This is a genomic window from Litoreibacter meonggei, from assembly GCF_003663885.1.
Taxonomy (GTDB): domain Bacteria; phylum Pseudomonadota; class Alphaproteobacteria; order Rhodobacterales; family Rhodobacteraceae; genus Litoreibacter; species Litoreibacter meonggei.
On the sequence record NZ_RCCE01000004.1, the window covers coordinates 225,903 to 282,841 of the forward strand.

Below are 56,939 nucleotides of genomic sequence, written 5' to 3' on the forward strand. Positions count from 1 at the left end.
GAAGGCCACGAAATTCGTCAGGAAGGTGCGTAGGGTCAACTGCTCCGGCTTGCCACCATTCAGCGCCAGCATGTTGCAGGCAAAGCTAGTTTGCATCGGGGTGAACCGGAACAACTGGTTCAGCACGACCTCTGCGGTTGCGTCGCGCTTCAACTCCACCACGACGCGCACACCGACGCGGTCGGATTCGTCCTGCACGTGGCTGATGCCCTCGATTTTCTTGTCACGGGCGGTTTCCGCAATCCGCTCGATCATCGTCGCTTTGTTCACCTGATACGGGATCTCGGTGATGATGATGGCGAAGCGGTCTTTGCGGATTTCTTCAACATGGGTTTTGGAGCGCACGATGACGGAGCCGCGACCCTCGGTATATGCTTTGATGGCGCCCGAGCGGCCCAGAATGATGCCACCGGTCGGGAAGTCGGGGGCAGGGACGTATTCCATCAACTGATGCACGTCCAAATCAGGAGATTCGATCAGTGCAAGCGTCGCGTCGATGACCTCGCCCAAATTGTGCGGCGGAATGTTGGTGGCCATGCCCACCGCGATACCACCCGCGCCGTTTACCAGCATGTTTGGGAAGCGGGCAGGGAGAACGGTCGGCTCACGGTCCTTGCCGTCGTAGTTGTCTTGGAAATCTACAGTGTCTTTTTCAATATCAGCCAGCAGGGAGCCGGCTGGCTTGTCCATGCGCACCTCGGTGTAACGCATCGCGGCGGGATTATCGCCGTCCATCGAGCCGAAGTTACCCTGACCGTCCAAAAGCGGCAGCGACATAGAGAAATCTTGCGCCATGCGCACCAGTGCGTCGTAGATCGCAGAGTCGCCGTGCGGGTGGTATTTACCCATGACGTCGCCAACCGGGCGGGCGGATTTCTTGTAGGACTTGTCATGCGTGTTCCCGGTTTCGTGCATCGCATACAGAATGCGGCGGTGAACCGGCTTAAGGCCGTCTCGCAGGTCGGGAATCGCACGCGAAATAATCACACTCATCGCGTATTCGAGGAAGGAGGTCTTCATCTCGTCGGCGATGTTGATTTGCGGTCCGTCATGATGCATGCGGAACGGGGTGTTTTCTTCTTCGTTTTCAGGGGTTTCCGGCGTGTCGTTCACGTTGGGTCCGATCTCGAGTTGGAAGCGCCTCAAGGCGTCTATATCTAGTTGGCGACACTATAGACTAACCTAGGTTTAGGGTGCAATGGGTGCTTCGAGATTGAGCGACCAGCCCCTACTGCGGGTGAAATGGCCGGTTGATTTTTAGGCGAAACGGCGGGCTGCCACGACCCATAGGCCAGCAAGGAAGAACGAGATAATGGCATTCCATCCAGCCATGGAAATACCTGCCAGCGCCCAGGCAATATCGTCACAACGCACCAGTGGTGCGCTCATAATCTGCTCTAGCAGTTGTTCTGGCGTCAGGTTGGAAATGTCGCCCGAAGTGCAACTTGTGGGCCCTTCCCACCATTTCTGCTCAACCCCTGCATGGTAAACACCAATTGCACCAGACGTCGCGACGGTGATCCCGCCAAGCAGGGCCAAGATGCGGCTGGGGATGACCAGAAAGGCAATGCCAATTACAAATGCAAAGGCGTGCGGCCAGCGTTGCCACAAGCACATCTCGCATGGTGGATAGCCTATTATTTGAAACATAAATGCGCCCACCAAAAGCAGCGCAGAGCCGCCGGCAGCGGTGGTTACGATTTGGGCGCGAGTCATACTCATAGGAACCTCACCAAAGCAAAGCCGCCCAAAAGGACAGCGACAAAGATTGTTAAGACAAGACCAAGACGCTTCTCGATGAAGTGGCGGATCGGGTCGCCGAATTTCCACAGCAAGGCTGCGACGATGAAGAACCGCGCGCCACGGGCAATGATGGATGTCACGATGAACGTGCCCAAAGGCATCCCCGTCCAGCCTGACATGATCGTGATGACCTTATAGGGAAACGGCGTCAGTCCTGCGACCAGCACCGGCCAGAACCCCATGTCGTTGAAGCGCGTGTTGAATTCCAGCGCCGCATCACCTTTACCGAGTATCTCAAGAATTGGGCGACCAATCTGCTCGAAGGCCAGTGCTCCGATTGCGTAACCCAAAAGCCCACCGATTACGGATGCCGCCATTGCAATCCCGGCGATGAAGAACGCCTTGTTCGGGCGGGCGATAATCATGGGGATCATCAACAAATCGGGTGGAATTGGAAAAAAGGAGCTTTCCGCGAATGCCACCACAACCAGCGCCCACATAGCATAAGGATGGTCCGCAAGGGACAGTGTCCAGTGATAGAGACGCTTCATTATATGTCCTGCTTCGCCCTGTTCGCGCTTGCTTATTTATGCCAGCTGCCAAAGGGTAGTTTGCCTTAACCGCACCATGGCCTTAGAAAGGCGTTAAGTCCAGATAAGGAGCGCGAAAATGCGTTGGAAAGGTCGGCGGAGTAGCCGCAACATTGAAGACCGCCGGATGCAAACCGGAAGGGTCCGCGGTGGTAAGGCGGGAAGTATTGGTGGCGTTGGCCTTATCGCAGTCCTTGTGATCGGTTATTTTCTTGGCGTTGACGTGACGCCTTTGCTGCAAAGCACGGGAGGTGGCCAAACCATCTCGACCGGTGGAGAAATTACCGAAGCTGATAAGCAAGCGGGTGAGTTTGTCTCCGTGGTGTTGGCCGATACAGAAGAAGTCTGGGCCGAGATATTCAAGGAGCAAGTCGGTCGTGCCTATAAGCCTGCAACGCTTGTCTTGTTCAAAGGTGGAACGCAAAGTCCGTGTGGTGGCGCATCTGGCGCGTCTGGGCCGTTTTATTGCCCAGCGGACAAAAAGGCCTATCTGGACACCGAGTTTTTTACCACACTGTCGCGCCGTATGGGCGCATCTGGCGATTTCGCCGCCGCATATGTCGTGGCGCATGAGATCGCGCACCACGTTCAAAACGAACTTGGTATCCTCGGACAGGCCAACAAAATTCGCCAACAAGTGAGCCAAGCCGAAAGCAACGCCATTTCCGTTCGGGTCGAATTGCAAGCGGACTGCTTGTCGGGTGTATGGGCGCGCTATGCTCAAGCGCGGTTCAATTCGTTGGAAAACGGTGATTTGAAAGAGGCTATCAACGCGGCCAAGCAAATCGGTGACGACACCTTGCAGCGAAATGCAGGTCGTAGACCGAACCCGCATAGCTTCACGCATGGCAGTTCCGAGCAGCGCCAGCGTTGGTTCGCGACCGGCTACGAAAAGGCTACCGTTCAAAGCTGCGATACGTTCAGCACAGACCGCCTTTAACGTCAGATGCCATTGCGCAAGACGTGTGGATTTGAGGGGAGCGCATGGCACTAGCCGCGAATTTGGAGGCCCGCACTGGGCGGGTGCTGGACGCACTTTGCCGCCTGCTGGCGTTGAGCGGCGGGCTGGTATTGGTAACAGCCGCGATAGTGACAGTTGTCTCGATCATCGGACGTTCCTTGTTGTTTGCGGGGCTTGGCCCCGTAAGGGGCGATTTTGAGTTGGTGGAAATCAGCTGCGCCATCGCGATTTTCGCCTTCCTGCCATGGTGCCAGTTTAATCGTGGGCATGTGACGGTCGATGTGTTCGTCGACCGGATGCCTGCGCGCGCAAAGGCAGTGTTCGGGCTGATTGGCGACGTCGCAATAACTATAGTCTCCGGCCTGATCTTGTGGCGACTGTATCTAGGGTTCGGAGAAAAATTTCCCTACGGTATCGACCGGGTTCGCGATGTCTTGGGGATGGGGTCCAGGCCGTATTATCCTGAAACGACCTATGAGCTGGAGCTGCCGGTCTGGATTCCCTTCGGGTTATCAACGATTGGGGCTGCGCTGTTTTTCGTCGTGAGCCTGTACACCGTGTGGCGCGCCCTGAATTGGGTTCTCACAGGCAGGGAAGCCGCAATATGAGTGGTTTGGAGCTGGCGCTGTCAGGCTTCGGGGTGATGCTCGTTGGGATATTCCTGCGCATTCCCATTGGGGCCGCGATGTTCGCGGCAGGATTTCTCGGGACATGGGCGGTGTTGGGGCGTCCCTCCGCCACGTTGAGCCAGATGAAAACGCTAACCTATGACACCTTCTCCAGTTATTCCCTGACCATCGTTCCTCTGTTCTTGCTGATGGGGCAGTTTGCCACCAAATCCGGCATGAGTGCGGCCTTGTTCAGCGCGGCATCTGATTGGCTTGGGCACCGTAAGGGCGGGGTGGCAATGGCCGCCGTCGGGGCTTGCGCAGGGTTCGGGGCCGTTTGCGGATCGTCCTTGGCCACCGCAAGCACGATGGGGCAGGTGGCCTTGCCGGAGATGCGCAAACGCGGCTATTCCGACGCGCTCAGCACCGGTGTGTTGGCGGCGGGTGGCACGTTAGGCATCTTGATCCCGCCTTCAATTATCTTGGTAATCTACGCAATCCTGACCGAGCAGAACATTGTGAAGATGTTCATCGGCGCGTTGATTCCCGGTCTCTTGGCGGCGCTCGGCTATATGCTGACCGTGGCAATATATGTGCGGGTGAAGCCGGGTTCCGGCCCCGTGGCGGAGCGTAAGCCCATCAAGGCTCGCTTCCGCACTTTACTGCGGATCTGGCCCGTTGTGATGATCTTTGTGCTGGTCATGGGCGGGATTGCCGCGGATTGGAACTGGTTCAAGCCCGGTGTTCAGGCCCTGTTTACGCCAACCGAAGGGGCTGCTGTCGGCGCAATCGCGACGGGGCTTTATGGTGTTGCCACCCGCAGCCTTGATTGGGCGGGGTTTAAGGCCTCTATTTTTGAGGCCGCGCAATCTTCCGCCATGATCTTCTTCATCATTTTCGGCGCGCAGGTGTTCAACTCGTTCCTGGCTTTCACGCAGGCGCCTCAGGCGATGGCCGAATGGGTGTCGGTACAGGGTTTCGCGCCAATGACTGTGCTGATCGCGATGCTGCTATGCTACCTGATTTTCGGCTGTGTCATGGACAGCTTGTCGATGATCCTGCTCACAATCCCGATCTTCTTCCCGATTATCGAGTCTTTGGATTTCGGAATGGGGGCCGAGCAGACTGCGATCTGGTTTGGCATCCTTGCTCTGATTGTGGTTGAGGTGGGTTTGATCACGCCGCCTGTGGGCATGAACCTGTTCATCATCAATCAGGTGGGCAAGGATATTCCGATCACCCAAACGTATCGCGGCGTCCTGCCGTTCGTCGCGTCCGACTTGGTGCGGGTAGTTATCCTGGTGATGTTCCCTGCGCTATCGCTGTGGCTGGTCGGCGTGATGTATTAGGGGCTGGCGAGGATCGCATCAATCTCGCTGCGGATCGCGCGACCCATAGGTTTCGCCCCGGCCCCGAATGTCGCCACGACTTTACCAGAGCCATCCAAAAGCACCTTGTTGAAGTTCCAGCGCGGAACGAAGCCAATTTGGGCCTTCACGTCTCTGTAGAATGGATGTGCTTTCGCGCCCCGCACATGGGTGACGTGGGTCATCGGCAGGTCGAGCGCGAAATTCACCGCGCAGAACTCTTTTACCTGCTCGTTACTTCCTAACTCTTGTTTGAAGTCATCAGACGGCACCGTAAGGACGATCAGGCCCATATTTTTGTAAGTATCATAGAGCGCCTGAAGTTCGTCATATTGCTTGGTGAACGCGCACAGGGACGCCGTATTGGCCACCAGCACAGGGCGACCTTTCCAGTCATCAAGATCAATCTGGCCGCCGTCGATATTCGGGAAGGTGAAGGCAAAGACGGCCGTAGTCTGCAATAAAAAGGCCGCCGTGAGATTGAGTAGGCTGCGCATGTCGTGGTCTCCTCTTTCTACTGTTTATCTAGACCGCAAATGAGAAGTTTCAAAAACTACCGTGATTATGCGTTCGACGAATTGACGCGCCCGATCGCTTTAGCTACACCGCACTCACCTCTGATGACGGCTACCTCGTCATCCAAAAGAGACAAAGGGGCCCGAGTGGTGGAATGGTAGACACGACAGATTCAAAATCTGTTGCCGCGAGGCGTGTCGGTTCGAGTCCGACCTCGGGTACCAACCCTACTTTATATGCGGGATGACATATCCTTGTTTTGGGTTACCCACCGATGGTCTGGTGGCTGAAGAAGCTTTGCCCGACGTACTACCGGTGCACTCAATAAGGCAAAATCTACGGCACTTTCGACTATTGGCGACAATATTGCGGATTCTGCGCGATTGTTTCTGGATTTCTAGGAGATGTGTCGCAGGCTGGCTGGGTGACTTTGCTAAATTTTCGACGAATCCGAATCGAAAAATTGGGATTATCGAACTTTTTACGAACAATCATTGGCGATCTCGCCTGATTGTCTCACAGTTTCATGCGGGGAAAAGATAGACGAAGGTAACCACCTAAGAGGCAAAAGGTAGGGAATGCCTTACCTTTTCTCTACTCTCCGACGCGTTTGTCTGTGAGTCCGAGTTCGAGAGAGAGACATATTTATAAGCTATTGAATGTAGTTGATAATAGTAAAGGGTTGCAAAATTTTTTGACGCACCATTCGCCTACTTTATTCACTCGTCAATCAAACCGAATTGCGTCCACGTTTGTGACGAAACAATCATTCCTGGACCTGCATCCTACTGGAAAAACGACATTTTCAAGGCCGATCTGACACATTCTTCTTTTTGATCAGCTGTCGAAAAGGTATCACAAATCTACGCCCAACTGGGGGGTGAAGACATAGGCCACGGGGGCGGCCGCACGATAACGCATCTCTGCCGGATGCGAGGGTGTTCGTGTGATCGCTTACATGGTTCGTTGATTAAAACGGGCGTAAACCGTCACTGACATTGGGCACAAAACGCCCAGCTTTTCCCCTTGCTTTGGCACCGCGTCGGCGTGTGACCGCTATTATGGTGTCTTCGCTTAAACGCGGGTGAGATTTGAATGCACGAAGCCGAGGGAACTTCATGGCCGAAACGATTTTTCTGATGGGTGTTCTAACGGCGTCATACGCCGCCTATTCCATTGGGAAGAGTTTTCGAGTGTGCGCTAACGAGTTTGTCGATTTTCACTACACCGGTCCCATTCCGACCGATGTGGTGAGTCCATAGGAGACTATAATGCCCAACGTTCTGCTTACGTTTGAAGACCTGCAAGCCGGTGATATTGTTAACGGCCAGTATTACAACAACGGAGTGACCATCAGCTCTGGAAATCCTGCCACACCTCCTATGGTGTTCGACTCTGACAATCCAACGGGTGGTGACTGGGATCTGCATACGAGCAATCTGGGCAACGTCCTGATCTTGTCAGAAGACGGCGACAGCAATGATCCTGACGACAACGCCGGCGGCGGTAAGTTTGTTTTCGAGTTCGACAAACCTTCGGAAGTTGTGAATTTTCGCGCTCTGGACGTAGAAGAGGGCGGAACCGTTCGCCTGTACAACGAAGCTGGCCAGTTAATCAAAACGGTTCAAATTCCCTGTACCTCCAACAATGGTCAAGTGACTGTAAACATCAATGCGGACGGCGTCGCGCGTATGGAAGTCGAGTTGTGCGGCTCCGGCGCAATCGACAACATTTGCTATGTGACACCAGAAGTCGTTGACGAGCTCGATGGTATTGTCGAAGGCACCGCGGGAGCCGATGTGATCGACGCGGCCTATACCGGTGATCCTGATGGCGATATGATTGACGCCAATGATGAAATCCTTCCGGGTGAAGGTCCAAACGACGATATCGTAGATGCATTCGGTGGCAATGATACGATCACGTCCGGCGAAGGCGATGACGAGGTCTACGCGGGCTCAGGGGACGATACCGTCGACGGCAACGCTGGCAACGACATCATTTATGGCGACAGCAACTACAGCGGTCCAGGTGCAGGTACGAGTGTGCGCGAAAGCCTGAATTGGGACGACGCGCCGAACTTCGGTCAGCACAACGACGCAAATGGCTTCACGCAAGATACTGGCAACGTCAATGTCACCTTCTCTGTACTGTCAGAAAACGGTCAGGCTGAAACGCAGTTCGAAACTGACACCCAGTTGGTGAGCGGCATCGATAGCGGATCAGAGAGCATTGAGGATAACAGCTCTTTGTACTCAGTTACCAATGGCGACAGTGGACGTGCAAACTACCAGCTATCTTTCTCGAACGCGGTCGAGAATGTTGATTTCCGTATCAACGACATCGATGGCGATGGCGTCGTACGCATTCGCGCATTTGACGCGAATAACACCCCAATTATCATCGAGTTGGATGCAGGCAGTTGCCTGACACTCTCCAACACCGATGGCGTTGCAGGGGCGGATACTCTGACGTCCGATGGCGGCTATGCTGCTGATACATCCCCTCACTACTCGGTGCGGGTTACTATCCCTGGTCCAGTAAGCCGGATCGAAATCCTTCACGATCAAGTCGGCGGCGACAATTCCGGGATTAACATCACAGACGTGTTCTTCGACGCTCCGGGCGTGGTCGATAACGGTGTGGATGGCAACGATACCCTGCGCGGCGGTGACGGCGATGACGTCATCTACGGCGAAGGCGGAAACGACCGTCTCGAAGGCGGTGACGGCGACGACACCCTTGAAGGTGGCGATGGCAATGACGTTATCTTGGGTGGCGCTGGTAATGACACCGCTGATGGTGGTGCTGGCAACGACGAAATCTGGATGGGATCCGGCAACGACACTGTTGAAGGCGGCGCTGGCAATGACTGGATCCACGGACAATCTGGCAACGACACCCTGAACGGTGGCGCGGGCGACGACATGATCTTCGGTGAAGGTGGCGACGACCGCATTGAAGGCGGGGAGGGCAACGACGCGCTGTCCGGTGGGACTGGCGACGATGATATCTTCGGTCAAGCTGGCGACGACACCATCGAAGGTGGCGCTGGCGAAGACTTCCTGATTGGTGGCGACGGCAACGACACCATCGATGGCGGCGACGACGACGACATTCTATGCGGCAATGACGGCGATGACATCTTAACCGGTGGCGCTGGCAATGACGTGCTGGAAGGCATGAACGACAACGACACTCTGTTCGGTGGCACAGGCGACGACCGTCTTTACGGCGACGCTGGCGATGATACGCTGACAGGTGGCGAAGGCGCTGACACCATTCTTGGTGGAGCTGGACGTGATACCATTCTTGGCGGCAACGATGGAGACACCGTAGACGGTGGCACTACGGGCGACGACTTTGACGTTCTCGACCTGACAGGCGAAGGCCCGTTCCGCATTGTAAATGAAACTGTCGATGCAGACGGCGACAGCACTTCGGGTACTGTTGAGTTCCTCGACAGCAACGGTGACGTGACCGGCTCATTGCAGTTCACCGAGATCGAGCAAATCATCGGCGACCCACCCCCCCCCCCCCCCCCGAATGAGAGCCCCGATGCGATTGATGACACGGCAAGCGTCGACGAAGACGATAGCGTAACCATCAGCGTGCTTGGCAACGACACTGATCCAGAAAACGACGATCTGACGGTAACCGACGCGACGTCTCCGGACGGCGACGTGGTGATCAATGCCGATGGCACCATCACTTTCACGCCGACTGAAAACTTCAACGGCGATACCACGATCACCTACACCATCAGCGACGGCAACGGCGGCGAGGACACTGCGACGGTTAATGTCACGGTGACCCCGGTAAACGACGCGCCTGATGCGGTGAATGATGTTGTGACGACAGACGAAGACACAGTCATCACGATTGACGCATTGGCCAACGACACCGATCCGGACGGCGACGCGTTGACGATCACGGGGGCTACGGTTCCGGTGGAGCAGGGGACCGTAGCAATTGTCGGCAACGAACTGGTGTTTACACCTGCCGAGAACTTCAACGGTTTGGCGACGATCAGTTATTCTATCGAGGACGGTAACGGCGGCACGGATACAGCGGTGGTTCAGGTCAATGTGACGCCGGTGAATGATGCACCAGTGGCGGTTGATGATCTTGCGGAGACCTTTGAGGACGAAGCAGTTGTGATCGACTTGATCGGCAACGACACTGATGTCGATGGCGATCCATTGAACATCGGCACCGTCTCGGTTCCGCCTGAGCAAGGCACGGTTGTCGACAATGGCGACGGCACAGTGACCTTCACTCCGGCCCCGAACTACACCGGTCCCGCACAAATCACCTATACGGTCCAAGACGGCCAAGGCGGTGAAGACAGCGGCGAGGCAGTGGTGAATGTCGAGGTTATCGGCGTAAACGATGGCCCTCAGGCTGTCGATGACACGGCGACAACGGACGAAGATACGCCGGTTGCGATCGACGTATTGGACAACGATTTTGACCTCGATGGCGACGACTTGAGTATCACAACGGCCAGCGTCCCAGCGGACCAAGGCACGGTCGAGGTCGTGAACGGCGAACTGGTGTTCACACCGGCTGAAAATTTCAACGGCGAAGCGACCATCACCTACGGTATCACTGACGGCAATGGTGGCGCGGATATCGGCGAAGTCATCGTGACAGTGACACCTGTGAACGACGATCCGGTTGCGGTTGATGACATCGAGACCACGGACGAAGACGAGGCGATTACGATCGATCTGATCGCTAACGACACAGACGTTGACGGCGACCCGCTGACCATTGGCACCGTTTCTGTGCCAGCGGATCAAGGGACTGTCGTCGACAATGGCGACGGCACAGTGCTGTTCACGCCTGCACCAAACTTCAACGGTCCGGCGACAATCACCTATACGGTTATTGATGGTCAAGGCGGCGAGGACGAGGGGCAGGCAATTGTTTCCGTCGGCGCGATCAATGATGGCCCGATTGCCGAAGATGACAGCGACGTGACCGACGAGGACACTCCGGTCACCGTTGATCTTCTTGCCAACGACTCCGATGCGGACGGCGACGACCTGTCGGTGATCAATGCAACGGTCCCGGCGGCTCAAGGCACACTGGTCGACAACGGCGACGGCACAGTGACGTTCACTCCGGCCGAAAACTTCAACGGCACGGCGACGATCAGCTACGAAATCTCTGACGGCAACGGCGGCACCGACACGGCGGTTCACACCATCGAAGTCGGGGCAATCAACGACGCGCCTGACGCGGTTGACGACACGGCGACTACAGACGAGGACATTCCCGTCGATATCGCGGTGCTTGGCAATGACACCGATCCGGATGGCGATGATCTGACGGTGACCAACGCGACTTCGCCAGACGGCGACGTTGTGATCAACCCGGACGGCACGATCACCTTCACACCAGACGAAAACTTCAACGGCGACACTACGATCACCTATATCATCAGCGACGGGAATGGCGGCGAGGACACTGCGACGGTCAATGTCACTGTGAACGCGGTGAACGATGATCCGGTGGCGGTGGACGATGCTTACACCACCGATGAGGATACCGAGATCACCGTCTCGCCGCTTGAAAATGACAGCGATGTGGATGGCGACACGGTAACGATCACCGAGATCACGCAGCCTTCGAATGGCGTTGCAGTGCTGAATGCCGACGGCACGATCACCTACACGCCAAACGACGACTTTGCTGGTGAGGACACGATTTCTTACACCGTCTCAGACGGCAACGGCGGTACAGATACGGCAACGATCACCTTCACCGTGAGCGGCATAAACGATGGCCCTGATGCGGTGGATGACGAGACATCGACAAACAATCTGACACCGGTTGTGATCCCTGTCTTGGCAAACGACACCGACCCCGAGAACGATGTACTGACGGTGACCGAGGCCACAGTTGATGTCGGCAACGTCATCATCAACCCTGACGGCACGCTTGAATACACGCCAGAGGCGGACTTCGGTGGCGTCGCGACAATCACTTACACGATCACAGACGGCAATGGTGGCTTCGACACCGCGACTGTCACCGTAAATGTGAACGATGGTATCGTGGAAGGTACTGCCGGCGACGACCTGATTGACGTCAACTACATGGATGACCCTGAAGGGGACATGATCGACAACAACGACGAATTCCTGCCAGGCGAAGGCCCACAGGACGACATCGTGTTGGCCGGCGATGGCGACGACACCGTGTTGGCTGGTGACGGCGATGACGAGGTTTACGGCGAAGACGGCAATGACACGTTGCGAGGCGAAGACGGCGACGACTATCTGTCTGGCGGCGAAGGTGATGATGACATTTCTGGCGGTGCTGGCGATGACACTATCGACGCCGGTGATGGGGATGATACTGTCCTTGGCGGCTCCGGTGATGACGTGATTGATCTGGGTGAGGGCAACGACGTCGTCACCGCAGGCTCTGGCGATGACACCGTTACGGGCGGCGCAGGTAACGATGATATCACGACCAACGACGGCAACGACACTGTTGAAGGTGGCGACGGCGACGATGTGATCAACACGTCTGGGCACTCTCCGCTGCCTGATCTGGGCTACCCCGGGCTGTTCCCGAGCGATCCTAACCCGAATAACGACATCGACTTTGTCGATGGAGGTGCGGGCGATGATACCATCACAACGGGTGACGACGCGGACACGATCCTTGGTGGCGCTGGCAACGATACAATTGACGGCGGTTTGGACAACGACACTATCGACGGCGGAACTGGTGACGACCGGATTGTGGGGGGTGAAGGCTCCGATGTAATCAACGCAGGTGACGGCGACGATATCGTCTACGCTGGCATTGATCCTGCTCTGGGTCTTCCAGACAATCTCGACATCGCCGATGTTGACGGTGATCTGGTGACCAATAATGGCATGGACGTGGTCAACGGCGGTGATGGCAATGACACGATCTTCGGTGCCGATGACGATGACATTCTGAACGGTGACGCCGGCGACGACTACATTGACGGCGGCGTGGACGATGACACCATCACCGGTGGCACTGGCAACGATACAATCATTGGTGGTCAAGGCGCCGACACCATATCTGGTGGCGATGATCGCGATACCTTCATTATCGGCAGTGCCGAAGACGGCATTGGCGATGTGATCGACGGTGGGACCGGCGGCGATGATGTTGATGTTCTGAACCTCACCGGTTTGGGCCCGCTGCGCATTGTTGGTGAAACTGTGGACGCAGATGGCGATAGCACCTCTGGCACTGTCGAGTTTCTTGACGGCGCAAATGGAAACGTTATTGGCTCGCTGCAATTCACCGAGATCGAGAACATCGTTCCGTGTTTCACCCCGGGCACCTCGATTGCGACGCCTCGCGGCGAAATTCTCGTCGAAGACCTCATGGTTGGTGACAAGGTGATCACCCGTGACAATGGTATCCAAGAAATCCGTTGGATCGGCGCGAAACGGATGGACGGTCGCGAGTTGCAAAACAACCCGCACCTGCAGCCGGTTCTGATCCAGAAGGGCTCTCTTGGGAATGGCCTGCCAGAGCGTGACATGCTGGTCAGCCCGAACCACCGTATGCTGGTCAACAACGACCGCGTGGCACTTTACTTTGAAGAGAACGAAGTTCTGGTGTCGGCCAAACACCTGGTCAATCCGTCGGAAGGCGTCCAGACCATTGCGTCGATGGGCATCACTTACATCCACTTCATGTTCGACAATCATGAAGTTGTCCTGTCGAACGGCGCGTGGACGGAAAGCTTCCAGCCGGGTGATTACTCGCTGAAAGGTATTGGCAACGCGCAGAGGAACGAAATTTTTGAACTGTTCCCGGAACTTCAAGGCGAAGCCGGTCGCGAGGCTTATGCCTCCGCCCGTCTGACCTTGAAGAAGCACGAAGCAAAGTTGCTGTTTAAGTAAGATATCCAGATACCGGGCGGCCCCCGCTGGGGTCGCCCGGGAGTAACGAGTGACGGTTTTGTCTAGAGGTCGCCCAGCGGGGCGGCCTCTATTCTTGAGCTAGTCGTAACGGAGATATTTTAGTCTACCGTTCCACCGTAATCGAAAAAATTGGCGACGGGACATCAGCGAATCTCGCTCTTGTGACTGGGTGCGGCAGGGCGCGTATGGTCGTGTATATCTACGATATCGGCTTGCTTGGCCGCAGGGGGCAAGCAAGCTTGGTGTCAGTTGAGAACTGGAGCAAGCAGAATGCACTCATCCATGCGCGTAGCATCTGTCATGGCATTATTATGGACCGCGTTGGGAGCGGCCGATTACATGCTGACCCGATTGAGGGTGTCCGCATACCTGTCATATTTCGACGCGGATCAGGTCGCCTTATTTACCCGAACGCCAGCTTTTATCGATATAGCTTGGGGCGTTAGTATCTGGGCGGGCTTACTTGGCGCGATGCTTTGGGTGCTGGACAAGCAGGCGGCGGTTATCTGGCTTGCGCTGTCGATGTTGGGCTACTTCATCATGTCAATTTACTTCATGATCTCTAAGTCAACGGAATTGATGGCAGTCGCAGGCGTTGGTGGATTCGTCTTTGTCGGAGCGCTACTCATCGTCTCGTTTGGAATTTACGTCGTGGCACGAGAGGCGAAAAAGGCGGGCTACTTAAGCTGATCAGCGCGCCACGCCGCCCAGTCTTCAGGCGTATCCAGATCACGCAATGCGGCTGGGCCGATTGGCACAAGCACCGTATCGGCCTTGTGACGTTTAAGTAATGGTTGTGCGCCCAAATCGCCTTCCAGTTTACCCAATTCCGCAAACACGGCCTTTCGGATCAGCACCGGGTGGCCGGGCTGGCCACGCTGATCAGCCCCGCGCAGGATGCGGGCCAAAGGATGCGCGTCGGCGGCATGAATGACTTTGTCGAGGTCCGCTGCGCGCAAATCAGGCAGATCCGCCAACACGATGAGCACGGCATCAGCATCTACGCCTGAAATCCCGCATTTCAGCGAATGAGACATGCCAAGTTCCGAGCCATCGTTATAGACAATCTCGACATCTAGACCGTCTAGGGCCGCCGTGCGCTTGGGCCGGTTTGCAGGCAACACCACGCGCAATTTCTCGGTGTCAGAGGTGAGGCACGCCAACGCCCGTTGCCTTAGCAACGGCATGCCATCCACGTCCTCCAAAAGCTTGTCGCGCGGCGCCATCCGTGATGACGCGCCGCCTGCCAAAAGAAGCGCCGTGACGCTCAATGGGTTGCCGTGGTGGAAAACAGGTTGATCACCAATATCCCCGCTAGGATAAGCGCCATTCCGAGAATGGCGGCGAGGTCGAGTTTCTGGCCGAAATATATCCAGCCGATGATAGCAATAAACACGATCCCTAAACCGGACCACATAGCATACATGATGCCCACAGGCAGAACCTTGAGCGTAAGGGACAGGAAATAAAATGCGAATGCGAAGCTAATCAGTGCAAATACCGACGGCCAAAGCCGCGTGAATTGCTGAGAGGCCTGAATAGAAGATGTGCCGATGGTTTCGGCGAGAACAGCTATGATGAGGAAGAGATAATGCTTTGGCATGAGCGCCGTTCCTGTCGCGAATGATCCTACCTGCACGCTAGTCCGGATAGATTCCGGATGCCACCATCTAGAAACGCAAAAGGGCCGGCGTTTCCGCCAGCCCTATTCTAGAAGTTCCCGAGGGCCTTACATGGCTTTGTTCAGGTTTTCGTCGATTTTTTCAAGGAAGCCTTCAGTGGTAAGCCATTTCTGTTCTGGCCCAACCAGCAAGGCAAGGTCCTTGGTCATGAACCCGCTTTCGACAGTGTCCACGACAACCTTCTCCAGCGTTTCTGCAAAGTTTTGCAGTTGCGTGTTGTTGTCCAGTTTGGCGCGATGCTTCAAGCCACCTGTCCACGCATAGATCGACGCGATGGAGTTGGTCGAAGTGGCTTCGCCCTTCTGGTGTTGGCGGTAGTGACGGGTCACGGTGCCGTGTGCCGCTTCTGCCTCTACCGTGTCGCCATCTGGCGTCATCAGCACGGATGTCATCAGGCCCAGCGAGCCGAAGCCTTGTGCAACTGTGTCGGACTGAACGTCACCATCGTAGTTCTTACAGGCCCAGACATAGCCACCATTCCACTTCATGGCGCAAGCGACCATGTCGTCGATCAGGCGATGCTCGTAGGTGATGCCCGCAGCTTTGAACTTATCTTCGAACTCTGTTTCGTAGATGTGCTGGAACAGCTCAAGGAAGCGACCGTCATATTGCTTGAGGATCGTGTTCTTTGTGGACAGGTAGACAGGCCAGCCCAGCGACAGGCCATAGTTCATCGACGCACGCGCAAAGTCGATGATCGACTTGTCGAGGTTATACATCGCCATCACCACGCCGGAATCCGGTGCGTCAAAGACTTCGCGCTCGATCACTTCGCCGTCGTCGCCGACGAATTTCAGCGACAGTTTACCGCCGGTCGGGAATTTGAAGTCAGTCGCACGGTATTGGTCACCAAATGCGTGACGACCAACCACGATGGGTTTGGTCCAGCCCGGCACCAGACGCGGGACGTTGGAGCAGATGATCGGCTGACGGAAGATCACGCCGCCAAGGATGTTGCGGATCGTGCCGTTGGGGCTGCGCCACATTTCCTTGAGGCCAAACTCTTCGACGCGGGCCTCGTCCGGCGTGATGGTCGCGCATTTGACGCCAACGCCGTATTTCTTGATCGCTTCGGCGGCATCAATAGTGATTTGGTCATTGGTGTCGTCGCGGGCCTGAATGCCAAGGTCATAGTATTTCAGGTCGACGTCCAGATAGGGCAGGATCAGCTTTTTCTTGATGAAGTCCCAGATGATGCGGGTCATTTCATCGCCGTCGAGTTCGACGACAGGGTTATCTACCTTAATTTTGGACATGTTTCTCTCCGACCAATGGTGAATCTATTGCGCGGGTCATAGCCTACCTTGCACTGTTTGGAAAGACGGTATGCCATTGTATACGGAAATGACGCAGCATCGCGCTTCATAGTAGTTAGCGGGCTTCAAACCACATATCTATTCGAGCTTTCAGGTGGCCCCACAGCGCAGGGGCACCGCGTCGTACCTTAACCCCGACACGGGTTTCTAGCTGTTCAGCCGTGACATTGTATTCAGGCCATGTTCCGCCACCGGTTTCCAGATTGGCGACAACAGGTTGAACACGGTCGATGGATTTGGCGAAAATGGCGTCGTCTGTTTCGGCGGCTTCGAATTCGTCCCATAAAGCTCGGAAAGTTCGGCATTGCTCTGCGGGCAGCAGTCCAAAGATGCGATCAGCGGCGGCACGCTCGATTAGCTCCATTTCGGCAGGGTCGTGAGTGCCGTGGATGGGGTTGTCGCCGGCGTCGATCTCGACCAGATCATGAAGCAGCAGCATTTTGATCACCCGGTCGATATTCACCGGGCGCTCTGCGTGTTCTGCCAAAACCATCGCGTAGAGAGCGATATGCCAACTATGTTCGCCCGAATTTTCCCGCCGTGATCCATCGCAAAGCGTGGTGCCCCGCAGAACGGATTTTAGTTTGTCGGCTTCGGATAGGAAGGCAAACTGCCGAGATAACTTGTCAGTCATAAGATCGCCATACCACCAAGTCGCTCTACCTAGCCGATATCACCGCTGCTAGGCAGCTTCTCGCCTTGTTTGCCCGCCAGCTTATCCTTGAGGAATTTTACGGCCCGAGCTTCGGCCTTGCGGACGCGCACCGCGGTCAGGAATGCCTCTTGGGTCGTTTGCGAGGACGCGCCGATCAAGGTTGCGACATGCGGGATGACGCTTTCATCATCAAGCTCGTTCTCGACCGCAATCGCCTTCTTAGCAAGGCCGTCAGCGATATCTTCGGTAATGCCCATTAGCGTGTGTTTTCGGTCAAGCGGCGTTGCACATAGGTTTCGACTGATCCGGTGAGCGTATCCATGTGATCGTTCTCGAAGAAGTGGCCTGCGCCTTCTACTTCCTGATGCGTGACCGTGATACCCTTTTGCTCGTGCAGCTTGTTCACCAGGTTGACGGTGTCTGGTGGCGGTGCGACGCGGTCGCCAAGGCCGTTGATGACCAGACCCGACGACGGGCAGGGAGCAAGGAACGAGAAATCGTACATGTTGGCGGGCGGTGAGACCGAGATAAATCCGGTGATTTCTGGGCGGCGCATCAGAAGTTGCATCCCGATCCAAGCACCAAAGCTGAACCCTGCGACCCAGCAGTGCTTGGCGTTCTGGTTCATCGATTGCAGGTAATCAAGTGCGGAGGCCGCATCGGACAACTCACCAATGCCTTGATCGTATTCGCCTTGGCTCCGGCCAACGCCACGGAAGTTAAACCGCAGCACGTTAAAGCCCATGTTATGGAACGTGTAGTGCAGGTTGTAGACCACGCGGTTATTCATCGTGCCGCCAAACTGCGGATGCGGGTGCAGGATGATCGCGATGGGCGCGTCGCGCTTGCCTTTGTGGGGGTGGTAGCGGCCTTCGAGACGGCCTTCCGGTCCGGGGAAAATCACTTCGGGCATATGCGTCTTTCCTTGCGTCAGATTAAGAGCTGCCTCATATAGTTGACGAGATTGCTCAGGTAATCTAGAATAATTCTAAGTTGCCAGGCGAAGATGCCGGACAGATCAAGTTGAGTTAAGGTCTGCGCCTGCCATCGTCAACGATATTCGCCTATTTTTGAGGGATTACACCATGAAACTGAGCACTAAGGGCCGCTATGCCATGGTCGCACTTGCGGACCTTGCCCAAAGCGCAGACGGCGGGCTGGTGTCATTGGGTGAAATCTCTCGACGGCAAGACGTGTCATTGCCCTATTTAGAGCAGCTCTTTGTGAAACTGCGCCGTGCCGGGCTGGTTGAATCTGTGCGCGGTCCTGGTGGTGGCTACCGTTTGGCGAAGTCACCCTATGCGATCCGCGTGTCCGAAGTTCTGGAGGCCGTCGACGAGACGGTGAGCGCTATGCATACGGGCGCGGGGGCTTCTGGTGCATCGTCTGGTTCCAAAGCGCAAAGCATGACCAACCGATTGTGGGAAAGCCTGTCGGCGCATGTCTACGTTTTTCTGCATCAGACGCGCCTGTCAGATGTAATCGAAAACGACCTCACACCCTGTCCGGCGGTGCCAACGCTGTTCACCGTGGTGGACGAGGCCTGAACATGTCGCGCGTCTATCTTGATTACAATGCGACCATGCCGTTGAGGCAGGCTGCCCGCGACGCGATGATCGCCGCGATGGATGTCGTCGGCAATCCGTCGTCGGTGCATGGCGAAGGTCGCGCGGCCAAAGCCGTTGTAGAGCGCGCGCGCGCGCAAGTTTCGGATGCGTTCGGTGCCTCTGGCGCCGATATCGTGTTTACATCCTCCGCGACGGAGGCCGCAGCGTTGGCGTGTGCCGGGCGCGATCTTCAAAGCGCCGCGATAGAACACGACGCGGTCGGCGCGTGGACGTCTTGCGACTTGCCTGTGGACGCAAACGGCAGCGTGTCGATCACAGATCCGGCCAATAGCGTGCTGCAATTGGCGAATTCCGAGACCGGGGTTATGCAAGAGATTCCTGTCGGTTTGGCGCTGTCCGACATGACGCAAGCATTTGGTAAGGTGCCGGTCGCGTTTTCGTGGTCAGGCGCACAAATGGCGTTGATCTCGGCACATAAGCTTGGCGGACCAAAAGGCGTGGGTGCTTTGGTGCTTCGTCAGGGGCTGGATGTTAAGGCGCGGATTAAGGGCGGTGGCCAAGAAATGGGTCGCCGGTCTGGCACCGAGAACGTCATCGGGATCGCCGGATTTGGGGCCGCAGCCGAGGCGGCCGCACAAGATTTGGCCAATGGCGTGTGGGATCGGGTTGCGGAACTTAGAAATATTCTAGAAAAGGCCATTGAGGTCTCCGCAAAGAATACTATTTTTGTCGGGAATGAGTCGAACAGGTTGCCAAACACCTCTTGCTTCGCAACGCCGGGCTGGAAGGGCGAGACACAAGTGATGGCCATGGACCTTGCCGGATTCGCTGTTTCAGCCGGATCGGCGTGTTCCAGCGGCAAGGTGAAGGCCAGCCGGACAGTGGCGGCCATGGGATACGACGGACCGGTCGCGACGAGCACATTGCGCGTCTCACTTGGTCCCGACACGACGGAAGAACACATCCTTCGCTTCGCAGATGCGTGGCTGAAGGCAGAACGTAAATTTCACGCCAAGGCGGCGTAGAAGAGCAGGGAGACAGCACATGTCGCTTGAGGAAGTCGTAGACAACGTCAAAGAGGGCGTCGATCAGGACACCGTGGATGCGGTTCGCGAAGTGGGCGGCAAGTACAAGCACGGCTGGAACACCGAGATCGAGATGGACTACGCGCCCAAGGGCCTGTCCGAGGACATCGTGCGGTTGATCTCTTCAAAAAACGAGGAGCCAGAATGGATGCTGGAATGGCGCCTTGAGGCCTACAACCGGTGGCTGAAAATGACAGAGCCGGAATGGGCGATGGTGCATTACCCCAAAATCGACTTTCAGGACCAATATTACTACGCCTCGCCAAAATCCATGGCCGAGAAACCCAAATCGCTGGATGACGTCGACCCCAAGCTGCTGGAAACATACAAGAAGTTGGGCATTCCCTTGAAGGAGCAAATGATCCTTGCGGGTGTCGAGGGGGCCGAAGAATTGACTGACGCGCCGCGCAAGGTGGCTGTGGACGCAGTGTTCGACTCCGTCTCCGTTGGCACGACGTTTCAAGCGGAGTTGAAGTCGAAGGGCGTTATCTTCTGTTCCATCTCGGAGGCCATTAAAGAGCATCCGGAGCTGGTGAAGAAGTACCTCGGATCGGTCGTACCGCAATCCGACAACTTCTACGCGACGTTGAACTCTGCTGTGTTCTCTGACGGCTCGTTCGTTTACATCCCGCCCGGCGTGCGTTGCCCGATGGAACTGTCGACGTACTTCCGCATCAACGCCGAAAACACCGGCCAGTTCGAGCGCACGCTGATCATCGCCGACAAAGAGTCCTACGTGTCCTACCTTGAAGGGTGCACCGCGCCCATGCGCGACACCAACCAGCTGCACGCAGCTGTGGTGGAGCTGGTGCTGCTGGAAGACGCGGAGATCAAGTATTCCACCGTCCAGAACTGGTATCCGGGTGATGAGGAAGGCAAGGGCGGCATCTACAACTTTGTCACCAAGCGCGCCGATTGCCGTGGCGACCGCTCCAAGGTGATGTGGACTCAGGTCGAAACCGGCTCCGCGGTGACGTGGAAATACCCAAGCTGCATTCTACGCGGTGACGATTCACAGGGCGAGTTCTACTCCATCGCCATCGCCAACCATTATCAGCAGGCCGACACCGGCACCAAGATGATCCATCTGGGCAAGCGCACCAAGTCGCGCATCGTGTCCAAAGGTATCAGCGCGGGCAAGGCGCAGAACACCTATCGCGGACTGGTGTCGATGCACCCGAAAGCCAAGGATTCGCGCAACTACACGCAATGCGACAGCTTGCTGATCGGCGACAAATGTGGCGCGCACACGGTTCCCTATATCGAGGTGAAGAACAATTCCTCGCGGGTAGAGCACGAGGCGACGACGTCCAAGGTGGATGACGATCAGGTCTTCTACTGCCGCCAGCGTGGGATGGACGAGGAAGAGGCCGTCGCGTTGATCGTGAACGGTTTCGCCAAGGAGGTGCTGCAAGCCCTGCCGATGGAATTCGCCATGGAAGCGCAGCAGTTGGTTGCGATTTCGTTGGAAGGTTCGGTGGGATAAACCTCACTACTTTAGACTGTCGTTAAGGATGCTTAAAATCTCCAGCTTCTTGCCATATTCCGGCCCTGATGCCTCTTTACTTCTATCCGTGATTACGGATGGAGGGGCTTCTCATGAGTATGGCAGACGCGAGCTTTCAAGAACGCTTGGCGCGGATCAACGCCGGTCAGGGCTATGTAGCCGAGGGGTTGTTGGGCAATGGCGAGTTGGACACCATTCGCAAGCGCCAGGAGACCGGCAAAGGCCCGAAGCCTGTGGCGACCATGGGTATTCAGGAAAAGAAGAAGTTCCCGCTGAAAAAGGTCATCGTGGCCTTCGTTCTGGGCGTGGTCTCGTTCTTTGGCGGCAGCCTCAGTGCGTTTCACGCGACCCAAGGCGTGGCGACCGAGTTCGACAACTTCCGTCTGCTGGTAGAGGCGCTCGGGCCGGTGGGTATGTCTGCCGTTCTGGCGTTTTTCCTGCTCTACGTGTCAGGCTTGCGCTCGGTCATTCTCGTTGGTGTGATCATGGCGGGCTTCTTCGCAGTACACTTCGCGGAGCCGCATATGGCGCGCGCGGCGCCCGAGTTGTGGACGCAAATGTATTCAGCGGAATACGCCGACGCGTTGAAATTCCAAGCCTTCGCACAAACAACCCAGTGGGGCTTCGCTCCTCCACCGGAACTTGTGCCGCAGCCGGAACCTGCACCCGAATAAACAATAAATCGAATGCACTTACACGCACCTCGCATGGGTTTCCCATGCGGGGTTGCTCCTGTTGAAAGAGAGAAAAATCATGTTGGAAATCAAAAACCTGCACGTCGAACTTGAAGAAGAGGATAAGCAAATCCTCAAGGGCGTGGATCTGACGGTCGACGCGGGCCAAGTGCACGCGATAATGGGTCCGAACGGGTCTGGCAAGTCGACGCTTTCTTACGTGCTGTCCGGCAAGGATGGCTACGAGGTCACCGATGGTTCGGCAACGCTTGATGGTGTCGACATTCTTGATATGGATCCGGAAGAACGCGCCGCCGCCGGGCTGTTTCTGGCATTCCAGTATCCCGTTGAAATTCCGGGTGTCGGCAACATGACCTTCCTGCGCACAGCAGTGAATTCACAACGCAAAGCGCGCGGTGAAGACGAGATGTCAGCTGGCGACTTCCTCAAATTCATTCGCGAGAAGGCAAAGAGCCTTAAAATCGACGCCGATATGCTGAAACGCCCTGTCAATGTCGGCTTCTCCGGCGGTGAGAAAAAGCGCAACGAGATTCTGCAGATGGCAATGCTCGAGCCGAAGATGTGCATCTTGGACGAAACCGATTCCGGGCTTGATGTGGACGCGATGAAACTGGTCGCAGAGGGCGTTAACGCGCTGCGCTCAGAGGGCCGCTCTTTCCTTGTAATCACGCACTACCAACGTCTGTTGGATCACATCAAACCAGATGTGGTGCACATCATGGCCGATGGCAAAATTATCAAATCCGGTGGGCCTGAATTGGCTTTGGAAGTTGAAAACAACGGCTATGCTGATCTGCTGGCCGAGGTGGCCTGATATGAGCGCCGCTGAAAAACTGACTGTTGCACCTCGCGCTTTGCCCGACGGGCAGGGCGCTTGGGCGCAGACCGCACGCGAAGCTGCCGCAGCGCGCTTGAGCGAAATGGGTATGCCGGTGCGTCGTGACGAGTATTGGAAATATACAAACCCCACGAGCTTGACCGCTGAGGCTGCTCCTGAAGCAGAAGTTCTGGCGAGTGACGAGGCGCCGGTCTTTGGCGATGCCGACGCGTTGAGGATTGTGTTTGTTGACGGTGTTTTCGACGCTGACGCATCTGATGCCCTGACCCACGAAGGACTTGAGATAGCACGGCTGTCGGACGCGGCGCAGATGGATATCCACTGGGCCAAAGATGTTTACGGTGTGCTGGAGACCAACGGCCAAGATCCCGTGGCGCGTCCGCTTGCTGCGGCCAATACTGCATTTGCGACTGACGGCGTGCTAATCCGTGCGTTCGGCAAGGTCAGCAAACCTGTGCATATGGTTTATCTGCATAAATCAAATACTTCCGATGCGATCCTTCACCATGTGGTGAAGGTCGAAGAAGGCGCGGACGTCACCATTCTTGAGAATGGCCCAGCAGCGGCGCGGTTCAACAAATGCCTGGAAGTAGACATCGCTGACAACGCGTCATTCCATCATGTGCGCGCGCAAGGTCGCGACCACGAGCGCCGTGCAGCGACCCATGTTTTCGCGCGTCTTGGCACCGAGAGCACGTTCAAGAGTTTTACCTTAACGGTGAACGGTGTTCTGACCCGCAACGAATGCGTTATCGAGTTGACGGGCGACGACGCCAAAGCTCATGTGGCGGGTGCTGCTGTGGGCGATGGCGATTTTCACCATGACGACACCGTGTTCATCACTCATGATGCCGTGAATTGCGAAAGCCGTCAGGTATTTAAGAAAGTGCTTCGCAACGGTGCCATGGGTGTGTTCCAGGGCAAGATCCTTGTGAAAGCCGGTGCGCAAAAAACCGACGGGTATCAGATTAGCCAAGCGTTGCTGCTGGATGGAGACAGCCAGTTCCTTGCCAAGCCAGAGTTGGAAATCTACGCCGACGATGTGGCCTGTTCGCACGGCTCGACCTCGGGTGCGATTGACGAAGACGCGCTGTTTTACCTTCGCTCTCGTGGGGTGCCAGAAAGTGAAGCGCAAAATCTGTTGGTTCTGGCGTTCCTCGCTGAAGCACTGGACGAGATCGAAAACGAAGATCTGGCGGCGGAAATATTGAACCGTCTAGAGGCGTGGTTCTCGCGGCGCAGCAGCTAAGCATGTCGACGGCGCAGGCCATATTCCGCAGCTACCGCACCCCGCGTGCGGTGGCGCGGAGCTTTCGCGACGCTGGCGCGGACGAGGGCACCGGGCTTGGTTGGCTTTTTGCAGCCTGCATTCTGTTCTTCATCGCTCGGCTGCCTGGCCTGTCGCGGACGTCGCATCTCAGTGACGGGGAGGTGCCACTCTTCGGATTGGCCCTCGGTACGTTTTTTGGCACGATGCTTTTGGCTCCTATTTTCTTTTACGTTGTGGCCAGCCTCAGCCATTTTGTGGCGCAGGCTTTCGGGGGGCGTGGAACTTTGACAGACGCTCGCTTGGCGATGTTTTGGGGGCTTCTGGCGTCAACGCCGTTTGTTTTGTTTCAAGGCCTGGTATCTGGGATGATCGGGCCGGGCCAGCAAGCGATGCTGGTCGCGGGGCTGTCATTCATTATTTTTTTGTGGGTTTGGCTCAATAGCCTGATCGCGCTGGAAGGGGCACGCTGATGTTTGCGTTCCTGTTGCAACTCGTGGCGCAGACCCTGCGTCGGCCGAAGATCGCAGCTGAGACGGTTCTGGGTTTTGATCTCGATCGCCGTTCACTGTGGGCGGCGCTCGGGTTGGTCTCGGTTGTGTCGGTGCTGTTCACCGAATTTACCCTGTTGTTCGTTCCGGCCGAGATGGTCGCCGAGCAAGGTCCGTTCCCAAGTAGCCCGCTGTTGTTGGGCTTGGTCATTTGGGGTTTGCTGGTCCTGTCAGTGTTCATCACGCATTATGTGGGCAGGGTTTTTGACGGGCAGGGGCAGCTAGATCAAAGCCTGAAAACTGTCATCTGGATGCAGGTCGTTCTTCTGTCCCTGCAGGTGGTTCAGATCGGCTTGTTTCTGATCTCCCCTGTGATTGCGATCCTGTTCGGATGGATCGGCGCACTTTATGTTTTCTACGTGTTCCTTGAATTTGTTAGAATTTTGCATGAGTTCCGTTCGCTGGGACTGGTGTTCGCGGGTGCGATCGTTTCACTTATTGGATTGATGTTTGGGATCGCCCTTGCCATTGGCTTGATCGCCGCAGTTTTCGGATTAGAGGTGGGTGCAAATGTATGATGTCCAAAAAATTCGGGCCGACTTTCCGATCCTGAGCCGGACGGTTAACAACAAGCCACTTGTCTATCTGGACAATGGTGCATCTGCGCAAAAGCCGCAGGTGGTTATCGACGCGATCACCCAAGCTTATGCCCATGAGTACGCCAATGTGCACCGTGGGTTGCATTACCTGTCCAATCTTGCGACCGATAAATATGAGGCCGTGCGCGGCAAGGTAGCATCGTTTCTAGGCGCACCATCCGAGGATGAAATCATCTTCAATTCCGGCACCACCGAGGGCATCAACATGGTGGCTTATGGGTGGGCGGCGCCAAGAATGGAAGCGGGCGACGAGATCATTCTCAGCGTCATGGAGCATCATGCAAATATCGTGCCTTGGCACTTCTTGAGGGAACGCCAAGGGGTGAAACTGGTTTGGGTGGATGTCGACGCCAATGGCGATCTGGATCCACAAAAGGTGATCGATGCAATCTCGCCGCGCACCAAGTTGATCGCCGTAACCCACATGTCCAACGTTCTGGGCACTGTTGTTGATGTGAAAACCATATGTGAAGCGGCGCGGGCACGTGGTGTTCCGGTTTTGGTCGATGGCTCGCAAGCGGCAGTCCATATGCCGGTTAACGTAGCCGATCTGGGGTGCGATTTTTACCCCATTACCGGTCATAAACTCTATGGGCCGTCAGGCTCCGGTGCGATTTACGTGCGCGCGGAGCGGATGGCGGAAATGCAGCCCTTCATCGGCGGCGGTGACATGATCCGTGACGTCCATAAGGATGAAGTGATCTACAATGATGCGCCGATGAAGTTTGAAGCCGGCACACCTGGCATCGTCCAGATGATCGGGATGGGTGTCGCTTTGGATTATATGAGCGGCATTGGCATGGATAACATCGCCGCACATGAGCATGCTTTGCGCGACTATGCGCGATCACGGCTGGATGGGTTGAACTGGCTGAACGTGCAGGGACAATCGGCGGGCAAGGGGGCTATTTTCTCGTTTACGCTGGATGGCGCCGCACATGCGCATGACATTTCGACCGTCTTGGACAAAAAAGGCGTGGCGGTCCGGGCGGGACAGCATTGTGCTCAACCGTTGATGGAACATATGGGGCTAACCGCGACGTGCCGTGCGTCGTTCGGAATGTACAACACGCAAGATGAGGTTGATGCCTTGGTTGATGCGTTGGAGTTGTGCCACGAGTTGTTTGCCTGATTGGAAAGCAAGTCTAAAGAAGTTCTCATTTGGCGTTGCGGCAAGTTAAGTGCGCTTGTATAGCGATGCGAACGCACCCGTAGCTCAGCTGGATAGAGCGCTGCCCTCCGAAGGCAGAGGCCAGAGGTTCGAATCCTCTCGGGTGCACCATTTTTTCGATACCTGCGGAAACGAAAAAAGCCGCCCTCATAAGAGGCCGGCTTGGTCGAAACGATTTTCGAGTGGTGTTTCTACCGGCCCCAAGACCGAACCGGACCACAATCCATGTGGACGAAGTTGGAACCGGAATAGCGCCCTACACCGCCAGCAGAGCATGAAACTGCCGCACGCGATATTTGACCAACAGACCGAGACGCCAAACGCAGATCGGCAGCCTGACCTTTCATATGCAGGGAGTTCTTGGCAACGCCGCGCGAACGGGACCGGAGCATCGCGTTGGTCTTGGGCGAGCGGTAACCTGACAACAACATGTACGGCTCTTTGACGCCCATCAAATTATGGGAGGCAGACATGATGTCGATAGTGCGAGTATCCATGGAAATCGCGCTGTTCTGGCGCCAATCACGCATGAAGTAGTTTAACTCTTTTAAGGATTCTTTGATGTACTCGCCTTCGATCCAATAGATCATGTCGATCTTTTCACCAGTTCGACCGGAATACATTTTGAGGCGGCGAACGTCGCCGGCACCTTTAAGGAACCCGAATGCTTTGGAGTACACTGGTGCAGCTGTGAGAGTTGTCGCCGCAAATGCGCCCAAGAGTGCGCGCCGCGTGATCAATGCGGATTTGGTATCGCTCATGGTAATAGCCTGTCCCGTATTTGCCCTAGACCGCTGCCACGGTCGTCGTCTTTTTGATCCCCAGATGCGAAACCTATGCCACACCTTGATTCTTTTACCAAGTGCACTCTGAAAGAGAGCGGTTAATATGGTGCAAATAGGCGAAATTTTGCGCACCGGTCTTTGCGCTGGATCAAGTGAAAGGATTCGGCTGAAGCGCGGCTGACGGTGACCTAATCGCAACGTGGCAAAAAAATGGCGAGTTCCCCCTGAAATGTGAATGGACTCTCGCGGGCCGGTGAAATGTAGTCTTCGAAATTGTGCAATTCGTATTGAGGTAACTTTCCATGGCGCTTTCTCCGACTCGACGCTCGACAATTAAGATGATGGCAGCGGGCGCCGTCAGCTTAGTTTTGCCAAGTCTGGGTGCGGGGCGCGCAGATGCAGCTGTGACGGCGCTGAAGCAGTCAATTGCCGAAGCTGCCGCCAAAGATAAGGCGCTTTCGGCGTTCTATCGCGAGCGGAACTATAAGCCCGTTTTCGTTGGGAAAGGCGACGGGCGTAGACGTGGGGCTTTGCTGAAAGCTTTGGCTGCGGCTGGCGATCATGGTTTGCCCTCGAAGACCTATGACGCTGAAGGGCTGAAGGCTGCGATGAAGGCTGCCAAGACACCCGGTGACCGTGGTCGCGTTGAGGTCGAGGCTGCCACGCGGATGTTGGATTTCGCCGACCATATGCGATCTGGTGTTTTGGTACCGCGCAGCATCGACAGCTCGTTGGTCATGGATGTCCCTCGTTACGATCGTGCGTCGACCATTGACGCTTTTGCGAGATCAAATCCCGCTGCGTTCCTCAAGAAAATGGCGCCGCGCAAGGCGGAATATGTCCGTCTTCAAAAAGAAAAACTGCGACTGGAAAAGTTGTTGGGCAAAGGCGGTTGGGGTGACAAGGTTCAAGCCAAGTCGTTGAAGCCCGGCCAGTCCGGCGCGGTGGTGGTTCAGTTGCGTAACCGTTTGATCCGCATGCGGTACATGCGCAAATCGGCCACGCAAACCTATGACAACAATATCCAGTCTGCGGTGCAAAAATTCCAGATCAATCATGGCTTGTCCCCGGATGGGGTCGCCGGCGGATCAACCATTGCCCAGATCAATCAGGGTGTGCAGGATCGCCTGCAACAGGTTCTGGTCGCCATGGAGCGCCAGCGTTGGAACAGTCGCCCGCTGGAGAAGAACCACATTTGGGTGAACATCCCCGACTTCCACGTCGACATCATGAAGAACGGTAAGTCGACCTTCCGTTCCCGCGTGGTCGTGGGCAAAAACACCTCGGATCGTCGGACGCCGGAGTTTTCCGACACCATGGAATTCATGATCATCAACCCCAGCTGGTATGTCCCGCGCTCGATTGTGACCAAGGAATATCTGCCGCTGCTCAAGCGCAACAGCGGCGCTGCGGGGCAGTTGCAGATTATCGGGCGCAACGGCAAACCTGTCAGCCGCGGCTCAATCAACTTCGCGCAATATAACGCGAAGAATTTCCCGTATTCGATGAAGCAGCCTCCCTCCAAAGGGAACGCTTTGGGCTTGGTGAAATTTATGTTCCCCAACAAGCACAATATCTATCTGCACGATACACCATCCAAATCCCTGTTCGGCCGAGAGTCGCGGGCGTTCAGCCATGGCTGTATCCGTGTTCACAAGCCGTTCGACTTCGCTTATGCGTTGCTTGCAAATCAGGAGAAGAACCCAGAGAGCTTCTTCCAAACCGCGCTACAGACCAGACGCGAGCGGCGCGTTGATCTGCGTGAACCACTGCCAGTGCACATCGCTTACTATACCGCATGGGTGGATGCGAAGGGCCAAGCCCATTACCGCAACGATGTTTACAATCGTGACGCGCGGATATTCACCGCACTCAACCGTGCCGGGGTTTCGCTGCGCTCGGTAGCAAGCTAAACCAATACCAACAGGTTTTCGGGCGCGTTGCGGGCGAACCGCAATGCGCCTTTTCTTTTGTTCGGAGCATGTCATGACGGAATTCACCCTGACCCAGATTGCAGAAGCACTTGGGGCCATGTTGGAAGGCGACGGCGATATTCGCGTATCTGGTGCTGCTGAGCCGTCCTCTGCTCGTAGCGACCAACTCGCGTTGGCAATGGATCCCAAATACGGGGATGGGCTGGCCAAGGGGGCTGCAAAGGCTGCCATTCTTTGGCAGGGGGCGGATTGGCAAGCTCTTGGGCTTGAAGCCGCGATCTTTGTGCCACGCCCACGTTATGCCATGTCGGGCTTAACCACCCTCATGGACGCTGGCCCAGAAATTGAGCCGGGAATTCACGCTTCTGCAGTTGTGCATCCAAGTGCCAAAATTGGAGGTGGAGCAGCCATCGGGCCTTTCGTGGTGATTGGCCGCGACGTGACGATCGGGGATGGTGCGCGCATCGCGTCCCACGCATCCTTGGCTGAAGGCTCAACTATGGGTCGTAATGCATTGATCTTGCAGGGAGTTCGCATTGGCGCGCGCGTTCAGATCGGCGATAATTTCATCGCTCAGCCGGGCTGCGTTGTCGGGTCGGACGGATTTTCTTTTGTGACACCTGAGAAAAGCGCCGTGGAGAATGTTCGCAAATCTTTGGGCGATCAAGGCGAGGCCGCGCAGCAAAGCTGGACGCGTATTCACTCGCTTGGTGCAGTGCAAATTGGGAACGACGTCGAGATCGGCGCAAATAGTGCAATTGATCGCGGCACGATCCGCGACACCACGATAGGGAACGGCACCAAACTCGATAACCTCGTGCACATTGGCCACAACGTGCAGGTTGGCGATGATTGCCTGTTATGTGGACAAGTAGGCATCGCAGGCTCGTCGCGGATTGGGAACCGCGTTGTCATGGCGGGGCAATGCGGGGTGAACGACAACATTTTCGTGGGCGACGACGTAATCGCGGGCGGGGCAACCAAAATCTTCACCAACGCACCTGCGGGGCGTGTTTTGTTGGGCTATCCCGCGGTGAAAATGGAAACTCATATCGAGATGCAGAAGTCCATGCGCCGCCTGCCTCGGTTTATGAAGTCTTTGAAACAAGACAAATAGTTTGTGGCAATACTCGCGCTGAATGCTTAAATCTCCGGCAATGCGGTAAAGTCTGGGATAACTATTATGGCCGAGAGCGTCAAAGATCAGGTGGTTGCCATCATCGCCGAACAGGCGATTTTGGAAGTGGCAGACATTAACATGGACGCTACTCTAGAAGACCTGGGGATCGATAGCCTTGGGCTGGTCGAGAGCATTTTCGCAATTGAGGAAGCGTTCGATATTTCCGTCCCCTTCAATGCGAATGACCCATCTGCCAGCGAATTCGACATCTCCAGCGTGACTTCTATCATCGGTGCCGTCGAAAACCTCGTCGCGGAGCAAAAGGGCTAGTGCATAGGGTTGTCATAACGGGGCAGGGCACGATCAACGCTCTGGGTGCCGATGTGGCGCAGACGCTTGATGCCTTCAAAGCCGGGCGTTGCGGCATCGGTGAGTTGGATATTCGCGACGTTGACCGATTAGCTATCCGCATTGGCGGGCAAGTTAAGAATTACGATCCGAATGCGGAGTTCAACCGACAGCAGATCTCCCTCTATGACCGCTTTACGCAGTTTTCCTTGCTTGCCGCGCGTGAAGCCATTGCGCAATCCGGCCTGACATTCTCCGACCAACTGGCCGCGCAGGCCGGTGTCGTGTTGGGCACCGCTGGTGGTGGAATGAACACCCAAGACGAAAATTACCGCGCCGTCTACGAAGATGGAAAAAACCGCGTCCACCCGTTCGTGGTGCCTAAACTGATGAACAACGCAGCCGCTGCGCATCTTTCTATGCAGTACAACTTGAAAGGTCCGTCCTTTACCGTCGCCACGGCCTGTGCCTCGTCAAATCATGCTATGGGGTTGGCGTTTCAGTTCGTCCGATCTGGAATGACCAAAGCGATGGTCACGGGGGGCTCCGAGTCCATGTTGTGTTTTGGCGGGGTGAAGGCGTGGGAGGGTCTGCGGGTCATGTCCAAGGACGCCTGCCGTCCGTTCTCTGCGAACCGCAACGGTATGGTACAGGGCGAGGGCGCAGCGATTTTCGTCTTCGAGGAGTATGAACACGCCAAGGCTCGTGGCGCCGTTATACTGGCCGAGGTCATTGGGTTCGCCATGTCGTCCGACGCGGCCGACATTGTCATGCCCTCCAAACAGGGTGCTGCGCGGGCCATATCGGGCGCGCTAATCGATGCGGGGCTGAACGCGTCTGATGTGGGCTACATCAACGCCCATGGCACTGGCACAGCGGCGAATGACAAAACCGAATGCGCGGCAGTGGCTGACGTGTTCGGCGCACATGCGGATCGCTTGATGATGTCGTCTACCAAGTCGATGCATGGCCACGTGATCGGGGGAACAGGGGCGATCGAGCTGCTGGCCTGCATCATGGCGCTGCGCGAAGGGGTCGTGGCCCCGACGATCAACTATGACGAGCCGGACCCAGAATGCGCGCTTGATGTCGTGCCCAATGAAGCACGTGACGCCCCAGTTAACGTCGCCCTGTCCAACGCCTTCGCATTTGGTGGAATGAACGCCGTTCTCGCCCTGCGCAAAGCTAGCTGAGCGGGCGGGCGGCCTGCGCGCCGCGTTCGCGGTACGGCGTGGTGTCGTAATGTGCGCGGTAGCATTTCGAGAAATGCGACGGGGAGGCAAAGCCGCAGGCCAGCGCCACGTTGATTACGCTCATATCGGTTTGCATCAGCAGGTTGCGCGCCTTCTGGAGACGGATCTCCATATAGTAGCGTTTGGGAGAGCGGTTCAGATACCGGCGGAACAATCGCTCCAGCTGGCGTGTGGACATGCCGACCTCTTTGGCCAGCAGCGACGGGCTGATCGGCTCCTCTACATTCACTTCCATCATCTGAATGACGCGGCTCAGCTTCGGGTGGCGGACGCCGATCCGTGTCGGAATGGACAGGCGCTGTTGATCCTGATCCGTGCGGATCGAGGAGTAAATCTGTTGGTCCGCGACCATGCTGGCAACGTCCTCGCCCAAATCCGACGCGATGATTTTCAGCATCAGGTCAATGGACGAGGTGCCGCCCGCAGTTGTCATACGGTTGCCGTCGACGACAAACACCGATTTGGTCAATTCGACGTCTTCGAACTCTTCGGTAAAGCTATCCTGATTTTCCCAATGGATCGTCGCACGTTTGCCGTCCAATAGCCCCGCGCGGGCCAGCGCGTAGGGCGCGGTGCACAACGCCCCTATGACAACGCCGCGTCGGGCTTCGCGGCGTATCCAGTTCAACAGGCGCTTGGTCGTGGCCTCTTGTACATGGGTCCCGCCGCATAAAATAATCGTGTCGTCGCGCAAGACTTCGACAAGATCCATATCCAGCTTGTAGCTGATGCCTGACGAACAGGAAATGGTGTCGCCACCTTCACCGGCCAGCACCCATTCGTAACTGTCTGGCACCATACGGTTTGCGATGCGCAGCGCGTCAACCGCGCCGGCGAAACTCAACATGGTGAAGTTTTCCATCAGGACAAAGACATAGCGACGTGTCTTGTGCTGTTCCGGCGGAGCCGAGCCCGGTTTGTTAGTGTGAGCCACGCAGCGGACCTCCCAATCCAGATGCCTCTATCGAAGAGGGTAGAAAGCGACCTGCATTATGTCGATTTCGCAACTCAAGCCATAGCTGAGTTTTCGACATTGGCAAGCCCTTCAGTGTGAGGTTATACACAGGTCTCAATACTGGTAACGCTATCATAGATGGAGCATAAGACCATGGCACAGGCTTGGACTAAGTCGGACTGGCGCAACAAACCACGCGTGCAGATGCCCGATTATTTGGACTCAGACGCCCTTGGGGCTGTCGAGGCCCAACTTGCCAAGTATCCACCACTGGTCTTTGCAGGCGAGGCGCGGAAGCTGAAATCGTCGCTGGCCGCTGTCTCGCGCGGGGAAGCGTTCTTGCTGCAAGGCGGCGACTGCGCCGAGAGCTTTGCCGAGTTCTCCGCCGACACCATCCGCGACACGTTCAAAGTCATGCTGCAAATGGCGATGGTCCTGACCTATGGCGCCAAGGTGCCTGTGGTCAAAGTCGGCCGCATGGCGGGGCAATTCGCCAAGCCACGCTCGGCCCCGACAGAAGTGAAGGATGGCGTGGAGCTGCCAAGCTACCGCGGCGACATCATCAACGAGTTGGACTTCACACCTGAAGCCCGTATCCCGAACGCCAGCAAGATGCTGCAAGCCTACACACAAGCCGCCGCGTCCCTGAACCTGCTGCGTGCATTCTCGACAGGTGGGTACGCCGACGTGCATCAGGTCCATGCTTGGACATTGGGCTTCACCGAGGGCGAGAAGGCCGCCAAATACCGCGAGATGGCAAACAACATCTCCGCCGCGCTGGACTTCATGAAGGCCGCTGGTGTGACGCAGGAAACGGCTCATACTTTGCAATCGGTCGACTTCTACGTCTCCCACGAGGCATTGTTGCTGGAGTATGAAGAGGCGCTTTGCCGGATCGACAGCACCTCTGGCCTTCCGGTTGCTGGCTCTGGCCACATGATCTGGATCGGTGACCGTACCCGTCAGCCTGACGGGGCACATGTCGAATTTGCGCGCGGTGTTCAGAACCCGATCGGGTTGAAATGCGGCCCGACGACAACGCCGGAAGACCTCAAGGTTCTGATGAACAAGCTGAACCCTGAGAATGAAGCTGGTCGTCTGACGTTGATCGCACGCTTCGGCGCAGGCAATGTGGGCGAGCACCTGCCGCGCCTGATCAAAACCGTGAAGGAAGAGGGGGCCAACGTCGTTTGGACCTGTGATCCGATGCACGGCAACACGATCAAATCGTCGACCGGCTACAAAACGCGGCCATTCGAATCCGTGCTGCGCGAAGTACGTGAGTTCTTCGCAATCCACGCATCCGAAAGCACCATCCCCGGTGGCGTGCATTTCGAGATGACCGGCAAGGATGTGACGGAATGCACCGGCGGTGTCCGTGCAGTCACAGACGAGGACCTGTCGGATAGGTACCACACAGCCTGCGACCCACGCCTGAATGCCTCCCAATCTTTGGAACTGGCGTTCTTGGTGTCAGAGGAGCTGTCGTCTTTGCGTGAAGCAAGAGAACGCGCAGCGGGTTAACGGCCTTTTTCCAAAAGTCTAAGAAGCCGGGCCACTGTGTCCGGCTTTTTTATGCGTCCGGAGTGTCGGTCACGACCAGCCTGAGTTGCGGTCGCGGCTCTGCGTCAAACGCTTCTTGCGGCTCCGCAAATCCGGCGCGCAGCGGTGCGGGTACAGCTGGCATCTCGTCAGCCTCGAACTCACGTGTTTGCTTGCCATTGATAAGGCTGGTGACACGTGTTTCCAGCACTCGAAAACGCCGAGGTGCAAGACCGACAACACCTTCGGTTGTGAAGCACCCGATCGCACGATCAATCGTGCCACCGTCGCTCTTGAGTGGCAGGATCAACAGACGCGCACGCAGACATGTCCCATTCGTATCTTCGGAGATCATCACGCATTCATGAATTTCCGGCTGCGTGAACACCCGCTCCAGCATCGCGGAAAAACGGGCGCGGCTGGTCGGGGAAATGAACGACCGCAACGGCATACCACGAACCTCCATCCCCATCAGGTCACATAGATGCATTCCCGCAAGGCGGAAGCGGATCGCGCCGGGTTGAAGGCGCTCAAGGATGAAGCCGTACTCCAGTGCGCCCGTAATCTCGCGCGGATCAATCTCGGACCGCAGGGGAACCAATCGCCCGCCACGCAGGCTTTCCCAGTAGCCGCGCATCTCGCCGATTGCGGATATGTCTCGTTTGGCTTGATGTTGCCAAAGCGAAACGATCTCGGCGCTTGGCGATGTGGTGTTTTGGTGTTGCGTCATCTGTCTACCCCAGCAGCGGTCTGCGACATGGCCCCCCGGCCACATGGCACACCTGTACCTTTCATTCACGTCGGTTGCGGTTGACCTCGCGGCTTGCTACCCCGAAGTTGCTAATGATTACCGTTGTCTTAATATGGCATGAACGATGCCCAAAGTGGGTTTCTAAAGTGTTAATAGGTTAACCCGCTATGATCCGATCCATGACTGCCTTCGCGTCTGAAACCGGCCGTGCCGAACAAACGGCATGGGTTCTTGAGATGAGGGGAGTGAATGCCAAGGGGCTCGATATTCGTCTGCGGCTACCTGAACGGCTAATGCCACAAGAACAAGCGATCCGTGCAAAGATCGCGAAGGCGTTCTCTCGCGGCAATATAGGTGTCACCCTGCGGCTTGAAGATGATGCCACCGCCAGTCCTGTCCAATTGGATGAACATGTTCTTGAAAGCTATATCCTCGCCGCGATCCGTGTGCGGACGATGGCCAAGAACAAGGGATTGAAGCTCTCAGAGGCCAGTGCACCGGACTACCTTGGGATTCGTGGCGTGATGCGTAGCGATACCGACAATGGGCCGCTACCCGAGGCAGAGATCATGCAGAGCCTAGACACTGCGATCGCAGGTTTCTCTGCAATGCGCGCGTCAGAAGGTGCTGCGCTCGATGGGGTGTTGCGCCAGCAACTGGCACAGATCGCTGACCTCACGGCGGAGGCTGCGCAATTGGCCGACGCCCGTAGGGATCAGGTCGCCACAAACCTGAAAGCAAACCTGACGCGTATCATGGACAATGTGGACGGTGCGGATCCCGACCGTGTCGCGCAGGAATTGGCCTTACTGGCGGTCAAAGCTGATGTGTCGGAAGAGATCGACCGACTGACTGCGCATGTCGCTGCTGCCAGAGCTTTGCTGGATGCTGATGGCCCCGTAGGCCGCAAGCTCGACTTCTTGATGCAGGAATTCAACCGCGAGGCGAATACCTTGTGTTCCAAGTCAGGCTCGCCGGAGCTGACGCGGGTGGGCCTTGACCTCAAAGCCCTGATCGACCAGATGCGTGAACAAGTTCAAAACGTGGAGTAGCCATGACAGCCCGGCGCGGAATTCTGATCATCCTTTCGTCGCCCTCCGGGGCCGGAAAATCCACGCTGGCAGGGCGTTTGATGAAGTGGGACGATAGCTTGTCCTTTTCCGTCTCTGCCACCACCCGCGCCCCCCGTGAGGGGGAGCAAGATGGTCGCGAGTATTTCTTCCGCTCCCATGATGACTTCCGCCAGATGGTGGCTGACGACGAAATGCTGGAACATGCTGAGGTGTTCGACAATCTCTATGGCTCTCCCAAAGGCCCGGTTGAAGACGCAATTAGTGAAGGGCGGGACGTTATCTTCGACATCGACTGGCAGGGCGGACAGCAAGTGCGCAACTCCGGTCTGGCTGAAGACGTGGTTTCGATCTTCATCCTGCCGCCTTCCATCATCGAGCTTGAGAAACGTCTGAGGTCCCGTGCGCAGGACAGTGACGAGGTTATCGCAGCCCGTATGCAGAAAAGCCGCGACGAGATTAGCCATTGGGCTGAGTATGATTACTGTCTGATCAACCATGACATCGACGAGGCCGAGCAGGAGCTTCGAGCAATCCTAACAGCAGAGCGGTTAAAGCGGTCGCGCCAGCCCGGGCTGATGACATTGGTGCGCGAACTCAACGAACAATATGAGGCTCGTAAATGACCCAGTACTCGCTTGACGGAGTATCGCCGCAACTGCCCGATGGCGACGACTTCTGGATTGCACCCGATGCGAACCTGATCGGTGACATCCTGATCGAAGATGCGGCATCTGTCTGGTTCGGCTCTACACTGCGTGGGGATAACGAACGGATCACTGTTGGGCGGGGCTCCAACATTCAGGAAAACTGCGTGTTGCACACGGATATGGGATTCCCATTGGTTATCGGTGCGAATTGCACCATCGGTCACAAGGCCATGCTGCACGGTTGCACTATCGGCGAGGGTTCTTTGATCGGTATGGGGGCCACGGTGTTGAATGGCGCGCAAATCGGCAAGGGCTGCCTGATTGGGGCAGGTGCATTGATCACAGAGGGCAAGGTAATCCCCGACGGCTCTCTGGTGATGGGGTCACCGGGCAAGGTCGTGCGGGAATTGGACGCTCAGGCGCAGCAGGGCCTCGTCAGCTCGGCGCTTGGCTATCAGGCGAACATGCGCCGCTTCCGTGCTGGTTTGAAGCCTGCCTAGATCTCGTATCGCAAGGACGCGGCGCTATCTGAATGCCCTGCCAGCGCAGTTTTCCCAAGCTGGGCCAAGGTATCGCGCAGCAGTATGAACTGGACATGCGCGGGCTGGAATTCGGACGTGTCCGGCATGTTGCTGCTCAGGAGGTTCCAGGGAGCGGGGTCGAACCGGATTTTGCTGCCATAGGCCTGCATCTGCCATCGCCCGCGGTCGCACCTCAAAACGATCTTACCGCCAGCGGGTAGGGCTGCTTCCAAACACAGCACCGCCAGAAACGCGATCTTGGCCTCGATCCGGCTGACATCCGATGTCGGCTCCCATATGACCTGAATACGCCCGTTGCCATAACAATCACCAAGCAGCTTTACGATATCACCACGCGCCATACGTTGCCCGTCACTGGCCACGCCAAAGGCCAGTCGGAACAGCCGCACGCGGGCATTGGCGTTTGCGATGCTCTCTTCGATCAGGCTAAGTTCAGGGGATGGCGGAAGGCCCGACATCATCAATAGTTCCATGCCATTGCTGATTGCGCCAATTGGGCTAATAAGGTCATGGCAGATGCGCGACGCCAATAAAGACGCGGTGTCTTTCAGGCCAGTCGGATTTGGAACTGTATCAGCGAGGTTAGGGCGAGCTTTGTCGGACAATATGAACTCCTTGTTGGAACCTGGAATGCTGGTACGCAATCCTGCCGAGCCCGAATGGGGCCTTGGACAAGTTCAATCTAACATAAACGGTAAATTAACAGTTAATTTTGAGAATATGGGCAAGATGACTCTGGAAAGTGCCAATATTGCCCTGACCTTGCAATTCGACACTAAACATACTGGCTCATGAAGCACGCAAACCCGCAGTTTGAAACCCGTCTTGCCAAAGACGAAGCCGACCTGCGGGCGTCGCAACATTTGCGATACCAAGTTTTCGTCAAGGAATTGGGCGGTGACGGCGACGCGGTTGATCATGACGCTCAACTGGAACGCGATGCGTTCGATCCCTATTTCGACCATTTGATTTTGCTGGATCATGCGCGCCCCAAATGCGTCGGGCAGGTGGTCGGCGTTTACCGCTTGTTGCGATGTGACGCGTTGCACGCTGGCATGTCATTCTACAGCGACAGCGAATATGACCTCCGCCCGCTCAAAACCAGTGGTCGTCGTCTGCTAGAGCTGGGGCGGTCCTGCGTACACCCTGACTATCGTGGTAGTGCTGCGATGTTCCATCTGTGGCAGGGGCTTTCCAACTACATCGACACCCATCAGATCGAGGTTCTGTTCGGTGTGGCATCTTTTCATGGCACGGATGTCAATGCGGTGGCTCAATCCTTGTCGCATCTGTATAACGCCCATCTTGCGCCTCCTGAGTTGCGACCTCGCTCACGGGTGCATCAAGGGATGGACCTTGTCGCGCCAGACAAGATTGATCGCCCGAAGGCGATGAAAGACACGCCAGCGCTTATCAAAGCCTATTTAAGGCTTGGTGGTATGGTCGGTGACGGTGCGTTTATTGATCATGATTTCAACACCATAGACGTTTGTTTGGTGATGGACACCGCGCGACTGTCCCAAAAGCACCGCGACCTCTATTCTCGTGGTCGCGATAGCAGAGGCAACGCGTGAGCAGCACGTGGGACAGCGGTGACGAGCCGCCGCATCGGCGCATTGGGCCTCTCGGTTGGCTTAGGATCGTCCTGCGCGGAGTGCCGTTGGCGATACTTGTCTTTGGCGGTCTGGCCATATTGCTGCTTGTGCGCCTTGTCGAGCGTCCGGTCCACGGCTTCCACCGCCCTTGGACGCCGCATATCACACGTTTGGTGTGTCGGGCCGCGCTTTTTCTGACGGGCATCAAGTTTCGCTCGGAAGGCGCGCCGATGACCAAGCGGGGCGCAGTGGTGGCAAACCATTGCAGTTGGCTGGACATCTTCGCGCTCAACGCGCGCAAACGGGTGTATTTTGTGTCCAAATCCGAGGTGGCCAATTGGCCCGGCATTGGCTGGCTGGCACGGTCAACTGGAACCGTGTTCATCGACCGCGACCCGCGGCAGGCACGCGCTCAGAAGGAGTTGTTCGAGAAACGGCTGCTGGCAGGACACAAGCTGTTGTTCTTTCCTGAAGGTACAAGTTCGGATGGCATTAGAATATTGCCATTTAAATCAACGCTCTTTGCGGCGTTCTTCACGCCAGAATTAAAAGATGCGCTGTATGTGCAGCCTGTCACCTTGTCTTACCAACCGCCAGAAGAAGCTGACCCGCGGACATATGGCTGGTGGGGTGATATGGATTTCGCGCCACACCTGTTGCGGACCTTAGCTACATCGCCTCAAGGTGCAGTTACGGTGACCTATCACGACCCACTTAGAGTGTCCGAGTTCAGCGGTCGTAAGGACCTCGCGGCCGCGTGTGAAAAGATCGTCCGCTCGGGTCTGAAACTCAGCCCAGAGGCGCAAGCAAAGCTTTCAACGCAGCGCTAGGGTCGTCTTCGCGCCAAATCTCTTCGCCAATGGCAAAGAAATCGGTGTAGGGGGCCAACCGCTCGATAGCCGCGATATTGACCGCACCTTCCGCCACGATGGGCAGTTCGATCATTTGCGACCACCATTCAAACGCCTCGGTCTCGGCAATTTGGCCGTCGCCCAAGACAGTTTCACCAATCGGGCCAAGGGACACATAGTCAGCGCCACTTTCTCCGGCACTCATGCCTTCGTGGCGCGACGGACCACAGAACGCACCGATCACCGCGTCTGGTCCGATTTCCTTGCGCACATAGCGCACCGAGCGGGCACCATCCAGCAGGTGAACCCCATCAAGGCCCAGCCGCTCGACCAGCAGGAAATGGCTGTCGATCACCAAGGGAATGTCACGGGCATGCGCTTGTTCACGGATCAGATCAGCGGCGCGCGCGATCTTGTCTTCGTCCTTGGTGGCAAGGCTCAGACGCAGGCACGCGATCTCGCAGGAATCCAGTACACGCGATAGGGTGTCCGGAAAGCTTGACAGCTCGAATTCGGGCGGGGTGATCAGGTAAACCTGTGGGGTTTCCGGGCCCTCTTGGGCAGTGTCGTTCTGGGCCATGGTGGTCTCCGCCGTTGTTTGGCCCGTCATAGCGGGGGCTGCGGGCGCTCACAAGGGTGTTGCGGGGCAGCGCGCGCAGCCCTAAACCCTGCTTCACCCATAGATAGAGGCCACATGTCCGGTACCGACCATCAATCCCAAGCCCCATGGGGCGGCGCGCAACCCACCGTTGTGCTGATAGCACCGCAAATGGGAGAGAATATCGGCTCTGCCGCGCGCGCCATGTGGAACTTCGAGTTGCAACGGATGCGGCTGGTCACCCCGCGCGATGGCTGGCCGAACCCTGCCGCTGTGGCCACGGCTTCGGGCGCGTCGCGCGTTCTGGATCATGTGAGGGTCTTCGACAGCACAGCAGACGCATTGGCCGACATGGACTATGTTTTCGCGACCACCGCGCGGTCCCGCGACCTGACCAAACCGGTGATGACACCAGAGCGCGCGATGGAGCATGCACGGGCGATGACTGCCGCAGGCAAGCAGGTGGGCATCATGTTCGGGCCAGAGCGGGCAGGCTTGGAGAATGTCGATATCGCGCAGGCCAATGCGCTGATCTCAGTTCCGGTTAACCCCGGTTTTGCGTCGCTGAACCTTGCGCAATGCGTGTTGTTGGTGGCCTATGAATGGCGCCGCCAAACGGGCGAGGACGCGCCGGAGGTGGTGGAGATGGCCGGAACGGAATTCGCCACACAAGTTGAAGTGGAGAAGCTCTACGAGCATTTCGTTCAACGGCTCGACACGGCGAAATTCTTCTACCCTGATCACAAAGCAGATTCCATGCGGCTCAACCTGCGCAACATGCTGTCACGCCTGCCGATGACGCAGGCCGATATCCAGACGTTCCACGGAATGCTGCGACAGTTTGTGCGGTGGAAAGAACGCGGCGATTGACTTGTCGGGCTGGGCCTTGCGGCCTAGGTTGATGGCGAACTAACGAGGCACGACATGGCAGGCAAACGCAGCATTTTCGAAGAGGTCGAAACGGCCGAAAAACCCACCGCCCAACCCGGCGCAATTGACCGCGCTGCGAGCCGTGGCAACCGGCGCGGGATACGCGCTTGGCTGATGGTGCTGTTCGCGATGGTTGTGGTGATGATCGCGGTCGGCGGACTGACCCGCCTGACCGATAGCGGCTTGTCCATCACCGAGTGGAAACCGGTGACGGGTGCCATGCCGCCCATGTCGGAAGCCGCATGGGAGGCGGAGCTGGAGAAGTACCGCGCGATCCCGGAATACCAGTTGCAAAACAAGGGCATGAGCCTGTCCGAGTTCAAAACGATCTATTGGTGGGAATGGGGCCATCGCCAGCTTGGGCGGGTGATCGGGTTGGTTTGGGCCGTGGGCTTCTTCTGGTTCCTGTTGCGCAGCCAAATCCCCACAGGTTGGACGGGCCGTTTGGTCGGGATCGGAGCGCTTGGCGGGCTTCAGGGTGCGATTGGCTGGTGGATGGTGTCCTCCGGCCTGACGGGGGAGATGCTGGATGTCGCGTCATACCGGCTTGCCACGCATCTGGGGTTGGCCTTTGTCATCCTTGGCCTGATCGCGTGGTATGTTTTCATGCTGGGGCGCACGGATGCCGAACTGATGCAGGCCCGCCGGTCGGGGTCCTCCACGCTCACAAAACTTACCAGCTGGCTTGTTTCCGTTGCCTATTTGCAGATCATCGTCGGCGCGTTGGTCGCGGGTATCGACGCGGGGCGCACCTATACGGACTGGCCTTTGATGGCCGGAGACGTCTTTCCGACGCTGGCTTTCGAATACAGCCCTGTATGGCGGAACTTCTTCGAGAGCGAGGCGCTGGTGCAATTCAACCACCGCACGCTGGGCTACATCCTGTTCCTGCTGGGCATGTTCATCTGGTGGCGTTCGCGCGGCGCGGCCAACCGTGCGGTGAAACAGGCTTTTGACTGGGTCGCCGTGATGATGTTCGGCCAGCTGGTCTTGGGTATCGGGACGGTTCTGTATGCGGCCCCTTGGCATCTGGCGATCATCCACCAGCTTGGTGCGGTGGTCCTGATTTGCCTGATCCTGCGGGCTCGGTTCCTGAGCCGCTATCCCCCCGTACAATCTGTAAGGACTTAAATCTATGTCAGCTTATGAAGACCTGATGGCTTACGACCGCACAACGCAGGCCCTTGCCTCGGTCGCGGGTCGGACGGGGTGGGATCAGGAAACGGTGATGCCTGCGGGCGCCGCAGAGCTGCGTTCCGAGGAAATGGCAGCGCTAGAAGCCGTCCTGCATGCACGGCGCACGGATGGGCGGATCGGGGATTGGCTGGCGAAGGCCGAAGCGCCAGACGAGACCGGTGCGGCGATCCTGCGGGAGTTAAAGCGCTCCTACATGCGCAACACCAAGGTACCCGAGAAACTTGCCACCGACATCGCGCGTCATACCTCTGCGGGGCAGGGGATATGGGCCAAGGCGCGGGCCGAGGATGATTTTGAAAGCTTCACGCCGACACTTAGCCGGATGATAGATTTGAAGCGCGAGGAGGCAGCCTGCCTTGCAAGCGGCAGCGACCTCTATGACGCGTTACTGGACGATTACGAGCCCGGCATGACCGGCGCAGAACTGCAGGGCCTGTTTAATCGCATGCGCCCGCGTTTGGTTGATCTGCGCGCCCGTGTCCTTTCGGCGGAGGCCCCTGCGCCACTGGACCACGCGTTTGACGAGGTGGGGCAGATGGCCCTGTCCACCAAACTGGCGGAGACCTTCGGATATGACCTGACTCGTGGACGGATCGACAAGGCGGTGCATCCGTTCTCCAGCGGCTCCGGCACCGATGTGCGGATCACCACACGCACCAGTCCGCGCGATCCGTTCAACTGCTTTTACTCCACGATCCACGAGGTGGGTCACGCCTGTTACGAGCAAGGGGTACGGGCCGACTATGCGCTGACGCCGCTTGGGGCTGGCGTGTCGATGGGCGTGCACGAGAGCCAGTCGCGGATTTACGAGAACCAGCTGGGCCGCTCGCGCGCATTTACAGGATGGCTCTACGGGCAGATGCGGGACCAGTTCGGCGACTTCGGGGTTGCGGATGAGGAGGCGTTCTATGTCGTGGTAAACCGTGTGGGGTCTGGCTACATCCGGACCGAGGCCGACGAGGTGCATTATAACCTGCACGTGATGTTGCGCTTTGATCTGGAGCGGCAGTTGATTTCCGGCGCATTGGACGTCGTGGATTTGGAAGATGCGTGGAATGCGCGGTTTGAAGCTGATTTCGGCGTTTCTGTCGACAAACCGTCAAACGGCGTTCTGCAAGATGTGCATTGGTCGTTTGGCCTGTTCGGCTATTTCCCGACCTATAGCTTGGGCAATGTCTATGCGGGGTGTCTGTATGCGTCTTTGCGCGAGGCGGTTCCATCGGTCGATCGGGACTTGTCTTGTGGGGATACATCCGCGGCAACGGCGTGGTTGAAGGACAGCTTGCAACAACATGGCGGGCTGCGCGCACCGCGGGACACCATCGAATATGCCTGTGGGTTTGCGCCGACAGAGGAGCCTTTGCTGGCGTATCTCGAAGACAAATTCGGCACGATTTACGGCGTCTGAGGGAGCCTCCGGCGGAGGTATTTTTGAAGCAATGATAGGAGATGCCGCGCCTGATTGGAGGCGCGGCATTTGTTTATTCGGCGGCGATTTTGATGACGGGCTCCATGCGGGCCAAGATGTCATCCGCGAGGTGGCATTTGACTTGATGGCCTTCCGCCAAGGTCCGTACCGGTGGTACGTCTTTTTCGCATAGCCCGCCCGGCACCTGATCCTTCCAGCGGCAGCGCGTCTGGAACGGACATCCGGGGGGTGGGTTCATGGCCGATGGAATGTCGCCTTCTAGCACTATATGCTGTTTTTCGACCGAGGTATCCGCGATAGGGACAGCCGAGAGCAGCGCTTCGGTATAGGGGTGATAGGGCGGCTGGAAGACCTGATCCGTCGAGCCCAATTCTACCACATGGCCAAGATACATGACCATAACGCGGTCGGCGAGATAGCGGACAATGCTCAGGTCGTGTGAGATGAAGAGCAGCGTGGTCTTGTTCTCGCGCTGGATTTCCATCAGCAGGTCGGTGACCGCCGCTTGAACCGACACGTCGAGGGCGGAGACAGGCTCGTCTGCGACCACGATCTTGGCGTCACCGGCAAAGGCGCGGGCGATGCCGACCCGTTGCTTCTGGCCTCCGGACAATTGTCGCGGCATGCGGGTGGCAAACTCGCGGGGCAGTTTTACGAGGTCCAGAAGTTCCAGCATGCGTGTCTCGCGGGCGGCCTCGGTGTCGCCGATGCCGAAGATTTCCAGCGCCCGAATGATCTGACGCCCGACAGTCATCGACGGGTTCAGCGTATCGAACGGGTTTTGGAACACCATCTGCACGTTTGAGATTGTTTTGGTGTCGCGGCCCTCGATCGGAATATCCTGAATTTCATTGCCATGAAGTGAGATTGTACCCTCGGTGGCCGTCTCCAACCCCATCAGAACTTTGGCGAAGGTTGACTTGCCGCAGCCGGATTCCCCCACGATTGCAAGGGTTTCCGACTCGCGGGCCTCGAAGCTAAGGGTTTCGTTGGCCTTCACCACCTTCTTGTTCGCTCCGCCGAACAAGGCTGAGGCGGCGACCTCGTAATACTTCTTGAGGTTGTCCATCTTCAGGACGACTTCGCCGGGTTCGGGTTTCTCGGTTTGCGCCCCGATTTCAATCGGTGCGTTCCAATCGATTTCTTCGATGCGCAGGCAGCGGGAGCCGTGGCGGTCGTTGCCTTTGATTTTCTGCATCCGAAGGTCGCCCTGATCGCAAAGACCCTCTTTAAAATAGTCGCAGCGGGGGCCGAAGTTGCAGCCGTTTGGGCGTTCATGGGGCAGGGGGAAGTTGCCGGGGATGGCGACCAGCGGGCGCGAGTTTTTGTCGGCGCCCGGAAGCGGGATCGAGCGGAACAGCGCCTGTGTATACGGGTGCTGCATGTCGTCGAACACGTCCTCGATGGAGCCGGTTTCCACCGCCTCGCCGGAATACATCACGCAGATGCGGTCGCAGGTTTCCAAGACCAGCCCGAGGTTGTGCGAGATGAACAGCATGGACGTGCCGTATTTCTTGCCAAGGTCCTTGACCAGTTCGACCACGGCGGCCTCCACGGTCACGTCGAGCGCGGTCGTCGGCTCGTCGAGGATCAGCAGAGAAGGCTTTGACATCAAGGCCATAGCGATCACGATGCGCTGCTGCTGGCCACCGGACAATTGGTGCGGGAAGGAGTTTAGGATACGTTTGGGGTCGGGGAGTTTGACGTCTGTGACCACCTCCAACGCGCGCTCATAGGCTTCCTTTTCGGAGGTGCCGAAATGGATCATCGGCACTTCCATCAGCTGCTTACCGATGCGCATGGCGGGGTTCAGAGACGCCATGGGTTCTTGGTAGATCATGGCAATCTCGGAGCCGCGGATGTTGCGCAATTCCTCCGGACTCATCTGGCCAAGGTCTTGCCCTTTGAACTTGATGGACCCCCCGACCACGCGGCCGTTGACCCCCAGATCCTGCATGACCCCGAGGGCCACCGTGGACTTGCCGCAACCGGACTCGCCCACAAGGCCCATGGCCTCGCCGGGCTGCACAGTGCAGGAGAAATCCATCACGGCGGGGATCTCGCGAAGGCGGGTAAAAAAGGAAATCGACAATTGGTCAATCTCTAGGATCGGGCCGGAATAGGTCTCTGCGTCAGCCATTTTTGCGGCCTCCCTGAGTTGGTTTTTTCGGCTCTGGAAGCCGGTCGGCAAAGCGTCGGCATTGCGTCGGATTTCTGTCGGGCATGATATCAGTCCTTCAGGGATTCTTCGCGCAGCCCGTCGGCCAGCAGGTTCAACCCCAGAACGAGGCTCATCAAAGCGATGGCAGGTACGATCGCGGGATGCGGATAGATGCTGAGCAAGCGTCGCCCTGCGTTGATCGTCGTCCCCCAGTCGGGGCTTTCCGACGACAACCCGAGGCCAAAGAAGCCCAAGGTGCCCAGCAGGATGATGGTATAGCCGATGCGCAGACAGAAATCGACGATCAGCGGGCCGCGTGCGTTAGGCAAGATTTCCCACAGCATGATGTACCACGGGCCTTCACCGCGGGTTTGCCCTGCCGCCACGTAGTCACGGGTTTTGATATCGAGAACCAAGCCGCGCACAATCCGGAACACGGTGGGGGAGTTCACGAAGACCACCGAGACGAACACGATCAGCACGCCGCCATCAATGGAGATCAGCCCGAACGGGTCTGCATCCCACGCCATGCCAAGATAGACGTATCCACCGATCAGGATGGTCAGCCCGACATAGAGGTTCCGTTTTGAGGGCTGGGTAAAGTAGCGCGAATCGAACAGCACCACGAGAAACACCAGCGGGAACAGGAACAGGATCGAGGCGAGGATTGTTGGCACGCGCCAGATATAATCCGTTCCGGGTATCGGGATGCCGGCGGCGCGGATTTCCGGTGTGACAAGCAAGAAGAACAGCAAGATCACAGGGAAGGCCAAAACGAGGTTCGCCATGAAGCTGATGATTGTGTCCAGCTTGCCGCCGAAATAGCCCGCAGGCAGCCCCAGCGTGATGCCGACCATGAAGGCGAACAAGGTGGCCGCCGGTGCGATGACCAACACAACCTGAGAGCCTTTGACCATGCGCGAGAACACGTCACGCGCAAGGTTGTCGCCGCCAAGCAGGTAGTGGGTGTAATCGCCCTCTGCCGCGCCACGCAGCGGAGTGCCGGGAAGTTTGTTCTTCATGCCGGAGACCTGACCCAGCGGATCATGGGTGATGATCAGGTCCATAGCCACGAAGATCGCGGTGAAGACCCAGAACATCACAATGGCAAAGCCGAACATGCCGATGGGGCTGTCGAAGAGTTTGCCGTAAAGGCCCAGCTTGCGCTTGTAGGTGATCGACAGGAAGAACGTCACGGCGAGTGCTATCCAAACGGGCAGGAAGCGGACGCCCAGCTCGCCTAGGATACCAGCGGTGCCGTAGGGCGTCACGATGCCTGCGAGCAGGTAGATTATGCCGAGCCCCAATGTGGCGACGGCGGTCGGTAGGATGAACCGCGCCAAGGATTCAGAATGCGGCGCACTCATAACCATTCCGCCAGAGGTGGTGCTGAACGCAGCTTGTACGTTCTCGTAAGCACTGACCAGCAAGTAGCCGGCCACGGCGAGGATCAGTCCCAACACAGCAAGTGCGAAGAGAGGGTTCAAAAGGGTGCCTAGCGCACCAGTCCAAGTGAGCGGCTCCATTATGAAATCCTAATGCGTGGGTTGAGGAAAACGTAGCCGATATCAGAGATCAACTGCGTCACGAGGACGACCACCACAGCGACGACGGAGCCGCCGAGCAGAAGGTCGATATCGTTGTTCGAGGCCGCTTGAACCAGCATCCAGCCGAAGCCTTTGTAGTTGAACAAGGTCTCGGTGATGACGACGCCGGTCAACAGGTACGGGAATTGCAGCATGATGACGGTAAACGGTGCGATCAAGGCGTTCCGCAAGGCGTGCTTGATGACGATGTTGCCAAAGCTGACACCTTTAAGCCGCGCGGTGCGGACATATTGCGCGGTCATGACCTCGGCCATGGAGGCGCGGGTCATGCGGGCGACATAGCCGACCCCGTAGAGCGCGATGGTCGCGACGGGCAGGGTAATATTGGCCCATGTGAAGTCCTCCATCGCGGAGGTGGCGGAGCCTTTGAACCATTTCAGGCCGAAGGCGGAGGAGGCGAACACGGCGATGAAGATCACACCGGAGACATATTCGGGCGTCGCAGAAGACGCGATGGAGAAGGTGGACAATGTTCGATCCATCCGGCTGCCTTCGCGCATCCCTGCAAGGACGCCGATAATCAGGGCCGCGGGGATCATCACGGCGAAAGCCAGCAGAGCGAGCCATCCGGTCAGCCCCAAGCGTTTCGCGATAATGGAACCTGCGTCATCCTTGAAGACAGACGAATACCCCCATTCACCTTGAAGCACGCCACAATAGCGCGGGGCCGTCTCGGCGGTGTTGACGCCTTCGCGGATGCACTTGCCGGTGGTCACGCCCTCATCATTGGTGGTGACATGGTTCGGCAACACACCCAGCCAGCGCCCGTATTTGACGGGCAAGGGGGCCATGTAGCCCTCTCGGGTCAGGTAGCTGACCACGGCCTCGTCGGACATGCGGAAGTTGCCTTGGGTTTTGGCGAGCTTTTCAAGGTTGGGGTAAAGATTCGTCATGAAGAACACGATGAAGGTCAGGCAAAAGGCCGTCAGCAGCATCACGCCTACACGTCGTAGGATGAACATTCCCATGTGATTGGGGTCCCTGTTTGTTTGGCCGCGACATGTGCACCCTTATGGACGTCTGGAGCCAAGGCAGTCCTGGCAGCGCGGTTATTGAGGAAGAAAAGGGCCGCACCCGAAGATGCGGCCCTGACCTGAAGTGATTTACGCGGAGAAGCCGTATTTGTAGATTTGCGGCAGGTAAGCGATGTGCATGTCGCCGCCGACAATACCCGGCTTGGCGTGGCGATAGAGCGACCGCCAGTATGGCTGGATGGTCACGCCTTCGTCGCGCATGATCGTTTGCAGTTTCACCATCACCTCACGACGCTTGTCGTTATCGGCGATCGAGTTGGCTTCGGCCAAGGCCGCATCGAACTCAGCGTTCGAGAACGCGGCTTCGTTCCATGCTTCGCCGGAGCGGTAAGCAAGGCCGAGGATCTGGACGCCAAGCGGGCGGTGGTTCCAGTTGGTCGACGAGAAGCCGTATTTGGTCCAGTCGTTCCAGAACGTGGTGCCCGGAATGATCGTCCGCTTGATGTTGAACCCCGCATCACGCAGCTGAGCGCCAACGGCGTCAGTTGTGTTCTTGCGCCAGTCATCGTCGATGGAGATCAGCTCGAACTCGTAATCGGCCATGCCGGCCTCGTCGAGAAGCGCCTTGGCGGCGGCTGGATCATACTCCATGCCAGGAACATCTGCATATTCCGGGTGCATCGGGCCAACATGCGTGTTGTCCGCGACAATGCCTTGACCTGCATAGCCCAGTTCAAGGCAAACACCGCGATCGACGGCCTTGGCGATGGCCTGACGGACGCGAACGTCTGCGTAAGGCTTCACGCCATTGGCGTCTTCAGCCTCCTGGTTGGGGCGGATAACGATGGTCGCGGCAGAGGCCACTTCCGACTTTTCCCAGCCCAGACCGTCCATGACGTCCACGAACTCGCCAACAGTTTCGTAGAACATGTCGACTTCTTCGGCTTCAGCCGCTGCAACCCAAGCTGCGGGGTCAGTGCCGTAGTCGATATATTCGATGCGGTCGAGATACGCGCCTTTGCCAGCGGAATAGCCCCACCAGTCAAAGCCTTCGTTACGCACGATGACGGCTTTGACACCGACTTCCAGCGATTCTGGCTTGTAAGGGCCGGTGCCGATCGGGTTGGCCAACATATCTTCCGGCGTCCCCGTGGCCGAGCTGTGATATACAGCGGCAGGGTAGTCGGACATGCCTGCGATCAATGTGATGTCAGGTGCTGGCAAGCTCAGTTTGACCGTGTGGCTGTCGACAACCGTGATGCTTCCATCAACAGCTTTGTTGGTGTTGGCGTCGATCATGACGGAGAAGCGACCAGCCATCGAGTTGCCTTCGACGTCTTTGTCACACCATGCAGTAACCATACGTGCCACATCGTCTGCGGTGAAGTCGTCGCCATTGTTCCACTTGACGCCCTTGCGAACATTCAATGTGTACTCGGTCGCGTCGTCGTTGATTTCCCACGACTCCAGCAACATCGGCTCGAAGGAGCCGTCGGAGTTGTACTCAACCATATATTCCAGCCAACCGGCGGTGAAATAGGCGATCTGCGTCCAGTCAAATGTGCGCGGGTCTTTCAGCGCACGGACTTCCATTTGCATGCGCAGCGTGCCGCCTTGCTGGGCGTGCGCCGCAGCCTTGGCAGGTGTGGCACCGATCATGCCATAAGCGGCTGTCGCGGTAACACCCAGCATGGTTGCGCGTGTCATCAACTCGCGGCGGTCCATTTGACCAGCCTTGTGTTCTTCCACGTACATTTCCACTGCTGGATGTACCGGTCCGCCGATAAGTGTTTGTTTTGTCATTTCTGTCTCCCTGTAGACTCTGTCGTGTTTGCAGGACTTTCGTCCGAGTATTCTCGGTCCAGCCTGCCTCAGTAGCAAATTGAGTTTCGCTTGTGCGTCTCCCCTCAACGCTCCGAGCAGCATTGCGCACCAATTTTCACGGCACGTCAACGGCTGGAACCGTCAGGGTGAGGCATAAAAACGACATTCGCAACGTCAAAAAGCGACACCATCCTAAATTCAGGTAAGTTGCCGCGGAAATTGTGTTGCCAAACAGGTCATTAGCGGAAAAATCACCTTACCTTACGGAAGGCAGAAGGGCTTTTTCCCGTATGTGCCTGAAATGCGCGGGTAAAATACGCGGGGCTGGAAAATCCAAGCTTTTCGGCAATGTCCTGCACGGGGCGGTCGGTGTGGAGCAGCGCTTCGCACGCGGCTTGAATCACCCGTTCCTGCAAAAGCGTCGATGCGGGTTTGCCCACCGCGTTCTGCGTGAGGCGCGTCAGATGTGTAGGAGTAACTTGCAGATCAGCCGCAAACTCGCCTAGCGATTTGCCGTCGCTGTGCCCGATGCTGACCACGTGGCTAAATTTCTGAAGCACGCGGTCTGATTTACCAAGCTCACCCTGCGGCTGGTCGGTCAAAGCGCGATCCAGCCACACACCAAGCATCATGACATAGGCTAGAACCGCGCGACGTTGACCGGTGCGCAACTCGCCCAACTCACGTGACAGCGCATCAATCAAGCCGGTGATCTCGCCTTGCATCTGCACTGTCGAGGCTTTCAGCAAAGCCGGGCGGCGCGGAAATCCTGCGCTGTCATCGCGGGGCAGGGACACGACCATGCCTTGCGGGCTTGCGAACATCTCATAGCTGAACAACGTGTTGGCTGGGATGAAGATGGCAGTGTTGGGCCCGATCCCGCGCATCCGGCAATCCACCATGATGCGCCCCTGACCACGTGTGATCCAGAACAAGATCGGATGATCAAGTGATTGGGCGGCATCTGTGCGCCACGCCTCCGACCGTTGATGGGTCGCGAGGGTTTCGACTTTGGGTAGAAGTGTCTGGCGGGTCATGAATTGTCCTGCGATTACTGAAATGCTGAAATGCGGGAACACTAATTAGAACATACGATTAGTAGTTGGCATGGCCGTTTGCTGTCAAATGGCGAATTAAGGCATTTCTGTGTCAAAGCGATAATTCATCGGCGGAAACCTGCGTCCATTCCTTCATGCGTGCGCGGAACCATGTCCTTTGGCGCTTTGCATATTGGCGCGAAGCGATAATTGAGCGCTCTCGGGCTTCGTCCAGCGAAATTTCGCCGTTCAGATGTGCCATAAGCTCGGGGCCGCCGATGGCCTTGGACGAGGGACGTTGGATGTCCCAGTCGGATTGCAAAGCGCGTACTTCTTCTAATGCACCTTTTTGTAGCATTTGGTCAAATCGGCGGATGATCCGGTCGTCAAGCCACGCAACCGGAGCGTTCAACACGAACGCCGCGCAGGCGTCGCGGCGCAAAATTGGTGGCGGCGTCTCGGCTTGCCACGCACTAATCGAGCGGCCCGTGGCTTCAAGTACCTCCCAAGCCCGCTGCACACGGGCGCGGTTCAGGGTGTCGATGCGGTCGGTGGTCTCGGCATCCAGCACGGCGAGCATGTCGTCGCGGGTCAGGTTTTCTGCCTGCGCGCGCACATAAGGCGGAATAGCGGGAATGTCAGCCAAGCCTTGCGTTAGCGCCGCAAAGTTCAATCCTGTGCCGCCGACGATAATCGGACGGGATGGTTTTCCAAGCTCGGCAGTAACATCGCGCAGCCAATGACCTGTGGAATACGTCTCGCGGTAGGGGACGTGCCCGTAAAGCGCGTGCTTGGCCTGAGCCAACTCACTTTCATCGGGGCGCGCCGACAAGAGCTGCCAGCAATCAAAGACCTGAAGCGCGTCGGCGTTGATGATCGTGCCGCCAAGTTCTGTGGCGATATGCAACGCCAAGGCTGACTTGCCCGACGCCGTCGGGCCCGCGATCAGCACGGGTTGATTGGCGTCTAGATGGTGGAGCAGCGGCAGCATCGGTCGGGTCGGTTTCCAGCAATTGTCAGATTGTCGTGGGCGTTAGGCGCTTCGGCGTTGAAACTCGCTGGGTTTTCCGACATTTTGCCCCCAATTTGCAACTGCTCAAATAGCACCCCCAGAAAGGCTGCCCTGCCATGACCGATGCCTCCAAGACGACTTACAAGCGCGTTATGTTGAAAATATCCGGCGAGGCATTGATGGGGGATCAGGGATACGGCCTTCATCCGCCAACCGTGGAGCGTATCGCACGCGAAGTGCAATCGGTTCACGAAATGGGCGTTGAAATCTGCATGGTCATAGGGGGCGGCAACATTTTCCGGGGATTGCAGGGCTCCGCACAGGGGATGGAGCGAACCACAGCCGACTACATGGGGATGTTGGCTACAGTAATGAACGCACTGGCGATGCAGGGCGCATTGGAAGCTCTCAAAATCCACACACGGGTCATTTCGGCGATCACCATGAACGAAGTGGCTGAGCCGTATATCCGACGCCGCGCGGTGCGCCACTTGGAAAAAAAGCGTGTGTGCATCTTTGCCGCTGGAACGGGGAACCCGTATTTTACGACTGACACTGCGGCCACGCTGCGCGCGAACGAGATGTCTTGTGAGGCGATATTCAAGGGCACCAAGGTCGACGGCGTTTATGACAAGGATCCCGCCAAATTCGAAGATGCGGTGCGCTATGACAAGGTCAGCTTTGATGACGTCCTGCAAAAGCGTCTCGGCGTGATGGATGCCTCCGCCATCGCACTGGCCCGCGACAACGATCTGCCGATCATCGTATTTTCGCTGGACGAGCCGGGAGGCTTCAAGGGCATCCTTGCGGGCGAAGGCACCTATACGATCGTCGCGGATTAAGTATCGCGCTTTAAGACACACACCTGCGGAGATATTTAGCGCCACTAGCATAAGTGAAGACGCTGATTTAAACAGTGATAACCGAAAAGCCCTAAAGATAAGAGACCCGATATGTCTGAAGACTTCATGCTCGACACCGACGATATCCAGCGCCGCATGGATGGCGCGATGGCATCCCTGCGGACCGAATTTGGCTCGCTGCGCACCGGGCGCGCATCAGGATCGATGTTGGAGCCGGTTATGGTCGATGCCTACGGCTCCATGACACCGATTAACCAAGTCGGCACCGTGAACGTCCCCGAGCCGCGTATGGTAACGATCAATGTGTGGGACAAGGGGCTTGTTGGGAAGGTGGAAAAAGCCATTCGTGAGAGTGGCTTGGGGATCAATCCTCAACTAAATGGCACGATTATCATGCTGCCGATCCCAGAGCTGAACGAAGAGCGACGCCGTGAATTGACCAAAGTGGCCGGCCAATATGCCGAGCATGCCCGTGTGGCTATCCGCAACATCCGCCGCGATGCGATGGATCAGATCAAAAAGGCCAAGGCCGACGGCATGGGCGAGGACGACCAGAAATTCTGGGAGACCGCGGCTCAGGACATGATCGACGCGCAAATCAAGCTGGTGGATCAAGCGCTTGAAAATAAGCAAGAAGAGATCATGCAGGTCTAACTTGAATTTTCCCCGCAAGAGGTCGCCTGACATTGGCGGCCTTTTTTGGTAATGATAAAAAAACAAGTTATAAATTGAGGTATTGAGATGAGTGTTGTGGATATTAATCCGAATGGCCCGAAGCATGTTGCCATCATTATGGACGGCAATGGCAGGTGGGCAACTCAGCGCAATCGACCCCGGCTCTTTGGTCACCAAGCTGGCGCTAAACGCGTTCGTCAGGCAGTTGAAACCTGCCCGGAATTGGGGGTTAAGTACCTGACAATGTTTGCATTCTCGACTGAGAATTGGAAACGAACGCAATCCGAAGTGTCCGGTCTGATGGCACTTTTTCGGCGTTATATCCAGCGCGAGGCGAATTATCTGCACCGGCTTGGTACGCGGGTACGCTTCATTGGGGATCGCGAGAAGCTGGACAAGAAGCTTCAGGCTTTGATGGATTACCTCGAAAAGCTAACCGAAAAGAACGACACAACCCATCTGACAATCGCGCTCAACTATGGTGCGCGGGATGAGGTGACACGTGCCACGCAGCGCTTGGCCGTGGAAATCGCGGAAAAGCGCCTATTGCCTGAGCAGGTGAATTCCGAAGTGCTCGCTTCTTTCCTCGACACTTATGTACTGCCTGATCCGGATCTGGTGATCCGCACCTCCGGCGAGGCGCGGATTTCCAACTTTTTGCTATGGCAATCAGCATACGCGGAGTATGAGTTTATCGACACGCATTGGCCGGATTTCACGCCAGAGGTGTTCACCAGCGTCGTGGCCCGCTATGGCAGCCGTGACCGTCGCTTTGGCGCTGTGAAGGCCTGATAGGCCGCTCGCCTGCAACTATGGGGAGGCGACATGAGCGCATCATCTGAAAAATTCTCCGATCTGGCAGCCCGCATGAGTTCTGCCGCTGTGATGGCCGTCGTCGGTATCGGCGCGGTTTGGGCAGGAGGCTTTTGGTTCATGGCGTTGCTGACGGTCGTTTGCGGCGCGCTGGTTTGGGAGCTTGTCCGCATGATCGGTGGCGAGCAGAACCGGGCCCTCATCATGGCCGCAATCGCGGCGGCGTCGTTTCTGGCGGTCAGCTACCTGCCACCCGGGGTAGGGCTACCGTTCATCCTGATCCCTGCTATGGCTGGTATCGCTTTACTGAACAGCAATCGAACATTGTATATGATGTTCGCGGCGCTCATCGTGATTTCCTGTTACGGGTTGGCAATTTTGCGGGTCGATTTCGGCTTCATTTGGATGCTGTGGCTTGCGCTTGTTGTCATTGCAACGGACGTTTTGGGCTATTTTGCGGGCCGTATCTTTGGTGGACCAAAGTTTTGGCCGCGTGTGAGTCCAAAGAAGACGTGGTCCGGTACTGTCGCTGGCTGGGTTGCGGCTGCAATTGTCGGAGCGTTCTTCATGCGCTTGCCTGGGGTTGGTGTGGAAATTCTGGGAATTTCTGTCGCTATCTCAATGGCGTCCCAGATGGGCGACATCGCCGAAAGTGCGATGAAACGCAAAATGGGCGTAAAGGATTCATCGAACCTGATCCCCGGCCATGGTGGCGTGTTCGACCGCTTTGACGGGATGCTTGGTGCATCTGTGTTTTTGCTGCTGATCGAGCAGATTGTGGATTTCCCACCGGTACTTGGCTGATGCGTAGGGTTACGATCTTCGGTTCTACCGGCTCCATCGGTGAGAATACTGTCGACCTGATAGCTCGCGCACCAGAGTGCTACGACGTGGTCGCCTTGACCGGCGGGCGTAATGTGGCACGCTTGGCAGAACAAGCGATCACCCTGAACGCCGATCTTGCGGTGACAGCATTTGAAGAGTGTTACGGCGACCTGAAGGCAGCGCTCACTGGTACAGGTATCGAAGTGGCCGCAGGCGCTGATGCCGTGGCCGAAGCTGCCGACCGCAAGGCGGACTGGTTCATGTCGGCAATCGTGGGGGCGGCAGGGTTGGTTCCGGGCCTTCGGGCCTTGCGTCATGGGACCACACTGGCGTTGGCCAACAAGGAATCCCTTGTGACGGCGGGGCCTTACCTGATGGCAGAAGTCGCAAAATACGGAGCAACAATCCTTCCCGTAGACAGCGAGCATTCTGCCGTGTTTCAAGCCTTGGTGGGGGAGGACATCGACGCGGTTGAGCGAGTCATTATCACAGCTTCCGGCGGGGCTTTCCGCGATTGGCCACTGGACGCCCTAGAAAATGCGACGTTGGCCGAGGCTTCGGCCCACCCGAACTGGGATATGGGGCGGCGCATCACAATCGACAGCGCCTCCATGTTTAACAAGGCGATGGAACTTATTGAGACAAAAGAGTTTTTCGGAGTAAGCCCCAGCAAAATCGAGGCGGTTGTTCACCCGGAAAGCCTGATCCACGCGCTGGTGGGATTCAATGACGGTGCGCTTATGGCGCATCTAGGTCCGGCTGACATGCGCCACGCCATCGGCTACGCGCTGCATTGGCCGGATCGTGGCCATGTTCCTGTAGAACGGCTTGATTTGGTGCAGATCGGAAGCCTGAATTTCAGGGCGGCCGAAGAGGCCAGATACCCCGCACTGCGCATTGCACGCGATGTAATGGAAACGGGCGGATTGTCAGGTGCCGCGTTCAACG

Annotated in this window: 54 protein-coding genes and 2 tRNA genes (2 of these 56 cut by a window edge); 35 read left to right on the plus strand and 21 right to left on the minus strand. The window is 57.0% G+C overall.

Going from position 1 to position 56,939, the window contains the following annotated elements:
• From gyrA to BCF46_RS13070, 3 genes are all read right to left on the minus strand, one after another.
• Positions 1-1,113: the 5' portion of a DNA gyrase subunit A gene (gene gyrA, locus BCF46_RS13060; protein ID WP_211332820.1), read on the minus strand. Its footprint begins 1,641 nt before the window's first position; 1,113 of the gene's 2,754 nt are visible here — the first part of the coding sequence; it begins with the start codon at positions 1,111-1,113; the stop codon falls past the left edge of the window.
• A 144-nt stretch (positions 1,114-1,257) separates the two neighbouring features.
• Complete coding sequence (locus tag BCF46_RS13065) at positions 1,258-1,722, minus strand: disulfide bond formation protein B (protein ID WP_121024952.1); 465 nt, start codon at positions 1,720-1,722, stop codon at positions 1,258-1,260.
• Positions 1,719-2,297 (minus strand): YqaA family protein, encoded by a 579-nt coding sequence (locus BCF46_RS13070; RefSeq protein WP_121024953.1) that lies wholly within the window; start codon positions 2,295-2,297, stop codon positions 1,719-1,721. Before BCF46_RS13070 ends, BCF46_RS13065 begins: the two co-directional genes overlap by 4 nt.
• A 115-nt stretch (positions 2,298-2,412) precedes the next feature.
• Here BCF46_RS13070 and ypfJ point away from each other — a divergent pair, with 115 nt between their 5' ends.
• The 3 genes from ypfJ to BCF46_RS13085 are packed head-to-tail and all read left to right on the plus strand — an operon-like array spanning position 2,413 to position 5,251.
• On the plus strand, positions 2,413-3,273 hold the full coding sequence (ypfJ, locus tag BCF46_RS13075; RefSeq protein WP_121024955.1) for a KPN_02809 family neutral zinc metallopeptidase: 861 nt from the start codon (positions 2,413-2,415) through the stop codon (positions 3,271-3,273).
• A gap of 44 nt (positions 3,274-3,317) precedes the next feature.
• A complete protein-coding gene (locus BCF46_RS13080; protein WP_121024957.1) occupies positions 3,318-3,902 on the plus strand; it encodes a TRAP transporter small permease in 585 nt (194 codons plus the stop codon).
• Positions 3,899-5,251, plus strand: coding sequence for a TRAP transporter large permease (locus tag BCF46_RS13085; RefSeq protein WP_121024959.1), 1,353 nt, complete (start codon positions 3,899-3,901; stop codon positions 5,249-5,251). Before BCF46_RS13080 ends, BCF46_RS13085 begins: the two co-directional genes overlap by 4 nt.
• Here the strand turns inward: BCF46_RS13085 and BCF46_RS13090 are convergent.
• Positions 5,248-5,766, minus strand: coding sequence for a glutathione peroxidase (locus tag BCF46_RS13090; RefSeq protein ID WP_121024960.1), 519 nt, complete (start codon positions 5,764-5,766; stop codon positions 5,248-5,250). The two genes, BCF46_RS13085 and BCF46_RS13090, sit on opposite strands and share 4 nt — an antisense overlap.
• A 159-nt stretch (positions 5,767-5,925) precedes the next feature.
• Here BCF46_RS13090 and BCF46_RS13095 point away from each other — a divergent pair.
• From BCF46_RS13095 to BCF46_RS13105, 3 genes are all read left to right on the plus strand, one after another.
• Positions 5,926-6,009: transfer RNA gene (locus BCF46_RS13095), tRNA-Leu, on the plus strand.
• Positions 6,010-7,056: 1,047 nt separating this feature from the next.
• The gene (locus BCF46_RS13100) at positions 7,057-13,695 is read left to right on the plus strand and encodes a cadherin-like domain-containing protein (protein ID WP_121024962.1); all 6,639 of its coding nucleotides are present in this window, start codon (positions 7,057-7,059) and stop codon (positions 13,693-13,695) included.
• A gap of 303 nt (positions 13,696-13,998) precedes the next feature.
• The gene (locus BCF46_RS13105) at positions 13,999-14,406 is read left to right on the plus strand and encodes a hypothetical protein (protein ID WP_170157937.1); all 408 of its coding nucleotides are present in this window, start codon (positions 13,999-14,001) and stop codon (positions 14,404-14,406) included.
• On the opposite strand, the gene BCF46_RS13110 is transcribed toward BCF46_RS13105, so the two are convergent.
• The 6 genes from BCF46_RS13110 to BCF46_RS13135 all read right to left on the minus strand — a co-directional run bounded on the left by BCF46_RS13110 (position 14,394) and on the right by BCF46_RS13135 (position 18,282).
• Entirely contained in the window at positions 14,394-14,987 is a 594-nt protein-coding gene (locus BCF46_RS13110; RefSeq protein ID WP_121024966.1) for a nucleotidyltransferase family protein, read from the minus strand. The genes BCF46_RS13105 and BCF46_RS13110 overlap by 13 nt on opposite strands.
• Entirely contained in the window at positions 14,984-15,319 is a 336-nt protein-coding gene (locus tag BCF46_RS13115; RefSeq protein ID WP_121024968.1) for a DMT family transporter, read from the minus strand. Before BCF46_RS13115 ends, BCF46_RS13110 begins: the two co-directional genes overlap by 4 nt.
• A 126-nt stretch (positions 15,320-15,445) precedes the next feature.
• Complete coding sequence (locus tag BCF46_RS13120; protein WP_121024970.1) at positions 15,446-16,654, minus strand: NADP-dependent isocitrate dehydrogenase; 1,209 nt, start codon at positions 16,652-16,654, stop codon at positions 15,446-15,448.
• 115 nt (positions 16,655-16,769) lie between these two features.
• Positions 16,770-17,348, minus strand: coding sequence for an HD domain-containing protein (locus BCF46_RS13125; protein ID WP_121024972.1), 579 nt, complete (start codon positions 17,346-17,348; stop codon positions 16,770-16,772).
• A 29-nt stretch (positions 17,349-17,377) separates the two neighbouring features.
• Positions 17,378-17,626 carry a hypothetical protein gene (locus tag BCF46_RS13130; RefSeq protein ID WP_121024973.1) on the minus strand — a complete coding sequence of 83 codons (249 nt, stop codon included), beginning with the start codon at positions 17,624-17,626 and terminating at the stop codon, positions 17,378-17,380.
• Positions 17,626-18,282: an alpha/beta hydrolase gene (locus tag BCF46_RS13135; protein WP_121024976.1), complete on the minus strand. Its 657-nt coding sequence runs from the start codon at positions 18,280-18,282 to the stop codon at positions 17,626-17,628. The genes BCF46_RS13130 and BCF46_RS13135 overlap by 1 nt, the downstream gene beginning before the upstream one ends.
• Positions 18,283-18,454: 172 nt before the next feature.
• On the opposite strand from BCF46_RS13135, the gene iscR reads away from it, so the two are divergent.
• From iscR to BCF46_RS13185, 10 genes are all read left to right on the plus strand, one after another.
• On the plus strand, positions 18,455-18,916 hold the full coding sequence (gene iscR / locus BCF46_RS13140) for a Fe-S cluster assembly transcriptional regulator IscR (RefSeq protein ID WP_121024978.1): 462 nt from the start codon (positions 18,455-18,457) through the stop codon (positions 18,914-18,916).
• A 2-nt stretch (positions 18,917-18,918) separates the two neighbouring features.
• Positions 18,919-19,962, plus strand: a complete 1,044-nt coding sequence (locus BCF46_RS13145) for a cysteine desulfurase family protein (RefSeq protein WP_121024980.1) — start codon at positions 18,919-18,921, stop codon at positions 19,960-19,962.
• A 19-nt stretch (positions 19,963-19,981) separates the two neighbouring features.
• On the plus strand, positions 19,982-21,508 hold the full coding sequence (sufB, locus tag BCF46_RS13150) for a Fe-S cluster assembly protein SufB (protein WP_121024982.1): 1,527 nt from the start codon (positions 19,982-19,984) through the stop codon (positions 21,506-21,508).
• Positions 21,509-21,621: 113 nt separating this feature from the next.
• Positions 21,622-22,203 carry a hypothetical protein gene (locus BCF46_RS13155; protein ID WP_121024984.1) on the plus strand — a complete coding sequence of 194 codons (582 nt, stop codon included), beginning with the start codon at positions 21,622-21,624 and terminating at the stop codon, positions 22,201-22,203.
• A gap of 79 nt (positions 22,204-22,282) precedes the next feature.
• Positions 22,283-23,038, plus strand: coding sequence for a Fe-S cluster assembly ATPase SufC (gene sufC, locus BCF46_RS13160; protein ID WP_121024986.1), 756 nt, complete (start codon positions 22,283-22,285; stop codon positions 23,036-23,038).
• Between the two features lies 1 nt (position 23,039).
• A complete protein-coding gene (gene sufD / locus BCF46_RS13165; protein ID WP_245990127.1) occupies positions 23,040-24,311 on the plus strand; it encodes a Fe-S cluster assembly protein SufD in 1,272 nt (423 codons plus the stop codon).
• 2 nt (positions 24,312-24,313) lie between these two features.
• A complete protein-coding gene (locus tag BCF46_RS13170; protein WP_121024990.1) occupies positions 24,314-24,802 on the plus strand; it encodes a YIP1 family protein in 489 nt (162 codons plus the stop codon).
• Positions 24,802-25,398, plus strand: coding sequence for a Yip1 family protein (locus tag BCF46_RS13175; protein WP_121024992.1), 597 nt, complete (start codon positions 24,802-24,804; stop codon positions 25,396-25,398). Before BCF46_RS13170 ends, BCF46_RS13175 begins: the two co-directional genes overlap by 1 nt.
• Complete coding sequence (locus tag BCF46_RS13180; RefSeq protein ID WP_121024994.1) at positions 25,391-26,611, plus strand: cysteine desulfurase; 1,221 nt, start codon at positions 25,391-25,393, stop codon at positions 26,609-26,611. Before BCF46_RS13175 ends, BCF46_RS13180 begins: the two co-directional genes overlap by 8 nt.
• Before the next feature lie 73 nt (positions 26,612-26,684).
• Positions 26,685-26,761: transfer RNA gene (locus BCF46_RS13185), tRNA-Arg, on the plus strand.
• An 80-nt stretch (positions 26,762-26,841) separates the two neighbouring features.
• Here the strand turns inward: BCF46_RS13185 and mepK are convergent.
• Complete coding sequence (gene mepK / locus BCF46_RS13190) at positions 26,842-27,411, minus strand: peptidoglycan L,D-endopeptidase MepK (RefSeq protein ID WP_211332817.1); 570 nt, start codon at positions 27,409-27,411, stop codon at positions 26,842-26,844.
• Between the two features lie 362 nt (positions 27,412-27,773).
• Between mepK and BCF46_RS13195 the strand changes: the two genes are divergently transcribed.
• From BCF46_RS13195 to BCF46_RS13210, 4 genes are all read left to right on the plus strand, one after another.
• Positions 27,774-29,348: a L,D-transpeptidase family protein gene (locus BCF46_RS13195; RefSeq protein WP_245990129.1), complete on the plus strand. Its 1,575-nt coding sequence runs from the start codon at positions 27,774-27,776 to the stop codon at positions 29,346-29,348.
• Between the two features lie 73 nt (positions 29,349-29,421).
• Positions 29,422-30,486 carry a UDP-3-O-(3-hydroxymyristoyl)glucosamine N-acyltransferase gene (gene lpxD, locus BCF46_RS13200; RefSeq protein ID WP_121025416.1) on the plus strand — a complete coding sequence of 355 codons (1,065 nt, stop codon included), beginning with the start codon at positions 29,422-29,424 and terminating at the stop codon, positions 30,484-30,486.
• A 66-nt stretch (positions 30,487-30,552) separates the two neighbouring features.
• A complete protein-coding gene (locus BCF46_RS13205) occupies positions 30,553-30,819 on the plus strand; it encodes an acyl carrier protein (RefSeq protein WP_121024998.1) in 267 nt (88 codons plus the stop codon).
• Positions 30,819-32,030: a beta-ketoacyl-[acyl-carrier-protein] synthase family protein gene (locus BCF46_RS13210; RefSeq protein WP_121025000.1), complete on the plus strand. Its 1,212-nt coding sequence runs from the start codon at positions 30,819-30,821 to the stop codon at positions 32,028-32,030. Before BCF46_RS13205 ends, BCF46_RS13210 begins: the two co-directional genes overlap by 1 nt.
• On the opposite strand, the gene BCF46_RS13215 is transcribed toward BCF46_RS13210, so the two are convergent.
• Positions 32,023-33,024 carry a GlxA family transcriptional regulator gene (locus BCF46_RS13215; RefSeq protein ID WP_121025002.1) on the minus strand — a complete coding sequence of 334 codons (1,002 nt, stop codon included), beginning with the start codon at positions 33,022-33,024 and terminating at the stop codon, positions 32,023-32,025. The two genes, BCF46_RS13210 and BCF46_RS13215, sit on opposite strands and share 8 nt — an antisense overlap.
• Before the next feature lie 174 nt (positions 33,025-33,198).
• Between BCF46_RS13215 and BCF46_RS13220 the strand changes: the two genes are divergently transcribed.
• Entirely contained in the window at positions 33,199-34,569 is a 1,371-nt protein-coding gene (locus BCF46_RS13220) for a class II 3-deoxy-7-phosphoheptulonate synthase (RefSeq protein ID WP_121025004.1), read from the plus strand.
• Between the two features lie 49 nt (positions 34,570-34,618).
• Here BCF46_RS13220 and BCF46_RS13225 read toward each other — a convergent pair whose 3' ends face one another.
• Positions 34,619-35,317: a PAS domain-containing protein gene (locus tag BCF46_RS13225; RefSeq protein ID WP_170157938.1), complete on the minus strand. Its 699-nt coding sequence runs from the start codon at positions 35,315-35,317 to the stop codon at positions 34,619-34,621.
• A gap of 200 nt (positions 35,318-35,517) precedes the next feature.
• On the opposite strand from BCF46_RS13225, the gene BCF46_RS13230 reads away from it, so the two are divergent.
• From BCF46_RS13230 to BCF46_RS13240, 3 genes are read left to right on the plus strand one after another with little or no spacing between them, the layout of a single operon-like run.
• Positions 35,518-36,390: a YicC/YloC family endoribonuclease gene (locus BCF46_RS13230; protein WP_245990131.1), complete on the plus strand. Its 873-nt coding sequence runs from the start codon at positions 35,518-35,520 to the stop codon at positions 36,388-36,390.
• A gap of 2 nt (positions 36,391-36,392) precedes the next feature.
• Complete coding sequence (gene gmk / locus BCF46_RS13235) at positions 36,393-37,034, plus strand: guanylate kinase (RefSeq protein ID WP_121025010.1); 642 nt, start codon at positions 36,393-36,395, stop codon at positions 37,032-37,034.
• The gene (locus tag BCF46_RS13240) at positions 37,031-37,558 is read left to right on the plus strand and encodes a gamma carbonic anhydrase family protein (RefSeq protein ID WP_121025012.1); all 528 of its coding nucleotides are present in this window, start codon (positions 37,031-37,033) and stop codon (positions 37,556-37,558) included. The genes gmk and BCF46_RS13240 overlap by 4 nt, the downstream gene beginning before the upstream one ends.
• On the opposite strand, the gene BCF46_RS13245 is transcribed toward BCF46_RS13240, so the two are convergent.
• Positions 37,555-38,205 (minus strand): histidine phosphotransferase family protein, encoded by a 651-nt coding sequence (locus BCF46_RS13245; RefSeq protein WP_147435997.1) that lies wholly within the window; start codon positions 38,203-38,205, stop codon positions 37,555-37,557. The two genes, BCF46_RS13240 and BCF46_RS13245, sit on opposite strands and share 4 nt — an antisense overlap.
• Position 38,206: 1 nt before the next feature.
• Here BCF46_RS13245 and BCF46_RS13250 point away from each other — a divergent pair, with 1 nt between their 5' ends.
• From BCF46_RS13250 to olsA, 3 genes are read left to right on the plus strand one after another with little or no spacing between them, the layout of a single operon-like run.
• Positions 38,207-38,395 carry a DUF3553 domain-containing protein gene (locus BCF46_RS13250; protein WP_121025419.1) on the plus strand — a complete coding sequence of 63 codons (189 nt, stop codon included), beginning with the start codon at positions 38,207-38,209 and terminating at the stop codon, positions 38,393-38,395.
• Positions 38,392-39,174 carry an L-ornithine N(alpha)-acyltransferase gene (olsB, locus tag BCF46_RS13255; RefSeq protein ID WP_121025016.1) on the plus strand — a complete coding sequence of 261 codons (783 nt, stop codon included), beginning with the start codon at positions 38,392-38,394 and terminating at the stop codon, positions 39,172-39,174. The genes BCF46_RS13250 and olsB overlap by 4 nt, the downstream gene beginning before the upstream one ends.
• A complete protein-coding gene (gene olsA / locus BCF46_RS13260; protein ID WP_121025018.1) occupies positions 39,171-40,025 on the plus strand; it encodes a lyso-ornithine lipid O-acyltransferase in 855 nt (284 codons plus the stop codon). The genes olsB and olsA overlap by 4 nt, the downstream gene beginning before the upstream one ends.
• On the opposite strand, the gene BCF46_RS13265 is transcribed toward olsA, so the two are convergent.
• Complete coding sequence (locus BCF46_RS13265; RefSeq protein WP_121025020.1) at positions 39,985-40,626, minus strand: thiamine phosphate synthase; 642 nt, start codon at positions 40,624-40,626, stop codon at positions 39,985-39,987. The genes olsA and BCF46_RS13265 overlap by 41 nt on opposite strands.
• Positions 40,627-40,740: 114 nt before the next feature.
• On the opposite strand from BCF46_RS13265, the gene BCF46_RS13270 reads away from it, so the two are divergent.
• The 3 genes from BCF46_RS13270 to BCF46_RS13280 are packed head-to-tail and all read left to right on the plus strand — an operon-like array spanning position 40,741 to position 44,179.
• Positions 40,741-41,514 carry an RNA methyltransferase gene (locus BCF46_RS13270; protein WP_121025022.1) on the plus strand — a complete coding sequence of 258 codons (774 nt, stop codon included), beginning with the start codon at positions 40,741-40,743 and terminating at the stop codon, positions 41,512-41,514.
• A gap of 54 nt (positions 41,515-41,568) precedes the next feature.
• Positions 41,569-42,705, plus strand: coding sequence for a heme A synthase (ctaA, locus tag BCF46_RS13275; RefSeq protein ID WP_121025024.1), 1,137 nt, complete (start codon positions 41,569-41,571; stop codon positions 42,703-42,705).
• 4 nt (positions 42,706-42,709) lie between these two features.
• Positions 42,710-44,179 (plus strand): carboxypeptidase M32, encoded by a 1,470-nt coding sequence (locus BCF46_RS13280; protein WP_121025026.1) that lies wholly within the window; start codon positions 42,710-42,712, stop codon positions 44,177-44,179.
• Between the two features lie 73 nt (positions 44,180-44,252).
• On the opposite strand, the gene BCF46_RS13285 is transcribed toward BCF46_RS13280, so the two are convergent.
• The 6 genes from BCF46_RS13285 to miaA all read right to left on the minus strand — a co-directional run bounded on the left by BCF46_RS13285 (position 44,253) and on the right by miaA (position 52,794).
• The gene (locus tag BCF46_RS13285; protein ID WP_121025028.1) at positions 44,253-46,340 is read right to left on the minus strand and encodes a dipeptide ABC transporter ATP-binding protein; all 2,088 of its coding nucleotides are present in this window, start codon (positions 46,338-46,340) and stop codon (positions 44,253-44,255) included.
• 89 nt (positions 46,341-46,429) lie between these two features.
• Positions 46,430-47,887 (minus strand): ABC transporter permease, encoded by a 1,458-nt coding sequence (locus tag BCF46_RS13290; RefSeq protein WP_121025030.1) that lies wholly within the window; start codon positions 47,885-47,887, stop codon positions 46,430-46,432.
• Positions 47,887-48,936, minus strand: a complete 1,050-nt coding sequence (locus tag BCF46_RS13295) for an ABC transporter permease (RefSeq protein ID WP_121025032.1) — start codon at positions 48,934-48,936, stop codon at positions 47,887-47,889. Before BCF46_RS13295 ends, BCF46_RS13290 begins: the two co-directional genes overlap by 1 nt.
• A 135-nt stretch (positions 48,937-49,071) precedes the next feature.
• The gene (locus tag BCF46_RS13300) at positions 49,072-50,745 is read right to left on the minus strand and encodes an ABC transporter substrate-binding protein (RefSeq protein WP_121025034.1); all 1,674 of its coding nucleotides are present in this window, start codon (positions 50,743-50,745) and stop codon (positions 49,072-49,074) included.
• A 272-nt stretch (positions 50,746-51,017) separates the two neighbouring features.
• A complete protein-coding gene (locus BCF46_RS13305; protein ID WP_121025036.1) occupies positions 51,018-51,803 on the minus strand; it encodes a helix-turn-helix domain-containing protein in 786 nt (261 codons plus the stop codon).
• A 112-nt stretch (positions 51,804-51,915) separates the two neighbouring features.
• The gene (gene miaA / locus BCF46_RS13310; protein WP_121025038.1) at positions 51,916-52,794 is read right to left on the minus strand and encodes a tRNA (adenosine(37)-N6)-dimethylallyltransferase MiaA; all 879 of its coding nucleotides are present in this window, start codon (positions 52,792-52,794) and stop codon (positions 51,916-51,918) included.
• A gap of 137 nt (positions 52,795-52,931) precedes the next feature.
• Here miaA and pyrH point away from each other — a divergent pair, with 137 nt between their 5' ends.
• From pyrH to dxr, 5 genes are all read left to right on the plus strand, one after another.
• Positions 52,932-53,657 (plus strand): UMP kinase, encoded by a 726-nt coding sequence (pyrH, locus tag BCF46_RS13315; protein ID WP_121025040.1) that lies wholly within the window; start codon positions 52,932-52,934, stop codon positions 53,655-53,657.
• A gap of 111 nt (positions 53,658-53,768) precedes the next feature.
• The gene (gene frr / locus BCF46_RS13320; protein WP_121025042.1) at positions 53,769-54,332 is read left to right on the plus strand and encodes a ribosome recycling factor; all 564 of its coding nucleotides are present in this window, start codon (positions 53,769-53,771) and stop codon (positions 54,330-54,332) included.
• An 87-nt stretch (positions 54,333-54,419) separates the two neighbouring features.
• Complete coding sequence (gene uppS, locus BCF46_RS13325; RefSeq protein ID WP_121025044.1) at positions 54,420-55,145, plus strand: polyprenyl diphosphate synthase; 726 nt, start codon at positions 54,420-54,422, stop codon at positions 55,143-55,145.
• Between the two features lie 33 nt (positions 55,146-55,178).
• Entirely contained in the window at positions 55,179-55,970 is a 792-nt protein-coding gene (locus BCF46_RS13330) for a phosphatidate cytidylyltransferase (protein ID WP_121025046.1), read from the plus strand.
• Positions 55,970-56,939: the 5' portion of a 1-deoxy-D-xylulose-5-phosphate reductoisomerase gene (dxr, locus tag BCF46_RS13335; protein ID WP_121025049.1), read on the plus strand. Its footprint extends 206 nt past the window's final position; only the first 970 of its 1,176 coding nucleotides appear in the window; the start codon lies at positions 55,970-55,972; its stop codon lies beyond the right edge, outside the window. Before BCF46_RS13330 ends, dxr begins: the two co-directional genes overlap by 1 nt.

Excerpts from the sequence above, each read along its gene's own strand:
- BCF46_RS13065 (WP_121024952.1), bottom strand. The coding sequence starts at position 1,722 with ATGAGTATGACTCGCGCCCAAATCGTAACCACCGCTGCCGGCGGCTCT.
- ypfJ (WP_121024955.1), top strand. The coding sequence starts at position 2,413 with ATGCGTTGGAAAGGTCGGCGGAGTAGCCGCAACATTGAAGACCGCCGG.
- BCF46_RS13080 (WP_121024957.1), top strand. The coding sequence starts at position 3,318 with ATGGCACTAGCCGCGAATTTGGAGGCCCGCACTGGGCGGGTGCTGGAC.
- BCF46_RS13085 (WP_121024959.1), top strand. The coding sequence starts at position 3,899 with ATGAGTGGTTTGGAGCTGGCGCTGTCAGGCTTCGGGGTGATGCTCGTT.
- BCF46_RS13090 (WP_121024960.1), bottom strand. The coding sequence starts at position 5,766 with ATGCGCAGCCTACTCAATCTCACGGCGGCCTTTTTATTGCAGACTACG.
- BCF46_RS13100 (WP_121024962.1), top strand. The coding sequence starts at position 7,057 with ATGCCCAACGTTCTGCTTACGTTTGAAGACCTGCAAGCCGGTGATATT.
- BCF46_RS13105 (WP_170157937.1), top strand. The coding sequence starts at position 13,999 with ATGCGCGTAGCATCTGTCATGGCATTATTATGGACCGCGTTGGGAGCG.
- BCF46_RS13115 (WP_121024968.1), bottom strand. The coding sequence starts at position 15,319 with ATGCCAAAGCATTATCTCTTCCTCATCATAGCTGTTCTCGCCGAAACC.
- BCF46_RS13120 (WP_121024970.1), bottom strand. The coding sequence starts at position 16,654 with ATGTCCAAAATTAAGGTAGATAACCCTGTCGTCGAACTCGACGGCGAT.
- BCF46_RS13125 (WP_121024972.1), bottom strand. The coding sequence starts at position 17,348 with ATGACTGACAAGTTATCTCGGCAGTTTGCCTTCCTATCCGAAGCCGAC.
- BCF46_RS13130 (WP_121024973.1), bottom strand. The coding sequence starts at position 17,626 with ATGGGCATTACCGAAGATATCGCTGACGGCCTTGCTAAGAAGGCGATT.
- BCF46_RS13135 (WP_121024976.1), bottom strand. The coding sequence starts at position 18,282 with ATGCCCGAAGTGATTTTCCCCGGACCGGAAGGCCGTCTCGAAGGCCGC.
- iscR (WP_121024978.1), top strand. The coding sequence starts at position 18,455 with ATGAAACTGAGCACTAAGGGCCGCTATGCCATGGTCGCACTTGCGGAC.
- BCF46_RS13145 (WP_121024980.1), top strand. The coding sequence starts at position 18,919 with ATGTCGCGCGTCTATCTTGATTACAATGCGACCATGCCGTTGAGGCAG.
- sufB (WP_121024982.1), top strand. The coding sequence starts at position 19,982 with ATGTCGCTTGAGGAAGTCGTAGACAACGTCAAAGAGGGCGTCGATCAG.
- BCF46_RS13155 (WP_121024984.1), top strand. The coding sequence starts at position 21,622 with ATGAGTATGGCAGACGCGAGCTTTCAAGAACGCTTGGCGCGGATCAAC.
- sufC (WP_121024986.1), top strand. The coding sequence starts at position 22,283 with ATGTTGGAAATCAAAAACCTGCACGTCGAACTTGAAGAAGAGGATAAG.
- sufD (WP_245990127.1), top strand. The coding sequence starts at position 23,040 with ATGAGCGCCGCTGAAAAACTGACTGTTGCACCTCGCGCTTTGCCCGAC.
- BCF46_RS13170 (WP_121024990.1), top strand. The coding sequence starts at position 24,314 with ATGTCGACGGCGCAGGCCATATTCCGCAGCTACCGCACCCCGCGTGCG.
- BCF46_RS13175 (WP_121024992.1), top strand. The coding sequence starts at position 24,802 with ATGTTTGCGTTCCTGTTGCAACTCGTGGCGCAGACCCTGCGTCGGCCG.
- BCF46_RS13180 (WP_121024994.1), top strand. The coding sequence starts at position 25,391 with ATGTATGATGTCCAAAAAATTCGGGCCGACTTTCCGATCCTGAGCCGG.
- mepK (WP_211332817.1), bottom strand. The coding sequence starts at position 27,411 with ATGAGCGATACCAAATCCGCATTGATCACGCGGCGCGCACTCTTGGGC.
- BCF46_RS13195 (WP_245990129.1), top strand. The coding sequence starts at position 27,774 with ATGATGGCAGCGGGCGCCGTCAGCTTAGTTTTGCCAAGTCTGGGTGCG.
- lpxD (WP_121025416.1), top strand. The coding sequence starts at position 29,422 with ATGACGGAATTCACCCTGACCCAGATTGCAGAAGCACTTGGGGCCATG.
- BCF46_RS13205 (WP_121024998.1), top strand. The coding sequence starts at position 30,553 with ATGGCCGAGAGCGTCAAAGATCAGGTGGTTGCCATCATCGCCGAACAG.
- BCF46_RS13220 (WP_121025004.1), top strand. The coding sequence starts at position 33,199 with ATGGCACAGGCTTGGACTAAGTCGGACTGGCGCAACAAACCACGCGTG.
- BCF46_RS13225 (WP_170157938.1), bottom strand. The coding sequence starts at position 35,317 with ATGACGCAACACCAAAACACCACATCGCCAAGCGCCGAGATCGTTTCG.
- BCF46_RS13230 (WP_245990131.1), top strand. The coding sequence starts at position 35,518 with ATGACTGCCTTCGCGTCTGAAACCGGCCGTGCCGAACAAACGGCATGG.
- gmk (WP_121025010.1), top strand. The coding sequence starts at position 36,393 with ATGACAGCCCGGCGCGGAATTCTGATCATCCTTTCGTCGCCCTCCGGG.
- BCF46_RS13240 (WP_121025012.1), top strand. The coding sequence starts at position 37,031 with ATGACCCAGTACTCGCTTGACGGAGTATCGCCGCAACTGCCCGATGGC.
- BCF46_RS13250 (WP_121025419.1), top strand. The coding sequence starts at position 38,207 with ATGAACTCCTTGTTGGAACCTGGAATGCTGGTACGCAATCCTGCCGAG.
- olsB (WP_121025016.1), top strand. The coding sequence starts at position 38,392 with ATGAAGCACGCAAACCCGCAGTTTGAAACCCGTCTTGCCAAAGACGAA.
- BCF46_RS13265 (WP_121025020.1), bottom strand. The coding sequence starts at position 40,626 with ATGGCCCAGAACGACACTGCCCAAGAGGGCCCGGAAACCCCACAGGTT.
- BCF46_RS13270 (WP_121025022.1), top strand. The coding sequence starts at position 40,741 with ATGTCCGGTACCGACCATCAATCCCAAGCCCCATGGGGCGGCGCGCAA.
- ctaA (WP_121025024.1), top strand. The coding sequence starts at position 41,569 with ATGGCAGGCAAACGCAGCATTTTCGAAGAGGTCGAAACGGCCGAAAAA.
- BCF46_RS13280 (WP_121025026.1), top strand. The coding sequence starts at position 42,710 with ATGTCAGCTTATGAAGACCTGATGGCTTACGACCGCACAACGCAGGCC.
- BCF46_RS13285 (WP_121025028.1), bottom strand. The coding sequence starts at position 46,340 with ATGGCTGACGCAGAGACCTATTCCGGCCCGATCCTAGAGATTGACCAA.
- BCF46_RS13290 (WP_121025030.1), bottom strand. The coding sequence starts at position 47,887 with ATGGAGCCGCTCACTTGGACTGGTGCGCTAGGCACCCTTTTGAACCCT.
- BCF46_RS13295 (WP_121025032.1), bottom strand. The coding sequence starts at position 48,936 with ATGGGAATGTTCATCCTACGACGTGTAGGCGTGATGCTGCTGACGGCC.
- BCF46_RS13300 (WP_121025034.1), bottom strand. The coding sequence starts at position 50,745 with ATGACAAAACAAACACTTATCGGCGGACCGGTACATCCAGCAGTGGAA.
- BCF46_RS13305 (WP_121025036.1), bottom strand. The coding sequence starts at position 51,803 with ATGACCCGCCAGACACTTCTACCCAAAGTCGAAACCCTCGCGACCCAT.
- miaA (WP_121025038.1), bottom strand. The coding sequence starts at position 52,794 with ATGCTGCCGCTGCTCCACCATCTAGACGCCAATCAACCCGTGCTGATC.
- pyrH (WP_121025040.1), top strand. The coding sequence starts at position 52,932 with ATGACCGATGCCTCCAAGACGACTTACAAGCGCGTTATGTTGAAAATA.
- frr (WP_121025042.1), top strand. The coding sequence starts at position 53,769 with ATGTCTGAAGACTTCATGCTCGACACCGACGATATCCAGCGCCGCATG.
- uppS (WP_121025044.1), top strand. The coding sequence starts at position 54,420 with ATGAGTGTTGTGGATATTAATCCGAATGGCCCGAAGCATGTTGCCATC.
- BCF46_RS13330 (WP_121025046.1), top strand. The coding sequence starts at position 55,179 with ATGAGCGCATCATCTGAAAAATTCTCCGATCTGGCAGCCCGCATGAGT.